This is a genomic window from Arthrobacter sp. NPDC080073 (assembly GCF_040686575.1).
Classification (GTDB): domain Bacteria; phylum Actinomycetota; class Actinomycetes; order Actinomycetales; family Micrococcaceae; genus Arthrobacter.
In genome coordinates, this window is sequence record NZ_JBFBKR010000002.1 from 365854 (window position 1) to 421754 (window position 55901).

Below are 55901 nucleotides of genomic sequence, written 5' to 3' on the forward strand. Positions count from 1 at the left end.
CCTGCTGTCTCCGCCGCTGCACCGGGCCACGGACGTGCACTTGAAGGAATGGGCTGCTTCGGGAAAGCCGTTGACAGTCCTGGTTCCGGAACACGACGACTATCTCCAGCCCGCCGAGGCCGCCGAACGATTCAGCCTGGTGCCGCAGGCCCGGGTCGTGGGGATCGACGGAGCCAAGCACCTGTGGGTCGGCGAGAAGTACGCGGCCCGGGTCCTGGACGAGATCGTGGACGACGTGACGGAAGCCGGTGCAGGGCCCGATGGCCTGCCGCGCCGCTGGACGGGTCCAGTAGCCACGGCATCCTAGGCCCCACGGCCTAGTGGCGGTCCTGCCGGGCGATGAAGACTTCCTTGAGCAGCAGCATGATGGCTGCCGCCGTCGGGATGGCGATCAAGGCGCCGAGCACGCCCAGCAGGCTGCCGCCCGCGATCACCGAAATCACGGCAACAGCACCGGGGACGGCGACGGCCTTCTGCATGATGCGCGGGGAGATAAAGTAGGCCTCGAACTGCAGATAGGCGAAGTAGGAGACGGCGTAGATCACGGCAGTCTGCCAGCCGGCGGTGAGGGCTACCAGGATGACCACCACAGCGGCAATCAAGCCTCCCACCAAGGGGATGAACGCAAGCAGGGCAACCACGAAAGCCAGCAGGACGCTGAACGGAATGCCCAGGATGCTCATGACGATGAATGCGAACAACGCGTTGAGCAGGGCAACACAGACCTGGCCGATCACATAGTTGCCCACCGAGCGCGTGATCTCCTCGGACAACGCCTCCACCCGGGGCCTGCGTGAGCGTGGTGCGAGCCGGTAGCCCCATCTCTTCATGGCAGGCAGGGCGCCGAGGAAGTAGAGGCTGAGGACCAGGACGATCAGCGTCCCGAAGAGCCCGTTGGCCACCGTGGATCCGAAACCGACGACGCCGCCGAAAATACCGCCCATGGCGTCGGGGTTCTTGACGAACTTGTCCAGTTCCTGGCTGATCTTGTCGCGGACACCGAATTGGCTGTCCAGGGAGCGGAAGAAATCCGAATCCACGAAGCCCCGGATCCAGTCCGGAGCCTGCCGGACGATCTGCGAGACCTGTTCCACGATGGTGGGGATGAGGGTGGCGAAAAACGCCGCCACTCCGGCAACGAGGACTCCGACGGCGATGACGACGCCGGCAGGGCGCGGCACCTTGCGGTCTTCGAGCCAGCGGACCACGGGATCCAGCCCCAAGGCGATGAACAGGGCCGTAACGATCCACAACAGCAGTTGGACGGTGCTGGTGCCGATGTAATACAGCATGAGGGCGACGCCGACGCCGGCAGTGCCCATGAAGCCGACATACAGGGGATGTTGCGCGGACATCCTGGGGCCGGGGGAACCGAAGCGCGGACCGTCGGATTCATCCTCGGCAGGCTCGAAGGTTGCATCGTGCTCAAGTTCCGGAGGCATTTCGAAACGGACCCGCGGTTGGGCGCCGGGGATGGGCTGGCGGAGGCGGCGCACGAAGGACGCCATGAGGCCCTCGCCGTGATCCTTGCCGTCCCGGGCAGGCCCGCCGGCCAAGCCATCCAGGCTGGACTCCGGTGCTTGTTCGGCGGGAGTGGGATCCTTGCGCTCTTTCACGTGTTCAGCTGCCTTTTCGTTCCGCGGTCAGGCTCCAGGAGTGCCCGATGTCATGTTGTTCGCCACACTATCAGCAGGCCGGAATTGGCGAATTCTAGAGGGTAAGCCGTGCCGCCGGAAGCCCTTCGGGAGGGCCCCGAACTGACTCCTTGGTAACAAAACCGTTACCCTTGAAGTTCAACGACCGCTGATGATTGGTATTCCTGTGCGATTGAAGACTGCAGTTTCGCTGGTGCTGCTTGGCCTGCTGACACTGTTGGCCGGCATTGGCCAGCTGACCTTTTGGGCCCCGGCCGAGACCGTGACCGCGTCCGCCCCCGGAGACTCCAAAGCCGCTCCGCTGACCGTGATCACCCAAGACGTGTTGACCCACGCGGGTGGTCCCAGACAAATCAGCATCAAGGGCGATGGCAAGTTCGTGTTGGCTGTCGGACGTCCGGATGACGTCGACGCGTGGGTAGGCAAGACCGCGCACAACAGCATCACCGGCGTCTCCGGGGACGGCAAGTCCCTCCAGGTTGCCAGCACCGACGGCGAAGCAACCGCTCCGTCGCCTGCCGGGTCGGATCTGTGGGTGCAGACGGAGAACGCCAACGGACAGTTGGACTACACCTTTACCCCTCCCGCGAGCGGCAACTGGTCCCTCCTTCTGGCCAGCGACGGAACCAAGCCTGCGCCGTCGTCGCTCTCCATGACGTTCGCCAATGATGCCACCATGCCGTGGGCCGTCCCGCTCATTGTCATTGGCGCGATCCTCATTGTCGCCGGTGCGGCGTTGCCGTTCATCAGCAAGTTCACCCGGGGCAGGGGCTCCCGCCCGAACGGTCCGCGGGAGGGCGGGAACATTGAAACCGGCCCGGAGACCGCCGGCGAAGGCACCGCCAAGGAGGAAGGGACCGCCAAGGAGACCGGCAAAGACATCATCGGCGGGGACGCACCCGCCGAGGACAGCAAAAAGGGCACAGCGGGCGGTCCCGCACTTCGTATTTCGCTTGTAGCCGCAGCTGTTGTGACGGGCCTCGTCGGCGGGACCGCGGCAGGCGCCCAAGCGGCCGAGACTCCTTCTCCTTCGGGATCCGCGACTTCTCCTTCCGGATCCGCGACGGGATCCGCGACGGCGAGCCCTGCGGGCACTGCCGGTGCGCAGACCGTCCCCGTCCTGGTGGACGCGCAGCTCAAGCGCATCCTGGACCAGGTCGCAGGCGCAGTGGCGGCAGGAGATGCGGCACGTGACGCCTCCAAACTCGCTCCCAGGGTTGACGGCACGGAACTGCAGGTGCGCACCCAGAACTACAAGATCCGGTCCCAGGTTGCCACGCACGAAGCGCGGATGCCCGTCCGGGCCAGCAAATTGCTGGGCAGCGTCATCTCCACCCAGCGAACCTGGCCACGCACAGTAATCGCCTTGACCCAAGGCGATGGCAACGTGGTTCCCCAGGTCCTGACTCTCGTGCAGGCCTCGCCGAGGGAGAACTACAAGCTGAAGAGCACTTCGCCGCTTCAGCCCGGAACGTCCTTCCCGGCGATTCCCCTGGGCGGAACCGCGCAGCTGGCGGCCGGGGACAAGTCCGGGCTGCAGTACAGCGGGACCGAGGCGATGGCAGCCCTGGGCGATCGCTTGACCAAGGCCGATTCTGCGTTCAAGGACAAGCTCGTGGAAGGCACAAATTCGCCCTACATTGCCGATGTCCTGGACTACCAGTCGAGCACCGTCAAGTCCGGCACCAACGGCAATTTCACGTTCACGCACACGCCCTCTCCGGCGGATACGGCAGTGTTCCGGACCTCCGACGGCGGTGCCGTGGTGGTGGGAAAGCTGGACTTCGCCTTCACCAGCAAGCCCAAGGCTGACGGCGACACGCTGACCGTGGACAAAGCCGCGGCTGTACTCGCGGGCGGGGACTCCACGAAGGTCGGCCTCGTGCAGACCTTCTCGGAGTCGGTGGCTATTTACGTCCCACCGGCAGGCTCGACTGCTCCCATGAAACTCGTTGCCGCGGTCCGCGGCCTGGTGGGAGCCAGCTTCCAGTAGGCAAATACTGTTGGCGCAGCGGCTAGAGTGGACGGTATGAGTTCGCCAGGATCCCGTCCCGTCTCTCCAGCCGCTGCCAGCCAGCTCAACCTGCGCGGCGCCGTCGACCTCTCTGCATTGCGGCGCCCTGCGCCGGCGGCACCCAACGGTGCCCCGGCTGCCTCCGGCGCAAGCCCCGGAAGCAGCCAACCCCTTCGCGTGGATGCCAGCGAGGCCAATTTCCAGGACCTCGTCCAGCTGTCCGCACAGATTCCCGTCCTGTTCCTTTTGTGGTCCAACCGCTCCTTGGAGGCTTCAACCCTCCTCCACAGCCTTGAAGGCGTGGTGGAAAGCTACGCCGGCAAAGTCGTGCTGGCCGCAGCGGATGTTGATGCGTTCCCGCAGCTTGCGCAGGCATTCCAGGTGCAGGCCATCCCCACCGCCGTTGCGGTCTTGAAAGGCCAGCCCGTGCCGCTCTTCGAGGGGCCTGCTACGGACCAGGAAATCCGCAGCCTCATCGACGAACTCCTCAAGGTGGCCGAAGCCAACGGAGTAACGGGCAGTATCGGTGCTGGCGCCGCTGGTGCGCAGGCCCGTCCCTTGCCGCCGCTGCACCAGGCAGCCTTCGATGCCATTGAAGCCGGGGACTACGCCGCTGCGGCCACGGCCTTCCGCCAGGCGCTGGCCGAGAAACCGGCTGATGCCGAAGCGAAGGCCGGACTCGCCCAAGTGGAACTGATGGGCAGGCTTGAGCGCCTGACGGCAACGGAAGCCGAAGCCATGCGTCAGCGGGCGGCGGAGGAGCCGGACAACATCGAAGTACAGCTCACGGTGGCCGACCTCGACATCTCGGGTGGGCACATCGAGGACGCGTTCAACCGCATCATCGCGTTCATTGGCCGCAACTTCGGTCCGGAGCGTGAGACGGCGCGCGTGCGCCTGCTGGAACTGTTCGACGTCGTCGGCATTTCGGACCAACGTGTGGCCAAGGCCCGGCAAGGTCTGGCGCGGGTCCTCTTCTGATGGCGCAACCGGCGTTGTTCAGCCCGCTTCAGTTACGCTCCTTGACGTTGCCGCATCGTGGCTGGGTTTCCCCGATGTGCCAGTACAGCTGCTCGCCCGACGGCGGGGGCGGCGTACCCAACGATTGGCACCTGGTGCATCTTGGAGCGTTTGCGACGGGCGGCGCCGCCCTCATCCTCACCGAGGCCTCGGCCGTCAGCCCCGAGGGGCGGATCAGCCCGCGGGACGCCGGACTGTACACGGACGAGCAGGCGGCCGCCTGGGAGCGGATTGTGGACTTCGTCCACCGCAACAGTGCCGTGGGCGGCAAGATCGGCGTCCAGCTGGCGCACGCCGGCCGCAAGGCTTCCACCTACTGGCCCTTCGCGGAAGAGAGCGGATCCGTAGCGGAGTCCGACGGCGGGTGGATTGCACGGGGTCCCGGGGATGAGGCGTTCGCCGGGCTTGCACGGCCTGTTGCCATGAGCGAAGCCGACATCCAGACCGTGATTTCGGATTTCGCGGCGGCAGCCACACGGGCCGTGGACGCCGGGTTCGACACGATGGAGATCCACGGCGCGCACGGCTACCTCCTGCACGAGTTCCAAAGCCCCCTGGTCAACAAGCGCGACGATTCCTGGGGAGGCAGCGAAACCGGCCGAAACCGCTTGATGCTTGCGGTCATCGACGCCGTCCGTGCTGTCATCCCGGATTCGATGCCGTTGTTGCTACGGATTTCCGCGACTGATTGGGCCGAAGGCGGCGTGGACATTGACGCCTCCGTGCGCCTCGCGCGGGCGGCGTCCGAGCACGGCGTGGACTTGGTGGACGTCTCGAGCGGTGGCGCCGTGGCCCACCAACGGATCAACGCCGGGCCTGGATACCAGACCGGATTCTCGGAGAAGATCCGGCGCGAAGCGGGGGTTCCCACCGGGGCAGTCGGCTTCCTGACATCCCCAGGGCAGGCCGAACACACGGTGGCCACGGGCCAAGCCGACGGCGTATTCATGGCACGGGCAGCGCTTCGCGATCCGCACTGGTGGCTTCGGGCGGCTTTCGAACTCGGCTTCCCCTTGGACTGGGCGCCGCAGTATCAGCGCGCGATTCCCCGGCACAGCTTCTAGGAGCTAGTCCTTTGGGATGAGGCGGCTCCGGAAACGCGCTTTGTAGTTCCCCCTCCGGGACGATTGCTGGAAGCGTCCCCAGGGCTAGGCTGGCTGCATGACTGTCCAGCTTCCCGGTTCTCCTCCTGCCTCCCCCGTGCCTGCCTTGGCCCTGCGCGGACTTGCGAAACGCTTCGGCGGCAAGATCGCCGTCGACGGCATCAGCCTGGACGTGCCGCCCGGCTCCTTCTACGGGGTCGTCGGTCCCAACGGGGCGGGTAAGACGACGACGTTGTCCATGGCCACCGGGCTCCTGCGGCCGGATTTCGGGACGGCCTACATCCACGGCGTGGACGTGTGGGCGAAACCGCTTGAGGCCAAGAAGCTGATGGGGATATTGCCCGACGGTGTCCGCCTCTTCGACCGCTTGACGGGTGAGCAGCTGGTCACCTACGCCGGCTTGCTTCGGGGCATGGACAGGGACGTCGTAACCCACAGGGTGGGAGAACTGATGGCCGCGCTCGACCTGAGCGGCGACGCCGGCACCCTCGTGGTGGACTACTCCGCCGGCATGACAAAGAAGATTGCCCTTGCCTCGGCGCTCATCCATGCGCCCAGGCTGCTGGTGCTGGACGAGCCCTTTGAGTCCGTGGATCCCGTGTCGGCAGCCAACATCCGGGGAATTCTTGACAACTACGTTGGCTCGGGCGGGACGGTCATCGTCTCAAGCCACGTCATGGACCTCGTACAGCGCATGTGCGACCACGTGGCTGTTGTGGCCGCAGGCCGGGTCCTCGCCGCCGGAACCGTCGACGAGGTCCGCGGCGGTGCCACCCTCGAGGACCGTTTTGTGCAACTGGTGGGCGGCGGAAACCAGGCGGGGGGCTTGGAATGGTTGCGCACCTTCTGAGCCTGAAGTGGCGGCTCCTGCTGAACGGGCTCCGACGCAGCCCCGGCCAGCTTGTGGGAATCGCGATCGGTGGGCTCTATGCGCTGGGAGTCGTCGCGACCCTCGCGGGGACGCTCATCGCCCTGCGGTGGGCCGACCCCGGGACGGCACACACCGCCGTCGTCCTCGGTGGCGCCGCCGCGATCCTGGCCTGGGCTGTGGTGCCCCTGATGGCCTCGGCCGCGGACATGACCCTCGACCCCTCCCGCTTCACGACCTCCGCGATCCCCATGCGCCAACTGCTGGCCGGCCTTGCCCTCGCCGGATTCATCGGAGTGCCGGGGTTGTCCACGATGCTCGTGGCGCTGTTCACCGCGGCAACATGGTGGCGCAGCGTGCCGGCGGTGCTCGGGGCCCTGCTGGGTGCGGTCGTGGGCGTGCTGAGCTGCGTGGTCCTGTCCAAAGTGGTTACGACGGCGACGGCCAGCCTCGCAGCCTCCCGCCGTTTCAAGGATGTGAGCAGCATTGTGGTCTTTGTGCCGCTCGTGCTGATGGGACCGATCGTCGCCGGGGTCTTCAGGGGAGTGTCCGGTTCCACCGGCTTTCTCCCCGAACTCGCCCGGACGCTCTCCTGGACGCCGCTCGGAGCTGCCTGGTCCCTCGGCGGCGATCTGGCGTCGGGAGATGTTGCTGACGCCGGCCTGAAGGCCCTGATCGCCCTCACCACTCTCCTCGTGTTGTTTGCCGCCTGGAATGCCCTGCTCAAGCGGGCGCTGGTCACTCCGCCATATTCCGGAGGGTCGGGAAAACGCGGCGGGAAACTTGGCTTGTTCGGACTGCTGCCGGCAACTCCCACGGGGGCCATCGCGGCGCGCGCCCTCAGCTACTGGATCCGCGATCCGCGCTACGCGGCTTCGCTGATCGTGGTGCCGTTGTTGCCTGTGATCTTCCTGTTCCAGTCCGCGCAGTCCGGAAGCTACGCCATGCTGGTGATCCTGGGGCCAATGGCTGCCTTTATCCTCGCATGGTCCATCGCCGCGGATGTTTCCTACGACAACACCGCCTTTGCCTTGCATCTGGCCACCGGGGTCCGCGGCATCCATGACCGGCTTGGCAGGGCCTTGTCCTGCCTGTTCTTCGCCCTCCCGGTGGTGTTGATCTTCGCCGTCGGGCCTTTTCTCCTGACGGGAGAATGGGCCTGGTTGCCCGGTGTCCTGGGTCTTTCCCTGGGGGTGCTGTTCACAGGCCTGGGCCTGGCCTCCATCGTGTCGGCGCGGTACACGTCCAGCGTCCCGCTGCCCGGTGACAGCCCGTTCAAGAAGCCGCCGGGAAACGTTGCCCAGACGCTGGCGGTCCAGTTCGGGGGAATGGCGGTGCTTTTCCTCCTGGTCCTTCCTGAACTTGTCCTGGTGATTGTCCAGTCCGTCACAGGCGATCCGCTGTGGGGATGGATCAACCTGGCTATTGGTACGGTTCTTGGGTTGGGCTTGTTCGTGTCGGGTGTCCGGATCGGCGGACGCTGGCTTGACCGGCGCGGGCCGGAGCTCTTCGAGCAATTGAGCGTCAATCGTTGATTCCATGAGCAACAATGACAAGTTATGGGACATGGGATAACCTCAAGTTTGAACCAGTCGAACCGGGAAACACAGCTAGAAAGGTCGTGGACGATGGAAGTTGTCATCCTTCCGGGAAACAAGCAGATCGGGGCGCTTGCCGCGGATGCCATCGAGGCGCTGCTCCTCCGAAAGCCGAACGCCGTCCTGGGCCTTGCCACAGGGTCCTCTCCGCTCCCTGTCTACGACGAACTGGCGCGCCGCCACCAGGAAAGGGGCCTCGACTTCAGCCAGGCACACGCCTTCGCCCTTGATGAATACGTCGGGCTCGAACCCGGCCACCCGGAGTCGTACCGCGAAGTAATCCGCCGTGAATTCACGGACCGGGTCAATATCGACCCCGCCAACGTCCACAGTCCTGACGGTACCGCGGCCGACCTTCCTGCGGCCTGCCAAGCGTACGAGGACTCCATCCGGGCACTGGGCGGCGTTGACCTGCAGATCCTTGGCGTGGGGACGGACGGGCACATCGGTTTCAACGAGCCAGGCTCCTCGCTCGCTTCTCGGACCCGGATCAAGACGCTGATCGAGCAGACCCGCAAGGACAACGCGCGATTCTTCAAGAGCATCGACGATGTTCCGCACCACGTCGTGACCCAGGGACTCGGAACCATCATGGATGCCCGGCACGTGATCCTGATCGCCACGGGGGCGCAGAAAGCCCAGGCGGTCAAGGACTTCGTCGAGGGGCCGGTGGCAGCCATCTGCGCGGCATCGGTGCTGCAGATGCACCAGCACGCCACCATCCTGATCGATGAGGCTGCGGCGTCCTCGCTCAAGCTCGCCGACTACTATCGCCACACCTATGACAACAAGCCGAAATGGCAGAGCATCTGACGCGGTGCATCTGATCCCGAAGCTTCAGCGGCTAAGATGGATGCCATGACGACGCTGCCTCCGGACCCATTCGAAAACGATCCCATGCGCGAGCTTTCCGGAGCCGGAACTTCCACTGCAACCATTGAGCGCGAGGAAGTGCGCCAGGAAGTGGAACCCGGTGACCGGGAGCGTTTCTCGCACTATGTCCGCAAGGAAAAGATCATGGAGTCCGCCCTGACAGGCGAACCCGTGATTGCGCTGTGCGGCAAAGTGTGGACCCCTGGCCGGGACCCGCAGAAATTCCCGGTCTGCCCCGAGTGCAAAGAAATCTATGAAGGACTTCGCCCCGGCAACGACGGCGGAGACAAAGGCGGCTCGGGCAACTCCAAGTAGCGAGTAGGCCCCAGTAGTCGGGTAATTCCTGGTAGTAGGCGGGGGAGCGCTTTCCCCTGCCTGTTTGCTGCCCTGCGTGATTCGGCGCATCCGGAACAGATTGGTGTTTTTTTGTGGTTATTTGGGTTTCGCTGGCTGCAGCGGCCTTGCTTGGAATCGTTGCTGGTCGAGGGGAATCCGCGTGACTGAAACACTCTTCGGCGGCCCTGCGCTGCCTCCGGCCTATCCGGAACGCGCAGCCTGGGGAACGGCCCCGAAGCTGCGCGCTTGGCAGCAGGAAGCGCTCGACCTGTACCTGAACGCCAGCCCGCGCGATTTTCTCGCTGTAGCGACGCCGGGAGCAGGCAAGACCACCTTCGCACTGCGGATTGCGTCAATGCTCCTCGACAGTGGCACGGTGAACCGGGTGACGATCGTCGCTCCTACCGACCACCTGAAACGGCAGTGGGCGGACGCCGCGGCCAGGGTGGGCATTGCCATCGATCCGAACTTCAAGAATTCCGACGGCCAGCACGGCAGGGGCTTCGTCGGCGTCGCGGTGACCTACGCGCAGGTGGCCAGCAAACCCATGCTCCACCGGGCCAAGACCGAGGCCGCCCGCACGCTGGTCATCCTCGATGAAATCCACCACGGTGGCGAAGCGTTGTCCTGGGGCGACGGATTGCGCGAGGCCTTCGACCCCGCTGCGCGGCGCCTGGCCCTGACGGGCACGCCTTTCCGTTCCGATACCTCGCCGATCCCTTTCGTGGAATACGCCGAAGACCGCGACGGCATCCGCCGCTCGAAGGCGGACTACACCTACGGTTACGGCAATGCTTTGCGGGACCACGTTGTCCGTCCCGTGTTGTTCATGGCGTATTCGGGCCAGATGCGTTGGCGGACCAGCGCGGGAGACGAAATGGCGGCTTCCCTCGGCGAGGCTGCCGTGACCAAGGACATCACCTCCCAGGCATGGCGTACCGCGCTGAACCCGAGCGGCGAATGGATTCCCGCCGTTCTTGCCGCCGCAGACAAGCGCCTCAGCGAGGTGCGGCGTACCGTGCCCGACGCCGGCGGCCTGGTGATTGCCACCGATCACGACGACGCGCGCGCGTATGCCGGCCAGCTCAAGAAGATCACGGGCCAGTCGCCCACGGTGATCTTGTCCGATGATTCCAAGGCTTCGCACAAAATCGAGGAGTTCACCGCCAGCGACAAACGCTGGATGGTGGCCGTCCGCATGGTGTCCGAAGGCGTTGACGTCCCCAGGCTTTCGGTGGGCGTCTACGCGACGTCCACGTCCACGCCGCTGTTCTTCGCCCAAGCCGTGGGCCGATTCGTCCGTGCGCGCAAACGAGGGGAAACGGCGTCGGTCTTTTTGCCGTCCGTGCCGCCCCTGATGGCCTTGGCCAACTCCATGGAAGCCGAGCGCGACCACGCGCTGGACCGGCCTGAGAAGGAAGACCCTGACGGCCTCTTCAACCCCGAAGAGAACCTGATGGCCGAGGCCAACCGCGAAGAGAAGGCCTCGGACTCCCTGGAGAAGGGCAAATTCGAGGCCCTCGATTCCCAGGCATCGTTTGACAGGGTGCTGTTCGACGGCGGCGAATTCGGCACGGGGGCCGATATCGGATCCGAGGACGAGCTTGATTTCCTCGGGATCCCCGGGCTGCTCGACGCCGAACAAGTAGGAACGTTGCTTCGTCAGCGGCAGCATGCTCAGCAGTCGAGGAAGAAGCGCCAATCTCCATTGGCTGCCGCCGCGTCACCCGCGGTTCCGGACCACCGCATGCTGATGGACCTGCGCAATGAGCTCGCAAAAAACGTCGCGGCCTGGTCGGCCCGCACCGGTACCCCGCACGGCGTCGTCCACAATAAGTTGCGCGAGGTGTGCGGCGGTCCGGCAGTCGCGCAGGCAAACGAGGAGCAATTGCAGTCGCGGCTGCGCAAGCTCCAGGATTGGTTCATCGGACGGAAGTAGCTCTGCCTGGCCGGGCTCCCGGTCCTTAGACCTGGCCCAGTTCGACGCCGTTTTCTTCCAGTTCCGCGTAGGTCTCTTCCAGATCCTCCGCGATTCCGGCAGTGAGTTCACCGATAACGGTCACGGAGTAGCCCGCCTGCACCGCGTCCAAGGCCGTGGCCTTGACGCAGTAGTCCGTGGCTATTCCCACGACCACCACTTCCTCCACCCCGTGGCTCTGCAGCCAGTCGTCGAGGCCGAGGGCGTCCTCGTCCAGCTCGACGGACGGGACGGCACCGGGGGCGAGTTCACCCATGGGAACTTCGTCTTCGGGTGCCAGGACTCCTTCGAACCCCGAATAGGCCGCGGTGTACTGCCCCTTCCGGAAGTAGGCCTGGATGTACTCGGTGTCGAGATCCGGGTGCAGTTCGGCACCCTTGCTCCCGGCACGGCAATGCGGTGGCCAACTGTCCACGAGGTCCGGTGTTTCCGAAAAATGGCTGCCCGGGTCCACGTGCCAGTCCTGCGTGGCCACGACGTGGTCGAAGTGCTGGCGGTTCGAGTCAAGGTATTCGCTGATAGCGGCGGCCGTGGCGGCGCCACCTTCCACTGCGAGGGACCCGCCCTCGCAGAAATCGTTCTGGACGTCGACGATAATCAGGGCACGGGACATTCAGTCCTCCTCGTAGACGGTGGGGATTGCCGGCTCGCCGCGCTGCAGCCTCCGGACTACCGGGGGGAGTTCGGCCATGGTCGCAGTATGGCGTTGCTGTGCCCGGACCACGCCCTCATGTCCCGTCCACCCCGGGAGTACTTCGCCATTCTTGATGAACTGCTGGAGCAGCGGGCGGTCGTTGCCGTCGTCTTCCGGCCGGTGTCCGATGCCCACGATCTCCTGGGTGGCGATGCCGTGTTCGTTGAGTTTGCGAAGGGCGTATTTTCGGCCGCCCACGCTGGCCTTGTTTTTGGCAACCTTGGCCACGGGAACGAATTCCCCGGCATCGTTGGTCCGGCTGACCAGCTTGTAGACCATGCTGGCCGTCGGGGCTCCCGATCCTGTGACCAGGGAGGTACCTACGCCGTAAACATCCACCGGCGCCGATTGCAGAGCTGCGATGGCATATTCATCGAGATCCGAGGTGACGACGATCCGGGTGTTGACGTTGCCGAGGTTGTCCAGAAGCTCGCGAACCCATTGTGCCTGGGCCACCAGGTCTCCGGAGTCGAGGCGGACCGCTCCGAGCTGGTCACCCGCGAGTTCGATGGCGGTGCGTACCCCGACCTCGACGTCGTACGTGTCCACCAGAAGCGTCGTTCCCGGTCCGAAGGCGGCGATCTGCGCTTCGAAGGCCTCGCGCTCGGTATCGTGCAGGAGCGTGAATGAGTGGGCCGCCGTGCCCACGGTCTTGATGCCGTAACGGCGGCCGGCCTCGAGGTTGGAAGTACTGCCGAAACCGGCGATGACCGCGGCGCGGGCTGCCGCCGTCGCGGATTCCTCCTGCGTGCGCCGGGAGCCCATCTCGATGCACGGCCGGTTGCCGGCCGCGCTGGTCATCCGGGAGGCGGCCGAAGCGATCGCGGTGTCATGGTTGAGCACGGACAGGATGTACGTTTCCAGGATGCACGCTTCCGCGAACGTCGATTCGACAATCAGGATGGGAGAGCCGGGGAAGTAGGCCTCGCCCTCCGGATAGCCCCAGATGTCGCCGGAAAACCTGTATTCGGCGAGGAAGTCCAGGGTCTGCCTGTCAACTACTTTGTGCTGATCGAGAAACGCGAGCTCGGCATCTCCGAAACGGAAGTCCTTGATTCCTTCAAGCAGCCGGCCGGTGCCGGCGACGATGCCGTAGCGGCGTCCGTCGGGCAGGCGGCGGGCGAAGGCCTCGAAGACGGAGCGCCGGTGCGCCGCGCCCGAATGGAGGGCAGCTTCCAGCATGGTCAGCTCATAGTGATCGGTGTACAACGACGTGCGGGGGTGGTCCCAGGCGACGGATCTACTCACGGATTCACTCTAGTCCCCACCGGCTCCCAGGTCTCGCCCGTCCACCACCATTAGAATGGACAGATGACCACTACCGTCGGCCCCGGCACAGCCCCCGGCATCCATACAGCCACCTGCACCGTGACAGACGCAGGCTTAAAGGGAGAAGAACGGACGGACATCTCGGAGCAGTCGTCCACCGACGTCCTCAGCGCTGCTGACATCCCTTGGAACTTGGTTGTCTGGAACGATCCCGTCAATCTCATGAGCTATGTGAGCTATGTGTTCCAGAGCTACTTCGGCTATTCCGAGGCAAAATCCAACAAACTCATGCTCGAGGTCCACAGGAAGGGCCGGTCCATCGTGGCGTACGGTGGCAAGGAACAAGTGGAGCAGCACGCGGTCGCCATGCACGGCTACGGCCTGTGGGCCACCGTTGAAAAGGCAAGCAGCAGCGGCGACGGCCGGGGACGCAAGGGCGGCGCACGTGGCTAAGGCTTTCAAGTACGGACTCAAAGGCATCACCGGCTACCTTGAGCCCGCCGAGCGCGAACTCCTGCGCGGACTCCTGGACGATGTCATTTCAATGCTGGAACCGCAGCTGTCCAGCAACGAAGATCCCCTGACGGCCTTGATCGGCCTGGACATGAACGTCAAGGAACCCTCCGACCGCGCCCTGTTGCGGCTCTTGCCGAACGTCATGAAGAACGACGACGCCGCGTCCCTCGAGTTCCGCCAGCTCACCGAGCGCTCGCTGCGGGAAGGGAAAATCGGCGCGCTCCGGGCCACCGCGATGGGCCTGGACCGAAACGAGCTCGTCCTCACCCCGGAAGAGGCGAAGCTCTGGTCCATGGCCCTCAATGATGTTCGTTTGGTGCTGGCGGAGCGCCTCGATATCCGCGACGAAGCGGATGCCGACCATGTCCATGCCATGCAGGACTGGTCCCAGGCCGAAGACGTCGAGAGCTACCTGGCGCTCGTCTACAACTTCACCACGTGGCTCCAGGAATCGTTGGTCCAGGCCATGATGGCCTCGATGGACCGGAAGTCCTGAGTGAAATTGCCGTGCTTTTGGCCGTTCGTGTGACAAAACAGACACGAGGCCTCCGCCACATGTCATGGCTGCAGCACATGCCTTGGCTTATTCTCTAAGAATCATGAACTCAGCATCGGACCCGGTATCGGAGGGGGAGAGCGCCGCAGCGGCGCCTGAATCCCAGCGCAAGCCGGAAACACTGAACAGCAAAGCACACAACCCCTTGCTGGGATCACGCCCCATCGGTGTCTTCGATTCCGGAGTCGGCGGACTCACCGTGGCACGGTCCATCATCGACCAGTTGCCCCATGAGTCGATCATCTACGTAGGGGACACAGCCAACGGACCGTACGGGCCGCTCCCCATCGCCGAAGTCCGCGCCAATGCCCTCGGGGTCATGGACGAACTCGTGGACTCCGGCGTGAAACTCCTGACCATCGCCTGCAACTCTGCCTCGGCCGCAGTCTTGCGCGATGCCCGCGAACGCTATACCGCCCGCTACGGGATTCCCGTCATCGAGGTCATCCAGCCCGCCGTCCGCCGGGCGGTTTCCGCCACGAGATCCGGCCGGATCGGCGTGATCGGGACATCGGCCACGGTGGGTTCCCGCGCATACGAGGACACCTTCGCCGCTGCCCCGGACCTGAGCATCACCTCGGTGGCCTGTCCGGAATTCGTGAGTTTCGTGGAGGCTGGCATCACCACCGGTCCCGAACTGCTGGCTGCGGCCCACGAATACCTGGAACCGCTCAGGGATGCCGGTGTGGATACCGTTGTGCTGGGTTGCACGCACTATCCCTTGCTCACCGGGGTGATCTCCTTCGTCATGGGGGAAGATGTCACTCTTGTGTCGAGCGCCGAGGAGACTGCCAAGGACGTCTACCGCGCCCTGGCCACCCACGGGATCCAGCGCACCGATCCCGGCCTGCCCCGGCACGACTTCATGGCCACCGGCGACGCCGCGCAGTTCGAAACCCTGGCCCGCCGTTTCCTCGGCCCGGAGGTCCTCTCCGTGCGCCACGTGGACCATGTAGCCGCCCAGTACCCGACCGGAAGCCTCGCCCGTATCACCCCGGAAATGCTGGAAGCCGCCCGCGCGGGAGGCCATCATGCGAGGACGTCCAATTTCGTCGACCCTGCAGCGTTCACCGTGAACGAATTCGGCGCGGCCCGCGGGGGCCGCATCCAGTGAAACTGACCATTGTTGGCTGCACGGGTTCCTTCCCCGGTCCCGGCTCTCCGGCGTCGTGCTATCTGCTGACCGCGCACGATGGCGAACGCCAGTGGAAGATCGTCATGGACCTCGGCAGCGGTGCCCTCGGGGCCATCCAGCGCTACACGGACCTCGAAGATATCGACGCCATCTTCCTGACCCACTTGCACCCCGACCATTGCATGGACCTTTGCGGACTGCACGTCGCCGTCCGCTGGAAGCCGGGCGGCTGGGGACGGGACAGGATCCCCGTCTGGGGTCCGGCGGCGACAGCCGACCGCATGGCCACCGCCTACGGCTTGGAACTGGACCCCGGAATGCATGACGAATTCGACTTCAGCAACTGGAGCGAACGCCAATCCGTGCAGCTCGGACCGTTCACCGTGACGCCGTATGCCGTGAACCACCCGGTGGAGGAGGCATACGCCTTGCGCGTCGAGGTCACCGAGCCGGACAAAGAAGGCAAAGCGGTGAGCAGGATCCTCACCTACTCGGGAGACACGGACTCGTGCCAGGGCCTTGAGGACGCCGCCCGCAACGCCGATCTCTTTCTGTGCGAGGCCGCCTTTGAAGAAGGACGAGACGACGACATCAAGGACGTGCACCTGACCGGCAAGCGCGCGGGCCAAGCAGCGACAGCCGCCGGAGCCCGACGCCTCCTGCTGACCCACATCCCGGTCTGGACGTCGCAGACCAAGGTCATGGCGGAGGCGCGGCCCGAGTTCGCCGGCGATGTCGCCGTCGCGGTTGCCGGAGTCCACTACACGGTCTGAACCCGTAGTCCAGCTGCGTAGTCCGGCTGCCCCGTCCGGCTGCGTCGTCCAGCAAGGGCCACCGGATCGCTAAGCTTGCAGTATGACTTCCGAAGCCACATCTGTCCCCGTCATCCGTGCCGACGGCCGTACGCCCGATCAACTCCGTCCCATCAGCATCACCCGAGGCTGGTCCAAGCAGGCTGAAGGTTCGGCCCTGATCGAATTCGGCAACACCCGGGTACTGTGCACGGCGTCCCTGACCGAGGGCGTCCCGCGCTGGCTCAAAGGCGAAGGCCGCGGCTGGGTCACGGCCGAATACGCCATGCTGCCGCGGGCCACGAACACCCGTTCCGACCGTGAATCCGTCAAAGGCCGGATCGGCGGACGCACCCACGAGATTTCGCGCCTGATCGGTCGCTCGCTGCGTTCCATCATCGACACCAAGGCCCTGGGCGAGAACACGATCGTGCTGGACTGCGATGTCCTTCAGGCCGACGGCGGCACCCGCACCGCCGCGATCACCGGCGCCTACGTGGCGCTTGCCGAAGCGATCCGCTTCGCCCGCGAGAACAAGATGATCGCCAAGAACGCGCAGCCGCTGATCGACACGATCGCTGCTGTCTCCGTGGGAATCATCGACGGTATCCCGATGCTGGACCTGCCCTACGTCGAGGACGTTCGCGCGGAAACCGACATGAACGTGGTGGTCACAGGCTCCGGCAAGTTCGTGGAAGTCCAGGGCACCGCCGAGGGAGCCCCCTTCGACCGCGATGAACTGAATGCCTTGCTGGACCTTGCCCTCATCGGCACGGGGGAGTTGGCAGCAATCCAGCGCGAGACCTTGGCCGAGGCCCCGTGAGCGAGGCAATTACCGCAACTACGCCGCGGCTCGTTCTCGCCACCCACAACAAGGGGAAACTGCGCGAACTCAGGGAACTCCTCAGGGGGCAGGTGCCAGGACTCGACGTCGATACCCAGGTGATTGACGCCGCTGCCGCCGGAGCTCCCGATGTTGCCGAGACCGGCGTGACGTTTGCCGAGAACTCCCTGCTCAAGGCACGGGCCGTGGCCGAGGCCACGGGCCTGGTGGCGATTGCCGATGACTCGGGGCTGGCCGTGGACGTCCTGGGCGGAGCCCCGGGCATCTTCTCGGCCCGCTGGTCCGGCCGGCACGGTGACGATGCCGCCAACCTGCAGCTCTTGCTGGCGCAGCTCTCCGACGTCCCCGATGCACACCGCGGGGCAGCGTTTGTCTGCGCGGCGGCGCTCGCTGTACCGGCCGCCGTCGACGGCGGGGCGCGCGAGGTGGTCGAGTACGGCCAGCTGGAAGGCACTCTCTTGCGTGAACCGCGCGGCGCGGGTGGATTCGGTTACGACCCCGTGCTCCAGCCGCAGGGACTGGACCGCAGTTGCGCCGAGCTGAGTTCCGAGGAGAAGAACGCCATCAGCCACCGCGGTAAGGCGTTCAGGGCGCTGCTCCCCGCCATTGTGGACGCCCTGCGCTGAAAAAGAGTGAGGCACCCCGCAAACGAACTGCGGGGTGCCTCGTTCCATAAGCCAGTGGGCTTAGCGCTCGCCGTGCTTTCCGGCGTCGTGTCCCTCGATGAACTCTTCGACAGGTTCCGCGCCGCGGTCCCTGGCTTTGCGCTTGGCCAGCAAGCCGCGGATGACCTCAACGGCCACGGGGACCACCGAGATCAGGACGATGACCACGAAGATGATGTCGAGGTTGTCCCGGACCCACGGCACCTTGTCGCCGAGCAGGTAGCCGAGCAGCGTGACGCCACCGCCCCAGAGCACTGCCCCGATGACGTTGAAAATGAAGAACTTGCGCTTGTCCATCTGGGCGACGCCGACAATCACCGGGACGAAAGTGCGGATGATCGGAACGAAACGGGCCAGGATCAGGGCCTTGCCGCCGTGCTTTTCGAAGAAGGCGTGCGCGCTCTCGACGTTCTCCCGCTTGAACAGCTTGGAATCAGGCTTGTTGAAGATGGCCGGTCCGGCTTTGGAGCCAATAAGGTAGCCGCTCTGGTTGCCGATGATCGCCGACACAACGATGAGGGCGGCCAGTGCCCAGATATTGAACTTGATGGTGTCCGTGGCGACGAGGAGCCCTGCGGTGAAGAGCATCGAGTCGCCGGGCAGGAAGAAGCCCACCAGCAGTCCGGTCTCGGCGAACACAATGCCGCACACGAGCAGGACCACCCATGGAGCCAAAGCGGGGTCGGCCAGGAAGATCTGGGGGTTCAACCAGTCGGGGAGGAGCGCGGACATATGCGGCTGCACCGGTCCTGCACCCACCAAAGCAGATACGGCAAAGTCGTTCATCGCAGAAAGGGTCACCCTTCAAGGGTACGGGACAACCGCCGTCGGGCCCTTGAGAGAGCGGCTGGGGGTGTCTGACAGACACTGCCTCCGGTCCCCTGGTGTGGGTAGCGTGGTGGAGGTGGACAGAAGACACGAAGGCTTCTGCGTCCGCAGCTAACTGAACATGACTGACGAGGAAGAACTTTTGAAGCAAGAAGCAGCCATATCCAGGACACCGGCGACGGTCGCTGCGGCGTCAGCCCCGGTGTTCCCGTGGGGAGGTCTTCTGATCCTCGCCGCGGCAGGCTTCACCGCCGTCACCACTGAACTCCTCCCGTCGGGGCTGCTGCCGCAGATCAGCCGGGACCTGGGAGTAGACGAATCGGCCGTAGGGTCGCTGACGGCCGCCTATGCGGCAGTCATCGTTTTCACAGCGCTTCCCTTGTCGAGGCTGCTCGGCGGCCGAGTCCCCCGCAAGGCGTTGTTGATCGCCACCGTGCTCGCGTTCGCACTCAGCAACGTGCTGCTGGCGTCCAGCCCGAGCCTGGGATTGGCAGTTGCCGCGAGGCTCCTCGGGGGCGTGGCCCACGGGATGCTCTGGTCCAGCATGGCCCCCTACGTCGCCAGGATCGTTCCAGCGCACTCCGTTGGAAAAGCAATGGCCATGGTCTTTAGCGGTAACAGCATCGCGCTGGCCGTCGGCGCTCCGATCGGCACCCTCATGGGCTCGGTGCTCACCTGGCGCGCTTCTTTCCTTATCCTGGCCGGAGTCGGTGCGGTTCTCGCCTTGCTGGCCGTATGGGTGCTCCCCGCAGCCCCCGACGAGGACGGCAACACGACGCCGACTCTCCGCGGAGCACTGAAGCTGCCCGGCGTGATCGCAGTGGCGACAGCCTGGCCGCTCTTGCTTTTGGGCCACTTCACCCTCTTCACCTACATCGCGCCGTTCCTCCGCGTCTCCGGACTGCCGGATGCCTTCACGAGCATTTCGCTGTCCGTGGTGGGGGCCTCCAGCCTCGTGGGGATCTGGATCGCCGGGCTCACTGCCGATTCCCATCCGCGGCGTTCCCTGCTTTCCGCGGTCGCCGTGCTGGTGCTGGCCTTCGGCCTCTTGCCGCTGCTTGGCGGCACCTGGCTGGGCGAAATCGTCCTGGTGACCATGTGGGGAACCGCCTTCGGGGCCGTCGGTATCTACAACCAGGCGGCAATCCTTCGCGCCGGCGGAGAACACAAGGACGCCGCGAACGGCTTGACCGTGGTGACCATTCAACTCGGCATCGCCGTCGGCGCCGGGTATGGCGCTCTGGCCCTGACCACCGTCGGCGCCCTGTGGGTGCCACTGGCCGCAGCTGTCCCGACGGCGGCGGCGCTCGCAATCATCCTGGCCAGCCGCCGCGGCGGCTACCCCGCCGGTCCCCGGGAGGCGCGGTCACAAGCCGACTTTTCCACGAAGCATTGACGCCGGGCTCCGGTGGACTGGGCGACGCTCCGGGTGGACTGGGCAACAGGCCTCGACACCGTCCTTTGGCGGGGCTACCTTTGGCGCATGAGCGAAGAGCGTGCACAAGGGCGCCATGAACGGGACGAGGAAGAAGCAGCCCGGAACAAGACGCCCGACAACGTCGCGGGCGAAAGCATGGGCAGCAAGGTGGACCCGGACTTTATCCCGGATGAAAGCCGTGAAAACCCCGATGAAGAGCGGGCCCGGGAACACCCGGAAGAGACCGGAAGCTAACTCTCACACGTGCCCCGAGCGCGTCCATGGTCCCGTTCCTTTCATGTGTTCAGTTCCATCATGAGGGGCGGCAGTTCGTCGGCAAGTTCCCTGGCGAGGTATCCGGGGCTTCCTTTCCGGCTGGCCAGCCTGTCTCCGGCTGCGGCATGCAGGTACGATCCCCAACAGGCTGCCTGCGCATCTGTTGTTCCGCGGGCCCGGAGTCCGGCGATGGTTCCGGCCAGCACGTCTCCGCTGCCGGAAGTTCCAAGTCCTCCTGAACCGGTGGTGATCTCCCAGCACGTCGTGGCTCCGTTTCCGGTTTCCCGCGGGTCCGCGTTGCGGGGTTGGGCAATGATGCCCTGGCAACTGACCACCGCCTGGTACTTGTCGGAGACTTCGCTGACGTCGTTGCGGATGTCCTCAGGATCGCGCCCGAGGAGCAGCCCCAATTCAGTCAGGTTCGGGGTCAGGATGAGACGTCCGGCCCAAGGCCGGATATCCGGCAAGAGCCGCTTGAGGATCCCCAACGCATAGGCGTCGAGGACGAGGGTGTGGTCCTCCCGAGTCTGTTCCATGCCTAAAAGGTTTCTCAGTAGTCGGGCTGTCTCTTCCGGGTCGTCCAGGCCAGGCCCGATGAGCACTGCGTCGGCCGCGTCGAGCTCCGGCTTCAACGCCTCGTGAGCTGTCGAGCGGACGGAGCCGGAGGACGTTTCGGGCAAGCCGATGACTCCCGCCTCAGGCATGGCGACTGCCAATGCCACAGCCGCGGATTCGGCAACGGCAAGCGTGAGGCGGCCCGCACCTGCGCGAAGCGCCGAGGTGCCGGCGAGGAGGGCGGCCCCTGGTGTTTTGCGGCTCCCGCCGATGACCAGCACGCTCCCTCGCTCGTGCTTGCCTGAACCCGTTGCCGGCAGTGGCCAGCTCCGCAGGAGGGCGGGGGTCACGGGGGTAGCCGGAAGGTCACCGCGGACGGACATCGGCGTCGCTTCCGTGTTCGGTGAGGGCAACTCCTTGCTCCAGGAGATGATCTGCGACGTTGAAGCTCTCCAGTGTCCAGGGGCCGTGACCTTCGGTGCGGACATACCGCGTGAGGGAAGCGTTCAAAACGCTGGTTGTGGCGGCTATATCCAGGAGCTCCTGTTCGGATAGGCCTTCCAGGAGGTACCTGAACAGCAGGATGACGGCGTCATGGCCGACCACGAGGACACGTTCTCCTCCGGAGAGCTGTTCAAGATCGGAAAGAAAGCTCCGCAGCCTGAGTACCACGTCGGTCCAGGACTCCCCGCCAGGGGGCCTGTAGTAGAACTTCCCCAACCATCGGCGGCGAAGGGCCTCCTCGGGCAGCCTGAGCTCCACACCCTTGGCGGTCAGCGTGTCCAGGATGCCAAGCTCGCGGTCCCTAAGCCGCTCATCCACGACGAGCGGCACCGTCCAGCCCGCCGTCTCTACAATAATTTCCGCGGTACGATGCGCCCGGGCGTACGGGGAGCACCAGATCACGTCCGGGCGCTGCGACGGTGGAAGCCTGCTGAAGGAACCACCTAAAGCGGTGGCCTGCTGGTAACCGATCGGTGACAGGTCGACGTCGGCGTCCCGCGCCGGGACGTCAATGACTTCCGCGCCGGACAGTCCGGCCGCCGACGCTGCCAGGTTTCCCAGGCTCTCACCGTGACGGACCAGCATCAGCTCGACGGCTCCACGGCCGGATAGCGCCCGAACGCTTTCGCTCACAGAAATCTCCTTCGCCGAGACAGGGGCAGGGCTTCTTCGATGCCGCCCCGATCGCCACACGATACCGACGGCTCGCGGGAATGGCCATAGGGTGCGGCGGATCGATCCGCCTAAATGCCAAGGTGTTCAATCAAGAATATAAGTATGCTGACGATCTTGTGCGCTCCGGCGGGTGGGTTTTAGGTTTAAGAGCGGCAAACACTTCAACTGTCCGGGGTATGCGCAGGAGGAGCCGGGCGATTTCTCGCGACGACGACCAGATGGAGGAACAGTGATGGCAGAACGCGACTTCCCTGAGGATGACCAACAGGCAGACGAGCTGGTTGACAACATGGAATCAAGCGAAAGCGATCTCGACGAGGATATTGTGATGGCTTTGGAGAATCAGGTCATCAGGCACCCCGATGTTCCGGACGGAGCGCAGGATCCCCGGACCCGGTACCCGGCCGGGACGTTCGAGCCGCAGACTCAGGACTACCCAGGCTGGACCGACGCAATGCGTCCCCGCCCGGACCACGGCGAAAGCACCTACATCGGACACCACCGCATGGAAGGGTTCCGGACCCTGATCACCGGTGCGGATTCCGGTATCGGAAGGGCCGCCGCGATTGCCTATGCCCGGGAAGGAGCGGACGTCGCCTTCACGTACCTGCCCGAAGAAGAACAGGACGCCGTGCACACGGTCCAGTTGATCGAAGACGCCGGCCGGAGTGCTTTGGCGTTGCCCGGCGACCTCAGCGACGAGGCATTCTGCCAGGATGTCATCTCCCAAACCGTTGCCGAGTTCGGCGGGTTGAACGTGCTCGTCAACAACGCCGGCTATCAAATGACCACGAGCAATGGAATCGAAGACCTTACGAGCGAGCAGTTCGACCGGACCTTCAAGTCCAACGTCTACGCCCTTTTCTGGCTGACCAAAGCCGCGCTGCCCCATCTGCAGCCTGGTTCGGCGATCATCAACGTGTCGTCCATCCAGGGCTACCACCCGAGCCCGAGCCTTTTCGATTACGCGGCCACCAAAGCGGCCATCATCAACATGACGTTTTCGCTGGCTGAGTCCCTGGGGCCGCGGGGAATCCGCGTCAACGCGGTGGCACCCGGACCGATCTGGACGCCACTTCAGCCCCCGACCCAGCCGCGCGAAAAAATAGTCCACTTCGGTGAGGACACACCCCTCGGGAGGGCAGGCCAACCCGCTGAACTGGCGGCGACATTCGTGCTGCTGGCCACCGCGGAGGCAAGCTACATGTCGGGATCCGTTGTCGGCGTCACCGGAGGAAAGCATTTGGCGTAGTACGGCGCACGCCCCGCAGCACCGAAGACGCGTGAACGGGCCCGTGAGGCCACAATCGGAGGAACGAGATGAACGTCCTGATCAAACTACTTGGCCTGTTTGTAGGCATGGGCGCCGGAATTGCGGCGAACAAGACCCTGGAGGCCATCTGGAGCAAGTCCACCGGGAAACCCGCACCCAAGGATGCGACCAATCTGGAGGACTCCCTCCCGGGCGTGGTCTTGTTCTCCTTAGCCGCGGGGGCCGCGGGAGCGGTCATCCATGTCCTGACCCAAAGGGCAACCAAGAAGGCGTTGACCAAGCTGCAGGAGACGGCGGACGAGGTCTGAAAGGCGACCCGTGGCAGGTCGTGGCCATCACCAGCGCTCTGGGGCCCCTTTCCACCTGTAACCTTGACCAGTGGCATTGGACTTTACGGCGATCGACTTTGAAACTGCGAACGGATTCAGGGGTTCCCCGTGCTCAGTCGGCCTGAGCAAAGTCCGTGGCGGCGTCGTGGTGGAGGAAGCCTCCTGGCTCATGCGGCCGCCGGAAAACCATGACCACTTCGAATACCACAACACCCGGATCCATGGCATCCGGGCGGAGGATGTCGCGGGGGCTCCACGCTTTGGCGAACTCTTCCCTGAAATCGGGGCTTTCATCGGCGGCGATGTCCTTGCCGCACACAATGCGGCATTCGATCTGGGCGTCATCCGTTCCGGGCTTGAAGTTTCCGGCCTGCCGGGCCCCGCTTACGAGTACGTCTGCACGGTGATGTTGTCCCGGCGCTGCTACTCCCTGGTGTCCAATTCCTTGCCCTACGCCGCGGAGGAGGCGGGCGTGCCCCTCGTGAACCATCACGACGCCGCCGAGGACGCCCGGGCCTGCGCCGGGATCCTGGTGGACATCGCGCGCCGGAACAACGCCAACAGCATCGCTGAGCTCTACCTTTCCCTCGGCTTGGCCATACCCAAACAACAGGCCTTCCAGCCAGGAGACGGCCTGTCCAAGCAAACGCTCGCTGCGCTCGCGGCCGGCGGCGGAGAACGCTTCGCGGCCGCCGGCCAGTCCGGCGTCGGGCGCAGTGCCGGCCAGCTTGGGCGCGCTTGGAGCAATTGGCCGGAAGAAGGCACCAATCCGGTACCCAACCCCGCAGCGGAACCGGGCCACCCCCTGTTCGGGCAGACCGTCGTCTTCACCGGTGAGCTTGCGATTGCCCGGCCCGAAGCGAAACAGCGGGCAGCGGAGATGGGCGCGCGTCCGGAGAGCCGCGTAACCGGCAGGACCACGGTCCTGGTTGTAGGTGACGGCTTTGTGGCCGGCGATCTCCGGAGCGGCCGTCTCACCGGCAAAGCAAAGCGGGTCCTGGAGTTGCACAGCCGCGGCCAGCAGATCGAGGTTCTCTCCGAGGGGGAGTTCCTGCAGATGGTCGGCGGGCACTAGCCGGGTCAAAATTCACACGGAGCAACAAAGCTTCCCGTAGCTTGCCCGCGCTCCTAGCCTTGAGCCATGACACAGGGAAATCAGCCCGACACCGCGCGGCCCACCGCAGGGACGCCGGCTCCCGCGGCCGCCGGTTGGCGCGCCGCTTTCGCTTTCCCCAACCCCGTCAACGAGTACGCCGCGAGGATCACGGCCGGCCTTGTGGTTTTGGCGGCGGTGGCCACCCTTGTGAGCGGCTTTGGCTGGGGACTCGTGTTGATTGCTGCCGGTTTCTGGTTGCGGGTACTCTTTGGGCCGCGGATCTCGCCGTTTGCCTTGTTGTCCGTCAAGGTGCTGGCTCCCCGGGTCGGCCCTGCCAAACTGGTCCCGGGTCCGCCCAAGCGCTTCGCACAGGGAATCGGTGCGGCGCTCAGCACGGCGGCCGTGGTCCTGTTCTTCGCCGGCTTCGCGCTGGGTGCGTGGATCCTGCTCGCCTTGCTGATTGTGGCCGCGTCGCTTGAGTCGTTTGTAGGATTCTGCCTCGGCTGCGCGATTTTCGGCGTACTGCAGCGGCGCGGGTTCATCCCCGAGGACGTCTGCGAAGCGTGCAACAACATCGCGCTTCGCGGGCTTTGAGCCGCTTGCCTGCTAGCCCGCGGTGACGGCGATAAGCCGCTGCGCCATCCCGCGGATGACGTCAGGAGCTTCAAGGGCTTCAAGCCAGTCCGAGGGCAGGGCCTCTTCGCCGTGCAGTACACCGAGGATATTGCCCGCGATCGACGCGGTGGAGTCGCTGTCGCCGCTGTGGTTTAGTGCCACGGCTATGGCCTGGCGGAAATGGGCTGCCGGATCACGCTGTGTCTGCGCTGCCGCGGCGGTTGCCAGCACTGCATAGAGCCCGACGGCGAGTGCCTCCTCTGCGACCCAGCCTTCGCCCAGGTGCTCAGTGAGTTCCTCGGGGCTGAGCAAGGTGCCGGCGGAAGAGAGTTCCAGCGCCTGGCGGAGGCGTTCCAGGAGCTCGGGAGCTGGATCCGGCAGCGCTGACACCAGGCTCAACGCATGCTCGGCCGCAGCCCGTACATCCGCGCCCGCGCTCAGTTGGTGCACCAGCACGCTGAAGGCACCTGCACTTTGCAGCGCCGAAGGGTGCCCGTGGGTCAAGGACGCGGCATCGGTGCTCAGCTTGTAGACCGTGGCTTCGGAAATATGGGGGACCAGGCCAAATGGCGCGGACCGCATCACCGTGCCGCAGCCCTTCGACTCCGGATTGACAGGGCGGAACTTTGTCCCCATCTGTCCCGTGGCGAGCCCGCTCAGGCACGCTTTGCCCGGATGCCTGCGGTGCCGGAGTACCTCCTGCCCGTCGATCCACCGCGGTGGGGGAACGGGGGCCGACGACGGCAAGGCCACACCTTGGGTGGCGAGCCATCGCAGGTAAGCCAACCAAAGGCATGCGGTTTCATCCGCCGCTACGCCGTCATTGGCCCACTCGAGGGCTTCCACGAGGCCGTCAACGGTGTACAGCGTCATCTGGGTGTCGTCGGAAAAGTGGCTGCCGCCGTCGAGCTGGCCGAAAGAGGTGAGGCCCGCGGCGCCGAAGCGGGAACGGATGGTGGCTACGTCGTCGAACTCGACGGCGTAGCCGAGCGAATCGCCCAAGGCGCCTCCCAGCAGGCAGCCGTATACCCGGGACTCGAAGGATGGCGCGGCGGCGGGGGACGGTTCAGCACTCATAGTGGTAATTTACCGTGGCCGCTTGGTCGGTCTTCACATCCCCGCTGATACGGTGGCTCGTGAACCAGGAGGCAGTGATGCGTGAACCCGCGTGGCGGAAAACCGGAAAGACCCCGGACTACAGATTCTCCCTCGCAAACGAGCGGACCTTCCTTGCGTGGATCCGTACCTCGTTGGCGCTGCTGGCTGGTGCCGTCGCCATCGACCAGCTTGCCCCGAACATCGCGCCCCAGCCCGTACGCATCGTCTTGTGCGTTGTGCTTTCCATGATCGGAGCGGGCCTCGCGACGCTTGCCTACCGCCGGTGGGCGCAGATGGAGGCGGCTATGCGCTACGACCAAGCCCTGCCGTTCTCACGCGTCATGCTGCTGATGACCATTGTGGTTGCCGTGGCAGCCTTCACCTTTGCCGTGCTGATCCTGGTAGCGCGTTGACCGTTGACTCCAGGGATCCGGGCCTGCAACCTGAGCGCACCACGCTCGCTTGGCGCCGGACCCTGATTTCGCTTCTGGTAGTGGATCTCTTCATCTGGCGCAGATGGTTGACGGCCAAGTCCGGCGCGGGGCAGCTTCCCACCGGGATACCGGGACTCGACTACCAGGGAATCTGCGCCGTGACGGCAGCCGCAGCGACGATCGTCCTGGGCTGCGTCGTCTGGGTCCGGTCCCATCAGCTGCACCACGGCACGGAGGAAGCGTCGGCTGTCTTGATGCTTGCAAGCGCCTTGTCCATTATCGCGCTCGCCTGCGCTGCGGTCGCCGCAATCGCGTTGGGCGGCTAGGCTCGGATTCAGGAAGCGTCCAGACTCGGCTGAAAGGATGCCAGCAGGGCAAATGCGCGGTCCGCAACATGGCTCGTTGCCGTGCGTGGTGCGTTCTCCTCCGCAAAAGACCACCCGAACTTCGAACTAAGGAATCATTCGACATGACCACGACTGTGTCCGTTCCATCCTCCCGCGGCACCCGGCTCCTTGCCCGGGCGTCCGCTGAAGCTCTGGGGACGCTGTTCCTTGTGGTTATTGGCTTGGGCGTGCTGATCTTCATCAACCCCCAGGCGGTTCCGATGCCGGCGTCGCTGGCCAGCGGCCTGAGCGTTACTGCTGCGATGCTTGCCTTCGGCTATTTGTCGGGCGGCCACTTCAACCCGGCCATCACGGTTGGCCACTTGGTTGCCGGCCGGATGAAGCTCGTGGACGGAGCCGCATACCTCGGGGCCCAGATTGTGGGCGGCCTCTTGGGCGCTTTGGCGCTCTTCGCCGTCGTGAGGACTGTGCCAAATATCCCGGATAGCCGAGCCGTCTTTGAAACCTCAACGTCGGGTTTCGGCGCGCATTCCCCCTTCCAGGTTGCCGTGACCGGCGTGATGCTCATTGAGGTCCTTGGCGCAGCGCTCCTGGTGGGGGTCTTCCTGGGCGTCACTGCCCGGCGCAATCCCAGCAAGATCGCGGCACCGTTCGCCGTCGGCCTGACGGTCGCGGTCCTGCTGCAGCTGGGCCAATCAACCGGCAACCTTGCCTTCAACCCGGCCCGCGCCACCGCTTCCGCCATTTTCAGCTCCAGCTGGGCAGTGGAGCAGCTCTGGCTCTTCTGGGTTGCACCGCTCGTTGGCGCGGCGATTGCAGGCCTCATCTTCCGCGGTTTCGGGGAGTCCACTCCGGCAGTCGTGGCAGAGGTCGAAGAACCGCTGCCGGCCGACCGATGGGACGAAAAGTCCGACGACAAGGCCGAAGCGGCTGCCCCGGAACGCGCGGCCGAGGATTCCACGCCGGCTGCGGCGCCCGCTGCGGCTCCCGCCGAAGAAAAACCCGACGTCGACCCTGCCCGCGACTTCTTCGACGGCAAGCGGGGCTGAGGCAGGAAATTCAGCCGCCTGGAGGGCCCTGTTACGGCCGGTGCCGCCGCGCCGCCCCAATAATGTCCGGGCCTCCGGTTAGCTTGAAAACATGAGGCTTTTGCACACTTCGGATTGGCATCTGGGACGCTCGTTCCATGGGGTCGGGATGCTCGACGCCCAGCGCGACTTCATTGAGCAATTGCTCGCGGTCATCCGGGAACAGTCGGTGGACGTCGTCCTGATTGCGGGGGACGTCTACGACCGTGCCCTTCCGGGCCTGGATGTCGTGAAGCTGCTCGACGACGCCCTCGTGCGGATCACGGACGCCGGTGCCAAGGTGGTGCTGACCAGCGGCAACCACGATTCCGCGATCCGCCTTGGTTTCGCTTCACGCCTGCTGGAGCGCGGGGGAGTCCACCTGCGGACCCGGGTAGAGGATCTCGACTCCCCGGTCCTTTTTCCACTGGACAGCAAACACCTGGACAGCAACCACCTGGACAGCAAACACCACGCAGCCGGGGAGGGTGCCCCGGTGCTTGCCGTGTACGGCATTCCGTACCTTGAACCGAGGTTGGTTGCCGAACGGCTCGGGACACAAACTGCAAGTCACTTTGACGTCACACAGGCCGCGGTGCAGCTCATCCGTGAGGACATTGCCCGCAGAAGCGAGACAGGACCGGTGCACTCCATTGTGCTGGCACACACTTTCGCGAGCGGCGGCATCACTTCGGACAGCGAACGCGATTTGAGCATCGGCGGTTTGGGGGCGGTGCCCCTGGATCTCTTCGATGGCTTCGGCTACACGGCCCTTGGGCATCTGCACGGGCGGCAGGAACTCTCGGAGCACGTCCGGTATTCGGGTTCGCCGCTCGCATACTCGTTCTCCGAGGCCAAGCATAGGAAGGGTGCGTGGTTGATCGACGTCGGCGTCGACGGTGTTGAGAGCGTCGGGGAAATTCTCTGGAAAGCACCACGGGAACTGGCGATTCTCCGCGGGAAGCTCGCCGAACTTTTGGAATCGGCGGAATATTCCTGGGCCGAGACCGCGTATTGCCAAGTCACCCTCACGGACTCCGTGCGGCCGGCGCAGGCCATGGAACAGCTGCGTGCCCGGTTCCCGGACACGCTCGTGCTGGGCTTTGACCCTGAGGACGTCGCGGGAAAGGCCAAAGCGAGCTACAGCAGCAGGCTTGCCGAGGCCGAGGACGATCTCGGTGTTTGCTGCGGCTTCCTTGACCATGTGCGGGGAAGGCCTGCTGACGAAGCAGAACTTGCCGCCCTTCGGGAAGCCTTGGAAGCGGTCCGGCTGGAAGGAGCAGGGCTGTGAGAATCCACCGCCTTGAAATTGAGGCTTTCGGGCCGTTTGCCGGGGTTCAATCGATTGATTTCGACCACCTGGGGGCCCAGGGACTGTTCCTCTTGAACGGTGCCACCGGCGCGGGAAAGACGAGTGTGCTCGACGCTATCTGCTTTGCACTGTACGGCTCCGTGCCGGGCGCCCGCCAGGACGGCAAACGCTTGCGGAGCGACCACGCCGAACCGGCAGCGGAGCCGCGGGTTGTCTGCGAATTTTCGGCGCGAGGCAGACGCTTCGAGGTCACCCGCTCCCCGGCGTGGGACAGGCCAAGTGCCCGTGGGCGCAAGGGCTTCACCACCCAGCAGGCCAAAACTCTTCTGCGCGAACGGATAGATGGCTCCTGGGAAGAAAAGACCTCCCGCAACGACGAAGCCGGCATGGAAATCGGTGACGTCCTGGGGATGGACCGGGACCAGTTCACCCGGGTGGTCATGCTCCCGCAGGGGGACTTCGCGGCTTTCTTGCGTTCCAAGGCGTCCGACCGGCTGGATCTTCTGCAGAAGCTCTTCGGAACCCAGCGTTTTGAAGCGATCGAGCAGCAGCTGGCACTCCAGGCAAACGCCGCACGCGCAAAAGTTCAGGACAACCAGAACGGTCTTCAGCTGCTCGTGCAGCGGGCGGAGGCAGAGTACGCGCAACTCGGGATCGAAGAGCCCGTTGACCTGGATCCTGATGACTCCGGATCCAGTGGGTCCACGCCTGAACTTCGGCTCGGGAACCTCGAGGCCCGCGCCCGGGCCGAATCTCTCGAGCGGCAGCGCGCTGCCGGCTCTGCCGATGCCGTCCGGCTTCAGATCGCAGACAAGCTCAACTCCGCCCGGGAGCGGGTTCACCGGCACGCGAAGCTCGACGCCGCCACGCTCCGGCGCGATGCCCTCTCCGCCCGCGAGGCAGAAGTGCAGGAATTCCGCGAGCGACTTGGACGGCATCGGAAAGCCGCGGTCCTCGGCGGACAGCTGGACGCCGTGGACCGCGCCGCGAACGCCCTGGACCTGGCGGGCTCGAAGGAGGAGGCGGCGACGGCGAAGCTGCGTGCCGCCTCCCTTGACGCGAGCGACCCCGGCACATCGCTTGCCGGGATTCAAGAGACGATGGCCGTCGTGGAGGCCCGGGTAGGGGATGAACAAAAGCTCGAGGACATCACCGCCAGACTTGATGCGCTTGAGCTCGCCGCAAGGCAGCGGGAGTCGGCCAAAGCGGCGCGGTCCCTTGCGTTGACCGGGCTCCGTTCGGAGGCGGTTGCGTTGGAACGCGAGCTGGGCCCGCTCGAAGTTGCCGCTTCGGAGCTGCCCCTGCGGGAAAGCGAAGTTGCAGCAGCCCAGAACGCTGTCAAGACCGTGGCCCGTTACGCAGGCGCCCTTGACTCCCAGTCCGCGGCAGTGAAGCGCCACGCGTTTGCCCGGGCGCTTTCCCAGGACCTCCGACAACTCTGGCTGGATCTCCGCGAATCCCGGCTGGCGAATGCCGCCGCCGAACTCGCCGCAAAGCTGCACGACGGCGAAGCATGCCCTGTCTGCGGAAGCGCCGAGCACCCTTCCCCGGCGCCAGCCGGGCTAACCGCGTTGGCCCTTGCCGAGGAAGAGCGATCCGCCCACGAACGCTATGAGGAGAGCGAGCATGAACTTCTCCAAGCGGCAGGCGAGCTGGCGTCCGCCGAGCAGGAAGTTGCAGTGCTCGCTGCCCAAGGTGGAGACGTCGATCCCAAGCAAGCCGCTTTGGCCGAGGCCTTGGCCAAAGACGCCCTGGCCGCGGCGCGTTCCGCCGCCGACCGGCTCAAACAGGGAAAGGCAGACCTTGCCCGAGTGATGGAGAGCATTGCCCGCTTGGAGGAAGAACAACTACAGGAGGACACCGCCGCGGCGCAGGCCGGGTCCATCAAGGTCCTGCTGGGCGAACAACGTGAGTCCCTGGAGACCTTGCTTTGCGGCCTGCGTGATGGCTTCGACACACTGCGCGGCCGGATTGAGGACCTGCGCAGGCAACGCGAACTCCTGCAGTCCGCTGTGGCTGCAGGCGAGCAGTTGGAACGGGCCCGGGAGGCATTGGATGATGCATCCACAGCTTTGGACCGTGCCCTTTCGGCGCACGGATTCGATACTGCGGAGGCCGCGCGGCTCGAAATCCTCGACGAGCAGCACGCCGCCCGGCTCGATGAAACCATCAGGGCCGCAGAGACCGAGAGCGCCCGCCTCGCGGAACTCTTCGAGTCCGAGGATTTCGTGCTCGCTGCCAAGGAAAGGCAGATCGGGGAGGTGCCCCTGACCACTGTCGAGCTTGCTGCCCTCGAACAGGAGGCCGGACAGGCGGAAGAAACGGCCCGCCGCCTGGATCTTGCCGCGGGACTCGCTGCCAGGACGGTGGCCAGCCTGGCCGCGATCCGCTCGCAGTACGAAGAAGCCGCGGCCTCGGGGCGCGGCCCCCGCGAACTTGCCCGGGTACTCAACGAGCTCGCCGAAACCGCCAGAGGTGCAGGCGACAACGGTTACAAAATGAGCCTCAACAGCTACGTGCTGGCCGCCCGCCTCGAACAAGTTGCGGCAGCGGCGTCGGAGCGGCTTATCGCCATGAGCGATGGCAGGTACACCCTGCAGCACACGGACGCCAAGGCGGCGAGGGGCGCGAAATCGGGTCTGGGCCTGGAAGTCGTGGATGAGTGGACAGGACAGCGGCGGGACACCGCCACACTGTCCGGCGGGGAGTCGTTCATGGCGTCGCTCGCGTTGGCCTTGGGGCTCGCCGATGTGGTGCAGGAGGAGGCCGGCGGTGTAGACATCGAAACCTTGTTCGTCGATGAGGGCTTCGGGAGCCTTGACGAGCAATCCCTCGAGCAGGTCATGGATGCACTGGAGGGACTGCGCGACGGCGGCAGGGTAGTGGGGCTGGTCAGCCACGTTGCCGAGATGAAACAGAGAATCAGCAGCCAGCTGCAGGTAATCAAGAACCGGAACGGCTCCACTGTGCGAATCGTCGACGCCGCGGCAGCCTAGGGCGGGCCGTCCGGTAGACTTGGAGGGTTACACCGGGTCGCGCGCATCGGGAGGAGGGACGATGCGCATCATTGAGCGAACCCGGAATCATGAACTCCTCCCCACAGAACTCCGCGGCGGATACCGCGCTACAGGCTGCCCCTTCATTCCCTGCTGCGCCCCCGTCGGCCGAGTCCCCGAAAGCCGCGCCCCGCCGCTCGCGCCTGCCTGGCCGCTTCGCCCGCCTGCCCGAGCTCGCCGGCCGCAACTTCCTGCCGCTGGGACTCTTAGCGAGGCTGCCCCTCGCCATGCTGACCGTCGGCACCCTCACCCTTGTCACGGCCGTCAGCCATTCCTACGCTATCGGCGGGCTGGCCGCCGGAGCCGTCGGCATCGGATCGGCCTTGGGCGCACCTGTGCTCGGCTCGCTCGCTGACCGTTCAGGACAGCGCCCTGTCCTTCTGATAGCCGCCGCTCTCAACGCCGCGACGGTCATCGCATTGCTCGTCGCCGCGTACCTGACACCCGATTTCAACACCCCCACGGATGCGATAGCCATTTTGGTGACGGCTTTCCTTGCCGGAGCGAGTTGCCCGCAGGTGGGGCCCATGGCCCGTGTCCGTTGGATGGCTCTGACTACCCTGAACCTGAACACCCGGAATTCGAAGCCTGGAGCCGGCGGGAATGCCGCCGGTCCTGGAAGCGTGGCGTCCAGCCGGGCCGACCTTGATACCGCGTTGTCCTACGAGGGAACCGCGGACGAAGTCACTTTCGTCCTCGGTCCTGCGCTGGTCGGTATTCTCGCGAGCCTCGTAGCCCCTTGGCTTCCGCTGGCTTTGGCGGCCGTCCTTACCGCCACGCTCGTGCCGGCTTTCGCCGTGCATCCTTCACAATTGGCTGTGGTGCCGGCAAAGCGCAAGGCGGGTGCCGGCGTCGGGAGCGTCCCCGCGAAGCAGAAGTCGAGGGGCCGTTCCGTGGCCTGGCTGAAGGTCGCTGTTCCGGTGCTGGCCATGGTCTGCATGGGGACTTTCTTCGGTGCGACGCAAAATGCGTTGAGCGCTTTCTCCGCCCAGTTCGCCACGGCGGAAATTGCGGGGCTGATGTATTCCGTCATGGGCCTGAGCTCCGCCGTCGCTGCGCTGTCTGTTGCCTATTGGCCGCAGCGCTTTCGGCTGGCCATCCGCTGGATGCTCGCCGCGGCCGCGATGACAGCCTTCTCTCTTCTCTTGTTCCTTCCGGCAGGGATCTGGCCGATGGTCATCGTTCTCTTGGTGCTCGGAATTCCCGTAGGACCCGTCATGGTGACGGTCTTCAGCATCGGGGGAGTCGTGGCACCGGCCGGACGCATGGCAACGGTCATGACGGCCCTGGCGAGCGGCATCGTGGCGGGTACGGCGTTGGGCGCCTATCTTGCCGGCCAGCTGGCCCAAACCCAGGGTCCCGCCGCCGCTTTTGTGGTGTCCACGGCTGCTTCGGGCGCGCTTCTTGTGCTCGGCATCATCGCAGGACTGGTCCTCCGGCGCAGGCCAAGCACCCGACACTAACGACGCTCGCTCACTTATGGGGCATTTTTATGCCAGCTGGGACTCTATGCGTGCCGCGCTCGCTGCCAGTGCTTCGCCGACGGCGGCCTGGTCCTGGTCGCGGCGGATGTAGACGACGGCGATCGCCGCAGGCCGGCCGCCCGGCACCTGGATGGGGGCGGCCAAAGATGACAAGCCTGCGATGACTTCGTCGTGGCTTGCCGCATAGCCGAGCCGGCGCGCTTCCGCCGCTTCCGGGCGATACGGCAGGCCGGGAGCGCGGGCGGCCCACTCGTCCTCGCTCATGGAGGACTGGATCGCGATTCCAGGTGCCCCGGTGTTCACGGGGTGGCGCGTGCCGGGATGCTGTGCCAACGTCGCGGCTGAGTGGCGGGGCTCCACCGTGACCAGCGTGACGCAGTCCTGATGGTCCCAGATCGCTACGAAGGCCGTCATGTTCAAGGTATTCGCAAGCTGCGTCAGCTCCGGGAGGGCGGCCGTCTGGAGGTCCCGGGAGACGCCCCGTGCCAGCACCGCAAGGCCAGGACCGGGCTGGACGCGTCCGGCGTCGTCGCGTACGAGCAGGGAGTGATCCTCCAGCGTGCGGAGGATACGGTAGGCCACCGAGCGATGGACGCCCAGGGCGCCGGCGAGTTCCGCAATGGTCAAGGGGCGCTCGGCAGCCGCCATGATTTCCAGGGCCTGGATTCCGCGGGAGAGGGTCTTCGACGGCGAGACCGTCGCCGTCGTTTCCTGCAGGCTTTTCGCAGCGCTGGAAGACATCATGCGCTCCATCCTATGTTGGGGCCTAACGAGGCCGGCCCGCCGTCTTGTGCTGTAGCACACAAAAGACTATGGTTCTGTATGAGAATTTGTTGTTCAAATATAGAACTCAAATATAGAACAAAGTCACTTATAGAACAATCTCCAGCCAGGAATCGACGATGATTGCCAAGTCCAGCCAGAATGCGGAGCCGGGATCCCCTGGCCGCACGTCGCGGCCGCGGGCACATCATTTCCGGGGCAGCCTGGGCCGCTTCGCCACAGGCGTCGCCATCGTAACGTTCGACGGCGCCACCAAGCGGCATGGCATCACCGTGAATTCCTTCACCGCAGTGTCCATGGAACCACCCCTGGTCCTGGTCAGCATCGCCCGCAACACCAAAGCCCACGACGAGCTCGCCGGGAGGCCGTTCAGCGTCAATATCCTGGGTGCTGAACAAAAGCAGCTCGCCCTGCATTTCGCGGGCCGTCCCGGGCCCGAGCCGCGGTGGGTCGAAGGAGACACCGCGCCGCGGCTTTCCAACGTCCTCGCCTACTTCGAATGCACGCCGTGGGCAGCCTACGACGGCGGAGACCACACGCTCTATCTGGGTGAAGTGGTGGACTTCAACTACCGCAGCGGCGACGCGCTCGCCTTCGCGAACAGCTCTTTCACCACCATCCCGGAAAGCCAATTGGGAATGGAGGATCTACTGTAGTTGCCGCCGCGCCCGTCGACGCAGCATCCACCACGCAAGGCCGTTTCAGCTCAACCATCATTGGAGACAACCATGGGAATCCGGACCGGACAGCAGTACCTGGACAAGCTCAACTCGATGAACCCCCACGTCCTGATCGACGGCGAAATGGTCACCGAGAAGATCGCCGACCACCCGTCCTTCATGAATGTGGCCCGCACGTACGCAAAGCTCTTCGACATGCAGCACGACCCGAAGTATGCGGACGCCCTCACCTACGAGTCCCCGACGACGGGTGACCGGGTGAGTGCCTCGTTCCTGGTGCCGCGCAGCAAGGAAGACCTCGAACATCGGCATGCGGCCATCCGCACCTGGGCGGAGTACTCCCTTGGATTCCTGGGCCGGACGGGCGACTACATGAACGGCGCCCTCACGGCGCTCGCGGCCGCGGAAAAGTGGTTTGCCCAGGCCGATCCGATGTTTGGCGAAAACATCCGCAAATACTACGAGCATTGCCGGGAGAACGATCTCCTGGCTACGCACACGCTGATCCCGCCGCAGGTCAACCGTTCGGTGTCAGGTTCCGAACAGCTCGGCGGCCAACTCTCGGCGAGGGTCGTGGAAGAACGCGAGGACGGCATCGTGGTCCACGGTGCGCGCATGCTCGCCACGATCGCGCCGATCGCGGACGAGCTCCTCGTGTTCCCCTCGACGCTCCTGCGCTCGACGCCGGAAGATGCTCCCTATTCCTACGCGTTCGCCCTCCCGAACGATGCGCCCGGCATGCGCTACCTGTGCCGGACCTCGCTCTACAACGGCGGAAGCACCCATGACGAACCGCTCGCGAGCCGCTTCGAGGAGATGGACGCCGTCGTCGTTTTCGACCACGTGTTCGTTCCCAACGAACGCATCTTCATGCTCGGCCATCCTGAACTGTGCAATGCCTTCTACTCCGAGACGGGCGCCGGGGCCCTCATGACCCACCAAGTGGTGACACGGACCATCGCCAAGAGCGAGTTCTTCCTGGGCCTTGCCTCGGAAATTGCGGCGTCGATCGGGATTGACGGTTTCCAGCACATCCAGGAAGACCTTGCGGAGCTGATCGAAACCGTTGAAATCGGCAAGGCCCTCATGGTGGCGGCGGAAGCCCAGGCGGCACCAAGCCCGGATGGCGTGTTCCTGCCGCATTGGCCCACACTGAACGCCGCACGCAACTGGTACCCCAAAGTTGCCCAGCGATTCCCGGCAATCATCAGGAAGTTCTCGGCATCCGGTCTCATGGCTCTGCCGGGCGAAGCGGACGTGGCCAGTGAGGCATTGCCGGATATCGAGCTGTACCTGCAGGCGAAGACGCTGACCGGGCCGGAGCGCGTGCGCCTCTTCAAACTCGCTTTCGATGCCAGCATTTCCGCGTTCGCCGGGCGCCAGGCGCTGTATGAGTACTTCTTCTTCGGGGACCCTGTCCGCATGGCAGCCGCCCTCGTGAACAGTTACGACCGCGAGCCGGCCCGCGCCCGCGTACGGGAGTTCCTCGAGCGGAAAGACTGACCAGGGGGCAGGCTAACACCACGGCGGGTAGGAGGACGGCGACAAGTGAATGAGGGACCGACGGCGCTGGCCGTCAGTCCCTCATTCACTCGCCGCCGTGCTCAGGGCCTGGGGTATTTGGCATTGGTGCGGTAGAGGAAGGCCGCCGTGGCGTCGCGGGCAACCGGGGCGAGCGGCCGGAATTCCGTGGTTCCGTCGGGGAGGGCCCAGCCGGTGGTGATGTTGTTGCTGGCGAGCCAGCTGATCTCTTTGTAGAAGGGGTAGTTGGAAGGCACGTCTTTGAAGTTACTGGTTGCGGAGACCGCGGGGCTTCCGTTCAGGCGATAGATAAAGGCCGCCATGGCGTCGCGGTTGACTGTGCCTTGGGGATGGAAGGTCGCTGTCCCGTTGGGGCCGTCGTTATAGCCGGTGGTAATACCTTGGGCAGCCAGCCAGGACACTTCTTTGTAGAAGGGACTGTTCGTGGGAACATCGGGGAACTTGGGCGTTGCCGGCGGGGTGTAGGCCGGGCTGCCCATATAGCGGTAGATGAAGGCGGCCATCGCTTCGCGGCTGATGGACTCCAGGGGCCGGAACTGGCGGCTATTGTCGGGCATGACCCAGCCGGTGGTGATCCCAGCGTCGGCGGCCCAGGTAATTTCCTTGTAGAAGGGGTAGCTCGAGGTCACGTCGGTGAAGGAATACGACGAAGATGCCGGTTGGTTCTTGACGATGAGATCGTCGACGTAGATGTCGGCCTGCTGTGTCGGGTGTTCGGAGCCCAGCATCACACTACTCAGTGACGTCGCCGCGACGTTGAGGGTGGTGGAGGAATAGACGGACTTGTCATCGAACCAGACCTGAGCCGCCGTGGCGCTTCCGTTGGCATGGACATCGATGGCGATGTGGTGCCAGCTGTTGAGGGCAACAGTGGAGACCATGGTTGTGTAGCTGAACGTTCCGTCGGGCGCAGTGACTCTCAGCACGAAGTTGGCGGTGCTGTTGTAGCGGAAGATGTCCATGATCCGGGTCGCACCGGAGAAGAAGCGGAAGTAGGGGACGTCGTTGCCCGCCACGCCGGCGGTGGTGATGTTGAACCAGCCGGCGGCGTAGGCGTGGGCGGCCCCTGCCGGAAGAGGCACTGACATATTCGAGATCGAACCGGAGTCAATCGTTGCATGGAGGTAGGCCGAGCACGCGCCGTCGTGGGCCAGGGTGGAGCTGACTGCGGCGGTGCCGGTCCCTTGGGTGACAACGCCGTAGGAAGACAAGGACCCGGATTCGAAGTTGTCGGCCACCACTGTGTTTCCGGGGAAGCTGTCGGCAGGTGCCGCGGTTGACGGCTGACAGGAGACCGACGCTGCTTCGGCGGGTCCGGCAACCAGTGCCGCGCCGGCACTCAAAGCGAGACCGAGCATTCCGGAGAGTCCCAGCCGGTACAGTCGTTTCATTGTTCCGTCCTCCAAGCTACGGTCGATACCCGGCTTCTCCGTCGGGAATGAAGCCGGGCTTGATCTGCCTGTGGCGAGGGTTGATGCGACGGTCCCCGGCCCAGGCACCCGGCAATGCCGTCCAGAACCAATGGCACCATGGGGACGGTTACAGTTGCGTTACCAAATCCAAGATTGCCCGTACCGGCCGGTGTGGCTTCTTCCCAAGGGTCAAAGTTGAGCGTTGAACACGTCCCGGCCGAAGCTCCGCAGTCCAGGCGCTCCGGCATATCCGAGACGGGGGACTGAGAAAACGTCCTCCATGGTGGCGAGAAGGCTGTAGTGGTTGTACATCGTTGCAGTGCTCGTGCCCGGACTGCTGAACGGAGACAGCACAAGCGCTCCGACAAGGCCTCCGGCTGTTCCTCCCGGCAGGCCCGAGGGGCCGGTTGCGTTACCGTCCGCCTCGTCGAAGGTGATGACGAGCAAACCGTCCTGACGGTAGGCCGGTGAGTTGAGGATGGCGGGGACTTGCTCCTTGAGCCAGGCATCAGCGCTCTCCAGGCCGCCGGGTTGCCCGTCAACGCAGGGGCTGTCGTGACCGTCGTGGCAGAGATTGGGGCTGATGTACGCCAGGTTCGGTGTGGTGGCGGCAGCCTGCAGGTCCTTCGCGAGGTTGGAATAGTCCACCACGTTGTTTTGGCAGCCGGGGGATGAAGTGATGCTGGTGAAATAGACGAAGGGATTGTGGCGGGTGGCGTACTGGTCATCGATTTTGGCGTTCTGGGAATCGTCCTTCGCACCGGGGTTCGGGTGCCGGCACGCCCTGCCCATATCTTCCATGTACCCCTTCCAGGTTTTCCCGGCGCCGCTAAGTTGCCCGGCGATCGTCGGGACTGAAGCGGGGTAGACGCAGCCCGATCCGAGCACCTGGCCAGGATCCGCGGTTCCGGTTTGGATGAACGGGGCGTAGGTCGTGCAATCATTGCGCGTCATCGGGTTGGATGCCTGTCCGGAGATCTGGGCCAGGTAGTTGGGGTTGGAGTGATGGGCGACGCCGTAGTACTGGGTCAGGAGGACACCCTGGCTACGCAGAGTTTGGGAGAGGTAGGGGGCTGGCGAATCCGGACCCCAGGTCTTGTTGTAGCTCTGGTTTTCCAGATTGATCACGAAGACGTGCCCGATCTTCCCGGCTGCTGCCGTGGGCGCGGGGCTGTTGCTGGGTGACGAGGCCGACGTCGGGGACGGAGAGGAGCCGCTGATTGTGGTGCTCGGAACGGGAGGCGGTGTTTTGCTGGCCGAGGGGCCTTGGCAAGCCGTACTGACCAGCAAGAGCGTAACTGCCAGCACGACGTGCTCCGTGCGTGGCCGGCGCCGTTGCCGACCGTCGTGACACAGGAGCTTCCTGCCGGATTTCTTTTTCAGGTCCATCTGATCGCGCCTCCTCCAAGTTCCTTCCGACCCCGGGCAGGGGGCCTGGCTGGCATCCCGATCCGGACACCCTTGCACACCAAGTCCAACAGGGCCATGGTTCCCCGCTCCGGGTTCCCTGTGAATCCGCAGCCGAAGCCGTGGATGCAGCGGCTCCGGACCCGGACGATCGAGCGGGCCGGCCCTTGTTTCGACATGTGTTTGCCGCCACACTGTCTCCCATGCGCGTGGAGGAAGGGCAAAACGGCAAGAGTTTCAAGACTGTCCAGCGTGCGGGAATGACGATCGTGCTCGCCGCTTCCTTGTTGCTGGTCTTCTCCGGGTGTGTCATTGACGGACCACCCCGTCCCGCTTCCCCCGGCGCCAGCGGGACTGCCGGAACTTCGACAGCGGGCGCAGCGGAGCAGTCCCCGGCCGGCGGACAGATGCCCGTGGGTGACCTGCCCGGGTGGCGGCAGGTATTCACCGAAGATTTCAGCGAAGGAGACGTCCCGCTTGGGAGTTTCCCCGGGCCCGCATATAGCGCCAAGTGGAGTGTGAACTACGTTGACGGAACACCGGACACCGACGGTCAGCAAAGCGGTGGCAGGTCTGGTTACTACCCATCGAAGGTGCTCAGCGTCAAGGACGGGATGCTCGACATGTACCTGCACACCGAGAAGGGGGTCTCGATGGGTGCTGCGCCCTCGCCGAAGCTGCTTCCGGCCAACGGGCGCCCCTACGACAGTTTGCTGTACGGGCGGTATTCGGTGCGGTTCAGGTCCGAAGCACTGGAGGGGTTCAAGACGGCGTGGCTGCTGTGGCCCGATAGCGGAGTGTGGCCTCGTGACGGAGAGATCGATTACCCCGAAGGTGATCTGTCCAAGTCCTTTTACGGTGCCGTCCATGAGGCCCGGCCGGACAAGAACACCTTCCATCAAAACCGGACGGGCGCACGGTTCACGGCATGGCACACCGCGACAACCGAATGGACGCCCGGGCGCGTTGAGTTCTTCCTCGATGGCGTCTCGATCGGTGTCAACACTGTTGGTATCCCCGACAAGCCGATGCATTACATCCTCCAGACCGAATCCTGCCTGACCGGCTGCCCCGCACCCGCAACGGCTGGGCACCTGCAGGTGGCGTGGGTGGCAATCTGGGCGAAAGCGTAGGCGTACTTCCCGCCCCATCGTTACGGCGCCGGTTCCCTTCGCCGGGACCGTCGGTCCACGGCAGCGAGGAGCCCCAGAGTGAGCACGGCCAGGAGGGACACAGCCACCGACGGATGCCACCACCCGGAGTAAAGCATGGCAGTTGAGAGCAGGATTGCCGAGGCAAGGCTGAAGCTCACCGCTATCGCCACGGCCAAGGGAATCACCTCGAATCCGGTTCCTTTTCGGAGCCGGGCGGGTTTCAGGAGCAGGATGAGCGCTGTTCCCGGGCCGGCGAGAAGGAACGGTCCTATGACGGCAAGGCGAAGAGCCTCCGGGCCCGTAAAGGACAGGGGAATCGAAGCCAGTGCGACGGCGGCCACGATGGTGCCGGTGATGCCGATGGCCCTTTGCTCAGATGCCATTCGGTGCTCCCTGCAGGTGGTAGATCACTCCGCCGGCGTTGCGGTACTCCATTGACCAGCCCCCTTGAAGGGCGCACCTGTCGATGAAATGTTGCAAGCCTTCGCTCGGCCCCGTGTTGAGAACGTCGGCGGCGGCGACCTGGCTTGCGGTGACTATCAGGTAGGCGCCTGTGGACGGGATGAGCTGGGTTATCGATGCGCAGCCGGGCTGCGGTTCGCCAGGGCGTGCCGGCTCCGCTTGGAGGAGGGTCTCGTACCGGTAGCCGGCGTAGTTCTCGTACCGCCAGGCGGTGTCGTGAACTGCCTCGATGAGGACCGAGCCGTGGGGCGCGGCGGCGTAAAGCCGGTTGACCAGGGCGATCTCGTCGGGAGTGAAATTCTCGATGGCGTCATTGCCATACCGGGTGGCGACTGTGCCCGTGGCGATGACTGATCCGAGCAGCAGGAGTGCGGCCAGCTGGCGCAATCCGGGCGGACTGGGACCACGCGGAAGGAACGGAAGCACCACAAGGCAGGCGGCGAACGGCAGGCTGAAAAGGTATATCCGGAGCAGCAGCTCGCCGCCGTACGACTGGAGGGGAAACATGACGAAAGGTGCCACGGTCCCCGTGGCAGCAGCTAGCCACCGCGTCCGCAGCCGTCGTCCCCGGAGGCTACCCAGTCCCGCAAGGACCCAAACCACGGCTCCCTCCGCGAGCCGGGAGTAGACGATGAACTGGTGGCCCGGGTTACCGCCCACCCTGTTGAGCAACGAGGCGGAAGCGGCGGCGTTGATGTTGCCGATGGACCCGAAGAGAGTGTGCAGGTGGCCAACGAGGAAAGGGGTGGCGGCCAGAACCAGCCAGCAGACCGGAAGCAGGAAAGCCAGAACCGGCAGGAACCGCAGCCGGCACCTACCGCTCAGGGCGAGCAGCGCCAGGATAGGGATAGCGGCGAATGGAGTGAGTTGATGGGCGACCGTCATCCCAGCCAAGAGCACTACGCACACCGCGGCCAATATGATGAAGGCCGACTGCGGTAGTCCGGCGGGAGTCGGCGGCGATTTCCCGGGTTCGAGTCGACGCGCAAGATTCCTGAGCCGAGTAGCGAGTTTGCCCGCAGGCTTCCGCGGCCAGCCGGTGAAGGCTGTCAGAACACAGGCGATCAGGGTCAGCAGCAGCAGCAAGGCGCAGGCCTGCGGAGATAGGTAATCCTGCCCCACCCAGCTGGCCAGATAGAACATCCATACGCCCGCCCACGCTTGCCTCGGGCTGGAGGTAAGGCGCAGAGCCAGGGCAAGCAGGGCGGGCAGGAGCAGGACGTTGACGCCGACCGGCGCCCACGTAGCGGCCCAGGTCAGATCGTGGACTCCGGTGGTATTCGAGAGCATCGCCAGTAGTCCGAAAAACCCGGGCCAGTTGAAGTATGCGTCGAGCTTCCGGTTTAGCCCTCCGGACTGCGTGATGTAATCGGTGATGCCCAAGTGGCGGTAGCTGGCTTCCAAGCGAGGCAAGCCGTGAATAATCGGGTCGGCGCCGTGCAGAATGACGATCAAAACCAGAAGCTGAATGACCAGCAACCACGGGCGAAGAACCTTGAGACCGAGGGACCCGACGAAACCGGCCAGGCTCAGGCCCAGGGCAAAGAAATAGGCGACGGGCAGGACCTGGATAAGGCCGGCTCCGCCAATGTCCTGTATGTTCACGGTTTTGAGCGCCCACACCCCCAGGATCAGGGCGGTCACCGCCATCACCACGAGGGCCCCGGGAACCCGTGGGTCACCCCGGTTGGCCCGATGCCGGGCGGGCCGGGGGCGTTTCCTGTCTGTCGTACAGAAAGGGACCACACCGACGTCGGATCGGTGCAAGCGGGGGGTGGAGACACTCCAGGCGGTTTGTACGGCCATCACGGAGCAGGCACACCATGTGCACGTGACCCGGACGTGCGCTCGAGTTTGTGTTTGGCCGAGGCAAGGCGGCGCTCTTGCGAGAAGCGATGCAGCCTCGCGGCGGCGAGCACTGCCGTGGCCAGTTGGGAGGCCAGCCAGAGCACGGAAACCCCGACGAGGCCGTAGCGTTGGGCGACCGCGGGAGCCGGCACCAAAGAGAGGACGCACGCCGCAATCGCGAGCACGGTCGACTCGGCCAAACGTCCGGTGGAACGGGCCACACCGTAATATACCTGGGTGACGCAGGTGAGCATCAGGGCCGGAACGAGGACAGGAAGCAGCACCCACGCCGATGCGTAGCCGGATCCCAATAAGGGCAGAAGCAGGGAGCCGGCCGCTAGCAGCAGCACACCGGCGAAGGCGGTCAGGAGGAGACTCATTTTCAGGGCCCGCCGGATCAAGCCCGCACGCGAGGAGAAGCGGGTATCGGACGTGTCCGCTGCGATAGCGGTTTGAAGCGAGTAGCCAGCTGACTGCGGCACAAAAAAGATCGCCGAAGCAAGCATCCAGACGAGGTACCAGGCCGCGGCGGCCGAGGTGTTCAATGCGGCTGCGACGACGAGTGGAAGGATGTATCCGGGTGCGCGGTCGGCCAGCATCAGCGCATGCTGGCGCAGACCCGGCCCCCAGACTTTCGCCGCCTCACGCCAACTCAGCTGTGTCCAGTCCGGAGTTGCTTCGGTACGTCGGAGCTGGTGCAGACCAAGGAGTACGCTCGCCAAGGCACCCGTGGCCACGGAGACGACGATCGCAGCTGGAGCTCGGTAACCCGCAAACAGGCACGCCGCCAAGGTGACGAGCTGGAACACGGCTTGCATCAGGCTGCGCGTCAATGCACGATCTGCCCGGGCCTGCGCGACCGCGATATGGTCGAGCTGGTACGCGACAGAGGCGAGGAGCGCTGCAGCGAAAAAGCCTGCGCTCATGGCAGGATCCTTCCAGGCGGTGCCGACGCCGGATCCCAGGACATAGGTCACGACGACCAACGCCGTACCCGTGAGAAGTGACGAAAAGCCCACCGCCGCGACGCTTGCCGGTATCAGGTTCCTGCCTTGGTCTGTCTGGGCAGGCAACATCGTCAGGGTTGCCGGGCCGACCCCGAGCATTCCTAGCTGCACCGTCAGCATCGTCGCGGAGACCACTGCAGAGGCCAACCCGAGACGATCGGGAGGAATCATGAGTGCGGCAAGTGCCCAGAACAGGAGGCCGGCGGCCATTGGCGTGATGCGGGCTGCGGCCAGCCACACGGCGTTCCCGCCGAGGGAGAGTCCCTGCTTGGGGAGGCGCAACAAGGTGCTGCCGAAAGCCCGGTAGTTGTATAGGAGGAAGCCAGCCCAGTAGGGCAGGTACCGGGGGGCCGTGACCAGGGAGAAAAGGACGCCTCGTACCGTTGCGAGCAAGGGCAGCAGCACCAGCCAGCCGGCCCGGCCGGAGTGCTTGTACATTGTGCGCGCCAAGCCTGCCCCGTCCTGCAACCATTGGTCGCGGGCGTACCCGAAAGTGTCAGCGAACCGGTGCCTCACGAAAGTCGTGGGGGAGACGCCGAGGCGGTATCCGCTGTCCTCGAGTCGGATCCTGAGCTCGATGTCCTCGCCCGACCGGAAGCTTTCATCGAACCCGGCTTCGAGCAGCACGCTGCGGCGCATGAGCGTGGCACTGACACCAAACCATGAGCGGACCCTGCTGTGGTTATGGTGCCAGGCAAGGGCGGCTCCCCAGTAGCCGGAGCCGTCGGGCTCGCTCACAAGTCCGAACTGCAGGCCATCGAAGCCGCCTGCGTTGAACTCGTCAATCAGCTTTTCCAGGACGCCTGCGGGTAAGACGACGTCAGCATCGATGAGCGCGACAAGATCGGCGTGCGCGGCCCTGGCACCGAGCATCCGCCCCGCCGGCAGTCCCCGGCCCTCGTCGGAGATGACGCGTGCCCCGTAGGAACGCGCGATTTCCACGGTGGGGTCTTGGGAACATCCGTCGATGACGATCACCTCGCGGGGGTTCTGGTCAAAGACAGACTTCAAGCATTCGCCGAGCCAGTTGGCGGCGTTGCGGGCCGGGATCACGACCGACACGTCCAGGACGCTGCCGGAGTCCGCCTTCCTGCTCACGGCCGGCCGTCCACCATGGAGGTGACGGTGCCTGCTACGTAATCAGAGGTCCGGTCGGCGGACCAGGTCACGGGAAGGCGCAGCACGAAGCACGGAACATCACGCAACGCTCGGGTGATGACGGAGGTTTTTGCGGAGAAATGCTCGCCCAATGCCACAAGGCCGGTGGCCCCCAAGGCCTCGATGAGTCGCCGCGACACCAACGGCAATTCCGAATGAAAGTTGCCCACAATGCGCGCTGCCATCCAGGCTTCTGTCCGGCGCTCCAACCGTGCCTCCGCTCCCTCGAAGCGTTCTAGGAAGACTGCGATCCGGGCAGGCGCTTGGGGAACGATTTTCCCTGGGCCGAATACGTCTGCCGGGTGGACCATTCTGTGTTCGGGTGACCACCGCCGCGTGAACGCCGCCGTCCGTGGATACCGGACGATGACAGGGTGTACAGCGGTGGCCACGTTGCTGATGGCCGAAGTCAGCCAGCCCGGCGCGAGCGGCTTGCGGATTCCTTGGAACAGGTCCGGATAGATGGGCCGGTGGTGGGGCTTGATGAACATCGGTTTTGCGTAGGACAGGAGGGTCCCCTCCGCAGTGATGAACCCCCAGTCATCGGCCATGAAACCGACGTCGGGCATGGCCAGGAGTTTCGCGACGGTACTTGTTTTCCCGACGCCGCCCCATGCGGGCATCAGGATGCCGGCTCCCCGATAGTTCACCATCGCCGCGTGAACCATCGCTGTATCCTGCCTGATGCACAAATGGTCCAGCAGCGGCACGACCGCCGTCAGCAATTCGCCCGGCCCTTCGACCATGAAGCCGTTTTCCGTGCGGGTCACCTGAACCCGGTCCGCAGGGAGGAACAACGAACCGTCTGTATACCGGTAGGCGTCTTCGGCATGGGATTGCGAGGGAACGGGAGTGACGCCGCCGCTGATGGTCAACTGCAGCTCCGAATCCGAAGGGCCGAGGAACGGGGCAAGCATGTCTCGTAGCTGCGCCGCACCTGGAGTCCCCTGGGCTACCCGGATTCCGACGCGTCCGTGGACGTCAAAGGCCACTGCCGCTGACGTAGCGATCTGCTGGTTAATCACTGGGCGTGCCTCCACTGTTGTCGCGAATGAGCCGGTACAAAACGGAACCGGGTGCGCGCATCTGGGGCGATGGCGACTGCCACAGGCTCTGGAGATAGGCAATTGCGGTGACAGCCAGGACTGCTACGATCACTCCCGCCCTGGCCAGGCCTCCGAGGTCGCCGTCTCGCGCGCAGGCGCGTAGCCCGGCCAGAACCGCGCGCGGCAGGACTCGGCGGACATATCGGCGTTCCGGTCCAAGGACTTTGCTCCGCCCGAGAAGCCGGGTCACCTGAGCCTTCGAAACACCCTCTGACCAGGCTCTGGACAACATGTAGCGCAGGGTGCCGCGCGTCGCAGGTACATGGTGGCGAACAACGGCTGCCGGTTCGTAAACCACTCGGGTTCCGGGGGAGCCCATGGATGCCCTTAGACACAATTCCGTCTCCTCGCATCCAAGCGGACGATCACCTTGCCGGCCAAGGGAAGAATTGAATCCGCCGACCCGTTCAAAGACATCGCAGCGGAAGGACATGTTCGCTCCGATCACGTTGCGCACCTGCGCCGCGACTCTGGGCAATCCTTTATAGGTGCATCCAACAATCCAATCGAGCTCTTCGGGAAAGTGGGCCGGCCGCCCTGATTCCCACACTGGTTCAACCCGGCCCCCGACCGCCAACACGTCCGGATCGTCATAGAGCAGGACGAGCCGGGCCAGCCAGTCCGGGTCGGCTTCGGCGTCGTCGTCAAGGAAGGCTACAATGTCACTGGTTGCCGTCTTCACTCCGGTGTTGCGAGCCCCGGAAAGCCCTTGGGGCCCCGCATTCTCCACTACATCGACACCTTGCAGCGCACCCGTCAGTCGCCGGTACAGACCCAAACGACGGTACAGGTCCTCGTTGTGGTCGACGACGACAACAAGCTGGTCCGGCCGGAGCGTTTGAGACTGAACCGATGCGATCCCGCGGAGCAGCAAGTCCCACCGGGCTTCAGTGAAGCAACAGATCACGACGCTGACACTGGGCCAGGCGCCGCCGCCGGGCATTAGCCGTCCGCCAGCATCGCCAGGACCGTCTTAGGGTCAGTTGGAACATGGGGAAACCGCATGTCCGGATACCGGTATTTCACGCGCCGAAGGGCCTCAGGCCGTACCCCCGCCGTCGGCGCGTCCCATCCGACGCACTCACGGGTCAATGTGCGCAAGACGCGCCACCCGTCGCGGAAGGTCTGCAGATGCGAGTTGCCCGAAATACGGGACAGCTCGTGGCTTGGCACCTCAGCAATGCGAAGCCCCGCGCGTGCCGCCCGCGACACCAGTTCGGTCTCGATTTCGAAACCATCGGACTTGAGTTCCAGGACCTCCAGGCACTCCCTCCGGAAAGCGATGTACCCGTAGCAAAGATCCGAGAAGTTGCAGTGCAGAGCCTTGTTCGCCAATCCTGTGAGGGCACGGTTGCCCAGATTGCGCAAACGAGTCAAGTCATCGGAACCGCCGCCGGTGACATAACGCGACCCCTTGACGAAATCGTGGTCGTGCTGCAGGGGTGAAACGAACCAGCCGATCTCCCTTGGGTCCATGCTGCCGTCCGCGTCGAGCATGACGATGATATCGCCGGTGGCCGCGGCGAACCCTGCCCGCATGGCGGCGCCCTTGCCGGCATGCAGTTCATTCACCACGACGACGTCGAAGCGAAGCGCGCGCGCCACATCCACGGTGAGGTCTTCCGACCGGCCGTCCACGATTATCACTTCGTCAACGTACGTCGGCATCCGCCTGAGCACCCACGGCAGATTCAATGCTTCGTTCAAAGTGGGAATGACAACGCTGATCGACGCAGCCGGGAGCGGAGTCCCCGATGTCGACTCCGCCGGGGTCCGGCCGGCAGCAGGCTCCAACTGTCCAATGGACACCGCCCTCACCCCTGTCCGTTTGTCGGTACGAACGCGGAACACCAGTTGGGAAACATGCGGCGCCTTCTTTTGGAGGGTCGCCGGAAAAGGGGGTCTGGATGGTTCATGACCGCACCTCGATTTCGCTCGCCGTTACACGCACCAGGTCAGGTGCATGTTGGCATGAGCATGGGACCGAACCCGTTACAGCACCGTTACAAGCAGGCGTGTCCCTTGGTGTGGAAGATTCGGGTCGGAGGGCTTCCAAGGCCAGCGGGAACAAAATCGATTACGAGTAAGTAGGACATCCGTTAGCGATCCTTGATTCAGGTAGTGGCCACTCGTGACCGGGCCAGTCAACGCTGGCTACTCTCAGGCGACGTAACGTTTTGCGCACCAGAAATCCGACGTTCGATTGGGGAATGAGACGTGGTTTCATCACCAGATCCGCAGTGGTCCTTGACCCTGCTCAACGGTTGGACACTGAGCAGGGATGGCCGGCGGCAGAAAGTAGCGCATCGGCAGCAACGCCTTATCACCGCCCTGGCCCTGCTCGGCGAGCGGCCGCGCACGTTCCTCGCCGGACTGCTCTGGCCCGACTCCTCCGATGCCCAGGCGGCGGTCGGACTCAGGGTCAGCATCTGGCACATCAATCACGAGCTCCCCGGCTTGCTTGATGCCGACGGAACCACCGATGATTCCGTGGCTCTCAGCAGGCAAGTACGCGTTGATATCACCGATCTCGAATACGAGCTCCACGCTCCGGCTTCCGAGCTGGGCGATTGGTACCCAAGGTGGGAACGGCTGCGAACGGCGGAGCTCCTTCCGGGGTGGTACGAGGACTGGATCCTGACCGAGCAGGAACGCTTCCGGATGGTGCGGACAGCAGCCCTCGACTCCATCGCGGAATACCACCTCAGCCGTGGAAATGCCGAGGAAACCAAGGCCGTCACCACCGTGGCAATCTCCCTGGAACCGTTCCGGGAGTCCTCCTACCGGCTGCTGATCCAGGCACACCTCGCCTCTGGCGACCTCGTCTCCGCCCTGCGCACGTACAAGAGCTACTCCGCCGATCTGAGGCAGGAATTCGGCGTGGGTCCGTCACCGTCCCTCGCCAGGCTCATCCATCGGGCCGTCGGGGCGAGCGGCCGTCAAAACGCCGTCGGAAATTTCCCCCTGGCCCAGGGCCTGCCCTCGATCACCCGCGGCTGATTCTTGTCCGTTGACCAGACTGCGTAATCAGGGTCAGCGACCCTGTGTAGAAAGCAGCTCGCGAACTACCCCGCCTGCTCCAAAAGCCGCACCGCGTCGTCGTCGGTCAATTGTTCGAAGTGCTCGTAGAACGCGCCCACGGCGTGGAACTTGCCCGGCGTGTGCAGGCACATCATGAAATCGCACACCCGGCTGATGGACGCCTGGGCTTCGACGGAGGACACGGGAACGGCGGTCACTACAGTTGCCGCCCCGCCCGCGCGGACGGCCTCGACGGCGGCACGCATCGTGGCACCCGTGGCGAGTCCGTCGTCGACAAGGACCACGGTCTTGCCCGAGAGGTCGAAGTTGATACCCGGGTAGGTCTTCACGCGCCGCAGGAGTTCTCCCCGCTCGCGAACCTCCACCGCATCAAGCGAAGCCTGGGTGATTCCGTGCCGCAGCATGCGTTCTGCGAGGGGCCGGTTGAGTATGCGGACGATCCTGCCGTTGGACCAGGCCAAGGCGCCGAACGCTGTTTCTTCACGCCCCGGGATGCCGAGCTTACGCACCAGAATGGCGCCGTAAGGCTGGAAGAGCTCGACGGCGGCAGCGGCCGCCACGGGAACCCCACCGCGGGCGAGGCCCAACAAGATGGTGTCCGGCCGTTTCCGGAGCTGCGGAAGCCCCGCTGCCACGCGGCGTCCGGCGTCCGCGCGGTCCTTGAAGCGCATGCCCATTCGTCCCACTTCCACGTAATCCAGCGCTGAATCAAGCCTACCTTTGTTGCCGGGACCGCCCTGCGCTGCCACGATGGGCCATGTGAACAAGCCCATCGGTTACTGGACCAAACGCCTTGATGCCGCATTGGAGGCGCATCTGGACAGCACCTTGGCGAGGTTGAAACTCAGCCGGAGGCAGTGGCAGACCCTCAATGTCCTGGCCGAGACACCCCTCAGCCCCGAGGATCTTGACGGTATTCTCAACCCTTTTTGGGGCGGTGACACGCGACGCCGCGAAAGCGAACTCGCCGCGCTGGTAGGCCGCGGCATGATCATCATGGTGGACGATCGCATCAGCCTCAGCGAACTGGGCCACGCAAAACACGCGGAAGCCCAAAGGCTCGTTGAAGAATCCCGTCGGGACCTCTCGATGGGGATAGGTATCGACGAATACGCCATGGCCGTGAGCGTGCTGGAGCGCATGACGCTCAATGCGGAGCGGCTGGCCGGCTAACGCCGCCGCTCCACCAGCACGCGGCTCCACCAGCACGCCGCTCCACCAGCACTTAGACGCCGAGGAACGCCACCGCTGCATCCTTGAAAACCCGGCTGGTCACGGCGTTGCTGTGGTTCCGCCCCGGCACGAGCAGTTGTTCAACCAAGCCCCCGCCGCGGGAAGCGATCGAAGCGAGCTCCGGCATGGTGACGGCGCGTTCGTCCTTTTCGCCGGCCACCAGGAGCATCGGCATGTGGGGCACGGCTTCGGCAGGATCGAATGGTTCGCCCTTGATGGCCTCGATCAGGGACAAGAGCGCAAAAAGATCGTTGCTCGGCAAGAGCTGTGCCATCTTGAGCAGGCCTGCGGTGGACTCGTCTTCAATCGGTGTGCCGTCCGCGAGGTAGCGCTGGGCTGCCGCGAGATCGAAGGACGCCAGGGGGTCTTCCTTGTTCGGGCCGCCCAACACCAGCCGGTGGACGAGTTCGGGCTGGGTTGCCCCGAATTCCCATGCGAGCCGGGAGCCCAAAGAATAGCCGATGACGTCGAGCCCGCTGGTAGGGTCACCTGCACGCAAAGGGCGCGCACCGGCGTCGGCGACTATCTGGAGCAGGTCCGCGCGGATCCGGCTCGGGGAGTAGGAGTCCAGGTCCTCGGGCGAACTGCTCCGGCCGTGCCCTGGAAGGTCCACCGTGATCACACGCCGGCCGGCGGACTTGAGCGTGGAAATCCAGCCGGTGTCGCCCCAATTGAGTTTGGTGGACGAGGAGAAACCGTGCAGCAGCAGGATAGGGCGCAGCCCCGCGTCGGTGCCTTCGGCAGGCTCATGGACTTCCACGAACAGATGCGGATCCGTTCCCTCCACCGTGTGGATGTGCTCTTCCGTGTGCCTGCCGCTCATGGTGTCAGTCCTCATCAAGTACAGCGCTCAGGCGGACCCTGCGCTTCGGTGCGTCATCCGTGGGAACGGTGCCCACGATGCCGGCAGTATTGTCCGGCACCTCGAACACCACCAGCGGCTCACCGACGTTGATGGTCTCGCCCGGCGCGCCGTGGATACGGATCACTTTACCCGCCTGCGGGCTCGGCAACTCGAGGGCGGATTTACTGGTTTCCAGCTCCACGAGCGGCTGGTTCCGTTCCACCTGGTCGCCGGGGGAGACGAGCCAGTCCAGCACGGTCGCTTCGATAAGGCCTTCGCCAAGATCGGGCAGGGGGAAGCTGATTTCAGCCACGTCGATACTCCAGTACTCGTTGGATCCCCAGGAGGATACGGTCAATGTTCGGAATGTATTCGTCCTCCAGGTCGCCGGAGGGATACGGCACGTCGAAGCCGGTGACCCGTTCGACGGGCGCCTTGAGCGTGTCGAAGCAGCTTTGCGTGATGAGTTGGGCCACTTCGGCCCCCAGCCCTGAGGTCAGCGGAGCTTCATGCACGACGACGGCGCGCCGCGTCTTTCCGACGGAAGTCGCCAATGCTTCGGCGTCGATCGGCTTGAGCCAGCGCAGATCAAGGACCTCGACGTCGATTCCGTCCTCCGCAGCCAGTTCGGCGACCTGCATGCACCGGGCCACCATGGCACCCCAGGCTACGAGCGTCAGGTGGCGGCCTGGCCGGACAATGCGGGCGCCCGTGAGGGTACCGCCGTCGGACGCATCGACGTCGCCCTTTTGCCAGTAGCGGGACTTCGGTTCCATGAAGATCACGGGGTCCGGCCGCGAGGCCGCGAACTTGAGCAGGTGGTAGGCATCGTGCGGGTCCGACGGCGAAACAACCTTGAGGCCCGGAACATGTGCGAAAAGCGCCTCGAGGCTTTCGCCGTGGTGTTCGGGGGCGCGGATGCCGCCGAAGCTGGGGACCCGGAGCGTGATCGGCATCGGAAGGGTGCCGCGGCTGCGGTAGTTCATCCTGGCGATCTGGCACACGATCTGGTTGATTGCGGGATACGCGAAGCCATCGAACTGTACTTCCGGAATCGGGTGGAAGCCGGCCATGGCAAGACCTACGGACATGCCCAGGATGCCCGATTCTGCGAGCGGGGTGTCAAAGACCCGGGATTCTCCGTGCTTGGCCTGTAGTCCGTCGGTGATGCGGAAGACACCGCCCAATTGGCCGCAGTCCTCGCCGAAGACCACGGTCTTTGGATCCGTGGAGAGGATTTCGTCCAACGCGCGGTTGAGGGCTTGCTGCATGGAAAGCTTGACGGATGGGGTCTCGGTAGCCGCCGCGGCTTCAAGGATGGCGGTGGTGCTCTTAGACATGTTCGGACTCCTCGCGCCAACGGGTGGCCTGGTTTTCAAGGGCGGGGGTGGTTTCCTGGAAGACGAAATCGAACATTTCGTTGCCGGGGCGGGGACCGAGGGCTTCGATTCCGGTGCGGATGGCTTCTTCCTCTGCCCGGGCAGCCTGGTTGGCGGCGGTGAAGAATGCCTCGTCGGCTGCGCCCTCCGCCAGCAAACGCTTGCGGAGGCGTTCCAGCGGGTCCTCGCCGGCGTCGATGCGCTCGTCGTCGAGGCTCCGGTACCGGCCGGGATCGTCGGCGGTGGAATGCGGCCCGCGGCGGTAGGTCATGGCCTCGACCACAACCGGACCGTTTCCTGCGCGGCAGTGGGCGAAGGCGTTGCGGGTGGCCTCATAGACGGCGACAACATCGTTGCCGTCTACCTGAATGCCCGGGATCCCGTAGCCGGCTGCCCGTGCTGCCACCGAGCCGCCGGCCACCTGCCGTTCGGTGGGCACGGAAATCGCCCAGCCGTTGTTCTGGATGAAGAAGACAACAGGTGCTTCCATCACGGCGGCAAAGTTCATGGCTTCGTGGACATCGCCTTGGGAGGATGCGCCGTCGCCGAAGTAGCTGAGGGCCACTCCGTGCCCGCCGCTCAGGGTCTGGCCGTGGGCCCAGCCGACGGCATGAAGGACAGAGCCTGCCACGACGGCCTGGATGGGCGCGAGGCGGCTTGCCAGGGGATCGTACATGCCGCCGTGCCACGTTGCCTTGTGGGTGGACATGTACGCCACCATGTCCACGCCGATGGTCTTTGCGACGCCCATTTCGCGGTATGTCGGAAAAGCGAAGTCGCGTGCAGTGTCGAGGGCGTAGGCGCTGCCGACCTGGGCGGCCTCCTGGCCGAGTTCCGGAGCGTAGCCGGGGATGATTCCCTGACGCTGCCAGGCGACAGCCGAGGTATCCAGGTATCGGACGGCAGCCATCAGGGAATAGAGCTCCCTGAGCTGTCCGGGGGACAGGGGCGCGGCGTCGGCTGCGGCCACGACGGGAAGAAGTGAGTCCATGGACGTGACCGTAGTCACCGTTCGGATCGTAGGCAATCCGCCTATCCGGGGCTAGTCAAACTGCCATGGACTGCCAGCTTACCTGTGGGAACACCTAGCAATTTGTGCGCCTCCCAAGTAACTCGCAGTTGTTGTCGTTATGAGGGCTCAGAACGACAACAACTGCTGGGGCCCACGCCGCCAGGGTTCCCTGGCCGAGCTTGCGAGGCGAGGGTGGCGGTGGGGACCGTTGGGTTTGCTTAGGCGTTTCGGGCGGACTTCATCTTCGCGCCGATCCTGCAGGCTACGGCGATGCATGCGATCAACAGGAACGTGCCGATCAGCTGGCCCGCGCTCTCGGCATTCGAGAAGCCCACCGCGAAGATCAGGGCAAGCAGTGCCAGTCCGAAGACCGTGAGGAACGGGAAGCCCTTCATGCGAAGCGGCAGTTCGGTTCCTTCGCGGTCGGCGCGGCGGCGCAGGATGAACTGGGACACGAGTGCCGTGCCCCACACCACGAGGCAGGTGGAGCCTACGAGGTTGAGCAAGGCAGGAAGCACGTGCTCGGGGAAGAGCAGTTCCAGGATGGTGGCGATGAAGCCGAAAGCAACAGAAACTCCGACGGCGGCCATGGGCACCTGTGCGCCGCGCAGACGCGACAGGAAAGCCGGCGCTTCGCCGCGCTCAGACAGCGAGAAGACCATGCGCGAGGCACCGTAGAGGTTGGCGTTGAGCGCTGAAAGCAGGGCCACGACGGCAACAAGGGTGATGGCCGCGCCGGCTCCCGGGATGCCGGCAAGGTTCAGGACACCGGCGAAGGGTGATTTCAAGCCCTCGGAATCGGAGGGCAACACTGCCGCAATGACGAAGACCGAACCGATGTAGAAGACCAGGATGCGCCACACCACCGTGCGGATGGCTTTGCCCACGCTGCGTGCGGGGTCCTGCGTCTCCGCGGCAGCCACGCTCACGATTTCGGTGCCGCCGAAGGCGAAAATCACGACGAAGAGGGCCGCCGCAATTCCGGACCAGCCGGACGGTGCGAAGTTGCCGGTCAGGTTTCCGAGGCCGGGGGAAGCTACGCCGGGCAGCCAGCCGAACAGCAATGCCGCGCCGATGACGAGGAAGGCAACAATGGCTGCGACCTTCAGGATGGCGAACCAGAATTCGAACTCACCGAAGTTCCGGACCCCGGCGAGGTTGATCGCGGTAAAGGCCACCATGAACACCAAGGCCAGCGCCCAGACGGGAATGACCGGCCAGACGGAGAACAGCAGGCCTGCTGCGCCGAGCGCCTCTGCGGCGATGACCACCACCAGCTGCAGCCACCACAGCCAGCCGACCGTGGATCCGGCGGTCTTGCCCATGGCCTTTTCCGCGTAGACCGAGAAGGCCCCGCTGTTGGGGTTGGCGGCCGCCATCTCGCCCAGCGCCCACATCACCACGATGATCAGGGTCCCAGCCACAAGGTAGGAGATGAGTACTGCCGGGCCGGCCGCGTGGATTCCGGCACCCGAGCCGAGGAAGAGTCCCGCGCCGATGGCGCTGCCCAGGCCCATCATGGTGAGCTGGCGCGGCTTCATCGAGTGGCCG

The 55901-nt window shown here is 64.8% G+C and carries 54 protein-coding genes (2 of these 54 only partly in view); 32 read left to right on the forward strand and 22 right to left on the reverse strand.

Annotation, left to right across the window (positions count from 1 at the left end; all coding sequences use genetic code 11):
* On the forward strand, window positions 1–307 hold the end of the coding sequence (locus AB0O52_RS03860) for an alpha/beta fold hydrolase (RefSeq protein WP_364533573.1). Its footprint begins 491 nt before the window's first position; 307 of the gene's 798 nt are visible here — the last part of the coding sequence; the start codon falls outside the window, past its left edge; the stop codon is at window positions 305–307.
* A gap of 10 nt (window positions 308–317) precedes the next feature.
* Here AB0O52_RS03860 and AB0O52_RS03865 read toward each other — a convergent pair whose 3' ends face one another.
* Window positions 318–1508: an AI-2E family transporter gene (locus AB0O52_RS03865; RefSeq protein WP_364533818.1), complete on the reverse strand. Its 1191-nt coding sequence runs from the start codon at window positions 1506–1508 to the stop codon at window positions 318–320.
* A gap of 298 nt (window positions 1509–1806) precedes the next feature.
* On the opposite strand from AB0O52_RS03865, the gene AB0O52_RS03870 reads away from it, so the two are divergent.
* The 8 genes from AB0O52_RS03870 to AB0O52_RS03905 all read left to right on the forward strand — a co-directional run bounded on the left by AB0O52_RS03870 (window position 1807) and on the right by AB0O52_RS03905 (window position 11406).
* Window positions 1807–3648, forward strand: a complete 1842-nt coding sequence (locus AB0O52_RS03870; protein ID WP_364533575.1) for a hypothetical protein — start codon at window positions 1807–1809, stop codon at window positions 3646–3648.
* A 36-nt stretch (window positions 3649–3684) separates the two neighbouring features.
* Window positions 3685–4650, forward strand: a complete 966-nt coding sequence (locus AB0O52_RS03875; protein ID WP_364533578.1) for a tetratricopeptide repeat protein — start codon at window positions 3685–3687, stop codon at window positions 4648–4650.
* Window positions 4650–5753 carry an NADH:flavin oxidoreductase/NADH oxidase gene (locus AB0O52_RS03880; protein ID WP_364533581.1) on the forward strand — a complete coding sequence of 368 codons (1104 nt, stop codon included), beginning with the start codon at window positions 4650–4652 and terminating at the stop codon, window positions 5751–5753. The genes AB0O52_RS03875 and AB0O52_RS03880 overlap by 1 nt, the downstream gene beginning before the upstream one ends.
* Before the next feature lie 97 nt (window positions 5754–5850).
* Window positions 5851–6642: an ABC transporter ATP-binding protein gene (locus AB0O52_RS03885; RefSeq protein ID WP_364533584.1), complete on the forward strand. Its 792-nt coding sequence runs from the start codon at window positions 5851–5853 to the stop codon at window positions 6640–6642.
* The gene (locus AB0O52_RS03890) at window positions 6624–8195 is read left to right on the forward strand and encodes a transporter (RefSeq protein WP_364533587.1); all 1572 of its coding nucleotides are present in this window, start codon (window positions 6624–6626) and stop codon (window positions 8193–8195) included. Before AB0O52_RS03885 ends, AB0O52_RS03890 begins: the two co-directional genes overlap by 19 nt.
* Window positions 8196–8288: 93 nt before the next feature.
* Window positions 8289–9071 carry a glucosamine-6-phosphate deaminase gene (nagB, locus tag AB0O52_RS03895; RefSeq protein ID WP_364533590.1) on the forward strand — a complete coding sequence of 261 codons (783 nt, stop codon included), beginning with the start codon at window positions 8289–8291 and terminating at the stop codon, window positions 9069–9071.
* Between the two features lie 36 nt (window positions 9072–9107).
* A complete protein-coding gene (locus AB0O52_RS03900) occupies window positions 9108–9446 on the forward strand; it encodes a DUF3039 domain-containing protein (protein WP_364533593.1) in 339 nt (112 codons plus the stop codon).
* A 181-nt stretch (window positions 9447–9627) separates the two neighbouring features.
* Complete coding sequence (locus AB0O52_RS03905) at window positions 9628–11406, forward strand: DEAD/DEAH box helicase (protein ID WP_364533596.1); 1779 nt, start codon at window positions 9628–9630, stop codon at window positions 11404–11406.
* A 25-nt stretch (window positions 11407–11431) separates the two neighbouring features.
* On the opposite strand, the gene AB0O52_RS03910 is transcribed toward AB0O52_RS03905, so the two are convergent.
* Together AB0O52_RS03910 and AB0O52_RS03915 are read right to left on the reverse strand one after the other, a co-directional pair.
* On the reverse strand, window positions 11432–12058 hold the full coding sequence (locus AB0O52_RS03910; RefSeq protein WP_364533598.1) for an isochorismatase family protein: 627 nt from the start codon (window positions 12056–12058) through the stop codon (window positions 11432–11434).
* Window positions 12059–13387 (reverse strand): nicotinate phosphoribosyltransferase, encoded by a 1329-nt coding sequence (locus AB0O52_RS03915; RefSeq protein ID WP_364533601.1) that lies wholly within the window; start codon window positions 13385–13387, stop codon window positions 12059–12061.
* A gap of 63 nt (window positions 13388–13450) precedes the next feature.
* Here AB0O52_RS03915 and clpS point away from each other — a divergent pair, with 63 nt between their 5' ends.
* The 6 genes from clpS to rdgB all read left to right on the forward strand — a co-directional run bounded on the left by clpS (window position 13451) and on the right by rdgB (window position 17876).
* Window positions 13451–13861, forward strand: a complete 411-nt coding sequence (gene clpS / locus AB0O52_RS03920; protein WP_364533604.1) for an ATP-dependent Clp protease adapter ClpS — start codon at window positions 13451–13453, stop codon at window positions 13859–13861.
* Window positions 13854–14420, forward strand: a complete 567-nt coding sequence (locus AB0O52_RS03925) for a DUF2017 domain-containing protein (RefSeq protein WP_364533607.1) — start codon at window positions 13854–13856, stop codon at window positions 14418–14420. Before clpS ends, AB0O52_RS03925 begins: the two co-directional genes overlap by 8 nt.
* A 103-nt stretch (window positions 14421–14523) precedes the next feature.
* The gene (gene murI, locus AB0O52_RS03930) at window positions 14524–15594 is read left to right on the forward strand and encodes a glutamate racemase (protein ID WP_364533609.1); all 1071 of its coding nucleotides are present in this window, start codon (window positions 14524–14526) and stop codon (window positions 15592–15594) included.
* Window positions 15591–16388 (forward strand): MBL fold metallo-hydrolase, encoded by a 798-nt coding sequence (locus AB0O52_RS03935; protein WP_364533612.1) that lies wholly within the window; start codon window positions 15591–15593, stop codon window positions 16386–16388. Before murI ends, AB0O52_RS03935 begins: the two co-directional genes overlap by 4 nt.
* An 82-nt stretch (window positions 16389–16470) precedes the next feature.
* Window positions 16471–17229 (forward strand): ribonuclease PH, encoded by a 759-nt coding sequence (gene rph, locus AB0O52_RS03940; RefSeq protein WP_078108499.1) that lies wholly within the window; start codon window positions 16471–16473, stop codon window positions 17227–17229.
* An 8-nt stretch (window positions 17230–17237) separates the two neighbouring features.
* The gene (rdgB, locus tag AB0O52_RS03945) at window positions 17238–17876 is read left to right on the forward strand and encodes an RdgB/HAM1 family non-canonical purine NTP pyrophosphatase (protein WP_364533821.1); all 639 of its coding nucleotides are present in this window, start codon (window positions 17238–17240) and stop codon (window positions 17874–17876) included.
* Window positions 17877–17936: 60 nt separating this feature from the next.
* On the opposite strand, the gene AB0O52_RS03950 is transcribed toward rdgB, so the two are convergent.
* Window positions 17937–18701, reverse strand: coding sequence for a VTT domain-containing protein (locus tag AB0O52_RS03950; protein ID WP_364533824.1), 765 nt, complete (start codon window positions 18699–18701; stop codon window positions 17937–17939).
* Window positions 18702–18864: 163 nt separating this feature from the next.
* Here AB0O52_RS03950 and AB0O52_RS03955 point away from each other — a divergent pair, with 163 nt between their 5' ends.
* Both AB0O52_RS03955 and AB0O52_RS03960 read left to right on the forward strand, forming a co-directional pair.
* A complete protein-coding gene (locus AB0O52_RS03955; protein ID WP_364533616.1) occupies window positions 18865–20139 on the forward strand; it encodes an MFS transporter in 1275 nt (424 codons plus the stop codon).
* Between the two features lie 87 nt (window positions 20140–20226).
* Entirely contained in the window at window positions 20227–20415 is a 189-nt protein-coding gene (locus AB0O52_RS03960; protein ID WP_364533619.1) for a hypothetical protein, read from the forward strand.
* Window positions 20416–20456: 41 nt separating this feature from the next.
* Here AB0O52_RS03960 and AB0O52_RS03965 read toward each other — a convergent pair whose 3' ends face one another.
* Window positions 20457–21374 carry an NAD(P)H-hydrate dehydratase gene (locus AB0O52_RS03965; protein WP_364533622.1) on the reverse strand — a complete coding sequence of 306 codons (918 nt, stop codon included), beginning with the start codon at window positions 21372–21374 and terminating at the stop codon, window positions 20457–20459.
* A complete protein-coding gene (locus tag AB0O52_RS03970) occupies window positions 21358–22080 on the reverse strand; it encodes a histidine phosphatase family protein (protein WP_364533827.1) in 723 nt (240 codons plus the stop codon). Before AB0O52_RS03970 ends, AB0O52_RS03965 begins: the two co-directional genes overlap by 17 nt.
* 322 nt (window positions 22081–22402) lie before the next feature.
* Here AB0O52_RS03970 and AB0O52_RS03975 point away from each other — a divergent pair, with 322 nt between their 5' ends.
* From AB0O52_RS03975 to AB0O52_RS03990, 4 genes are all read left to right on the forward strand, one after another.
* Window positions 22403–23422 (forward strand): SDR family oxidoreductase, encoded by a 1020-nt coding sequence (locus AB0O52_RS03975; protein WP_364533625.1) that lies wholly within the window; start codon window positions 22403–22405, stop codon window positions 23420–23422.
* Between the two features lie 68 nt (window positions 23423–23490).
* Window positions 23491–23751, forward strand: a complete 261-nt coding sequence (locus AB0O52_RS03980; protein WP_364533628.1) for a DUF4235 domain-containing protein — start codon at window positions 23491–23493, stop codon at window positions 23749–23751.
* Window positions 23752–23821: 70 nt separating this feature from the next.
* The gene (locus tag AB0O52_RS03985; RefSeq protein WP_364533631.1) at window positions 23822–24847 is read left to right on the forward strand and encodes an exonuclease domain-containing protein; all 1026 of its coding nucleotides are present in this window, start codon (window positions 23822–23824) and stop codon (window positions 24845–24847) included.
* 66 nt (window positions 24848–24913) lie between these two features.
* Window positions 24914–25462 carry a DUF4395 domain-containing protein gene (locus AB0O52_RS03990; protein ID WP_364533634.1) on the forward strand — a complete coding sequence of 183 codons (549 nt, stop codon included), beginning with the start codon at window positions 24914–24916 and terminating at the stop codon, window positions 25460–25462.
* A gap of 12 nt (window positions 25463–25474) precedes the next feature.
* Here AB0O52_RS03990 and AB0O52_RS03995 read toward each other — a convergent pair whose 3' ends face one another.
* Entirely contained in the window at window positions 25475–26560 is a 1086-nt protein-coding gene (locus AB0O52_RS03995; protein WP_364533637.1) for an ADP-ribosylglycohydrolase family protein, read from the reverse strand.
* Between the two features lie 77 nt (window positions 26561–26637).
* Between AB0O52_RS03995 and AB0O52_RS04000 the strand changes: the two genes are divergently transcribed.
* The 6 genes from AB0O52_RS04000 to AB0O52_RS04025 all read left to right on the forward strand — a co-directional run bounded on the left by AB0O52_RS04000 (window position 26638) and on the right by AB0O52_RS04025 (window position 34260).
* Window positions 26638–26994, forward strand: coding sequence for a DUF202 domain-containing protein (locus AB0O52_RS04000; RefSeq protein ID WP_364533640.1), 357 nt, complete (start codon window positions 26638–26640; stop codon window positions 26992–26994).
* A complete protein-coding gene (locus tag AB0O52_RS04005) occupies window positions 26991–27341 on the forward strand; it encodes a DUF202 domain-containing protein (protein WP_364533643.1) in 351 nt (116 codons plus the stop codon). Before AB0O52_RS04000 ends, AB0O52_RS04005 begins: the two co-directional genes overlap by 4 nt.
* 143 nt (window positions 27342–27484) lie before the next feature.
* Window positions 27485–28411, forward strand: a complete 927-nt coding sequence (locus AB0O52_RS04010) for an aquaporin (protein ID WP_364533646.1) — start codon at window positions 27485–27487, stop codon at window positions 28409–28411.
* A gap of 91 nt (window positions 28412–28502) precedes the next feature.
* Window positions 28503–29720, forward strand: a complete 1218-nt coding sequence (locus tag AB0O52_RS04015; protein WP_364533649.1) for an exonuclease SbcCD subunit D — start codon at window positions 28503–28505, stop codon at window positions 29718–29720.
* Window positions 29717–32737 (forward strand): SMC family ATPase, encoded by a 3021-nt coding sequence (locus AB0O52_RS04020; protein WP_364533652.1) that lies wholly within the window; start codon window positions 29717–29719, stop codon window positions 32735–32737. The genes AB0O52_RS04015 and AB0O52_RS04020 overlap by 4 nt, the downstream gene beginning before the upstream one ends.
* Window positions 32738–32826: 89 nt before the next feature.
* The gene (locus AB0O52_RS04025; protein ID WP_364533655.1) at window positions 32827–34260 is read left to right on the forward strand and encodes an MFS transporter; all 1434 of its coding nucleotides are present in this window, start codon (window positions 32827–32829) and stop codon (window positions 34258–34260) included.
* Window positions 34261–34287: 27 nt separating this feature from the next.
* On the opposite strand, the gene AB0O52_RS04030 is transcribed toward AB0O52_RS04025, so the two are convergent.
* Entirely contained in the window at window positions 34288–35022 is a 735-nt protein-coding gene (locus tag AB0O52_RS04030) for a helix-turn-helix domain-containing protein (protein ID WP_364533830.1), read from the reverse strand.
* Between the two features lie 161 nt (window positions 35023–35183).
* On the opposite strand from AB0O52_RS04030, the gene AB0O52_RS04035 reads away from it, so the two are divergent.
* Together AB0O52_RS04035 and hpaB are read left to right on the forward strand one after the other, a co-directional pair.
* Complete coding sequence (locus tag AB0O52_RS04035; protein WP_364533658.1) at window positions 35184–35720, forward strand: flavin reductase family protein; 537 nt, start codon at window positions 35184–35186, stop codon at window positions 35718–35720.
* A 72-nt stretch (window positions 35721–35792) separates the two neighbouring features.
* Window positions 35793–37247: a 4-hydroxyphenylacetate 3-monooxygenase, oxygenase component gene (gene hpaB, locus AB0O52_RS04040; protein WP_364533661.1), complete on the forward strand. Its 1455-nt coding sequence runs from the start codon at window positions 35793–35795 to the stop codon at window positions 37245–37247.
* Between the two features lie 101 nt (window positions 37248–37348).
* On the opposite strand, the gene AB0O52_RS04045 is transcribed toward hpaB, so the two are convergent.
* Both AB0O52_RS04045 and AB0O52_RS04050 read right to left on the reverse strand, forming a co-directional pair.
* The gene (locus AB0O52_RS04045) at window positions 37349–38677 is read right to left on the reverse strand and encodes an S-layer homology domain-containing protein (protein WP_364533664.1); all 1329 of its coding nucleotides are present in this window, start codon (window positions 38675–38677) and stop codon (window positions 37349–37351) included.
* Window positions 38678–38887: 210 nt separating this feature from the next.
* The gene (locus AB0O52_RS04050) at window positions 38888–40087 is read right to left on the reverse strand and encodes an alkaline phosphatase family protein (RefSeq protein WP_364533667.1); all 1200 of its coding nucleotides are present in this window, start codon (window positions 40085–40087) and stop codon (window positions 38888–38890) included.
* A gap of 221 nt (window positions 40088–40308) precedes the next feature.
* On the opposite strand from AB0O52_RS04050, the gene AB0O52_RS04055 reads away from it, so the two are divergent.
* Window positions 40309–41238 carry a glycoside hydrolase family 16 protein gene (locus AB0O52_RS04055; protein WP_364533670.1) on the forward strand — a complete coding sequence of 310 codons (930 nt, stop codon included), beginning with the start codon at window positions 40309–40311 and terminating at the stop codon, window positions 41236–41238.
* Window positions 41239–41258: 20 nt separating this feature from the next.
* On the opposite strand, the gene AB0O52_RS04060 is transcribed toward AB0O52_RS04055, so the two are convergent.
* The 6 genes from AB0O52_RS04060 to AB0O52_RS04085 form a co-directional block, all read right to left on the reverse strand.
* Window positions 41259–41642, reverse strand: a complete 384-nt coding sequence (locus AB0O52_RS04060) for a hypothetical protein (RefSeq protein ID WP_364533673.1) — start codon at window positions 41640–41642, stop codon at window positions 41259–41261.
* Window positions 41632–43371 (reverse strand): hypothetical protein, encoded by a 1740-nt coding sequence (locus tag AB0O52_RS04065; protein WP_364533833.1) that lies wholly within the window; start codon window positions 43369–43371, stop codon window positions 41632–41634. Before AB0O52_RS04065 ends, AB0O52_RS04060 begins: the two co-directional genes overlap by 11 nt.
* A 155-nt stretch (window positions 43372–43526) precedes the next feature.
* Window positions 43527–45674 carry a glycosyltransferase gene (locus AB0O52_RS04070; protein ID WP_364533676.1) on the reverse strand — a complete coding sequence of 716 codons (2148 nt, stop codon included), beginning with the start codon at window positions 45672–45674 and terminating at the stop codon, window positions 43527–43529.
* Window positions 45671–46759: a hypothetical protein gene (locus AB0O52_RS04075; RefSeq protein WP_364533679.1), complete on the reverse strand. Its 1089-nt coding sequence runs from the start codon at window positions 46757–46759 to the stop codon at window positions 45671–45673. The genes AB0O52_RS04070 and AB0O52_RS04075 overlap by 4 nt, the downstream gene beginning before the upstream one ends.
* Entirely contained in the window at window positions 46752–47783 is a 1032-nt protein-coding gene (locus tag AB0O52_RS04080) for a glycosyltransferase family 2 protein (RefSeq protein ID WP_364533682.1), read from the reverse strand. Before AB0O52_RS04080 ends, AB0O52_RS04075 begins: the two co-directional genes overlap by 8 nt.
* Entirely contained in the window at window positions 47783–48649 is an 867-nt protein-coding gene (locus AB0O52_RS04085) for a glycosyltransferase family 2 protein (protein WP_364533685.1), read from the reverse strand. Before AB0O52_RS04085 ends, AB0O52_RS04080 begins: the two co-directional genes overlap by 1 nt.
* 408 nt (window positions 48650–49057) lie before the next feature.
* Here AB0O52_RS04085 and AB0O52_RS04090 point away from each other — a divergent pair, with 408 nt between their 5' ends.
* Window positions 49058–49840 (forward strand): BTAD domain-containing putative transcriptional regulator, encoded by a 783-nt coding sequence (locus tag AB0O52_RS04090; protein ID WP_364533688.1) that lies wholly within the window; start codon window positions 49058–49060, stop codon window positions 49838–49840.
* Between the two features lie 65 nt (window positions 49841–49905).
* On the opposite strand, the gene AB0O52_RS04095 is transcribed toward AB0O52_RS04090, so the two are convergent.
* The gene (locus AB0O52_RS04095; protein WP_364533836.1) at window positions 49906–50559 is read right to left on the reverse strand and encodes a phosphoribosyltransferase family protein; all 654 of its coding nucleotides are present in this window, start codon (window positions 50557–50559) and stop codon (window positions 49906–49908) included.
* Window positions 50560–50641: 82 nt separating this feature from the next.
* On the opposite strand from AB0O52_RS04095, the gene AB0O52_RS04100 reads away from it, so the two are divergent.
* The gene (locus AB0O52_RS04100; RefSeq protein ID WP_364533691.1) at window positions 50642–51055 is read left to right on the forward strand and encodes a MarR family transcriptional regulator; all 414 of its coding nucleotides are present in this window, start codon (window positions 50642–50644) and stop codon (window positions 51053–51055) included.
* 52 nt (window positions 51056–51107) lie between these two features.
* Here the strand turns inward: AB0O52_RS04100 and AB0O52_RS04105 are convergent, their stop codons facing one another.
* From AB0O52_RS04105 to AB0O52_RS04125, 5 genes are all read right to left on the reverse strand, one after another.
* The gene (locus AB0O52_RS04105; RefSeq protein WP_364533694.1) at window positions 51108–51938 is read right to left on the reverse strand and encodes an alpha/beta fold hydrolase; all 831 of its coding nucleotides are present in this window, start codon (window positions 51936–51938) and stop codon (window positions 51108–51110) included.
* A gap of 4 nt (window positions 51939–51942) precedes the next feature.
* On the reverse strand, window positions 51943–52272 hold the full coding sequence (locus AB0O52_RS04110) for a biotin/lipoyl-containing protein (protein WP_364533697.1): 330 nt from the start codon (window positions 52270–52272) through the stop codon (window positions 51943–51945).
* Window positions 52265–53299, reverse strand: coding sequence for an alpha-ketoacid dehydrogenase subunit beta (locus AB0O52_RS04115; RefSeq protein ID WP_364533700.1), 1035 nt, complete (start codon window positions 53297–53299; stop codon window positions 52265–52267). The genes AB0O52_RS04110 and AB0O52_RS04115 overlap by 8 nt, the downstream gene beginning before the upstream one ends.
* Complete coding sequence (locus AB0O52_RS04120; protein WP_364533703.1) at window positions 53292–54329, reverse strand: thiamine pyrophosphate-dependent enzyme; 1038 nt, start codon at window positions 54327–54329, stop codon at window positions 53292–53294. Before AB0O52_RS04120 ends, AB0O52_RS04115 begins: the two co-directional genes overlap by 8 nt.
* 239 nt (window positions 54330–54568) lie before the next feature.
* Window positions 54569–55901, reverse strand: the 3' portion of a protein-coding gene (locus tag AB0O52_RS04125) for an amino acid permease (RefSeq protein WP_364533706.1). 50 nt of this gene lie beyond the right edge of the window; 1333 of the gene's 1383 nt are visible here — the last part of the coding sequence; the start codon falls outside the window, past its right edge — the gene reads right to left on this strand; the stop codon is at window positions 54569–54571.

What these genes read in the sequence shown, in the direction of transcription:
- AB0O52_RS03865 (WP_364533818.1), bottom strand. Translation starts at nt 1,508, where the DNA reads ATGGCGTCCTTCGTGCGCCGCCTCCGCCAGCCCATCCCCGGCGCCCAA.
- AB0O52_RS03870 (WP_364533575.1), top strand. Translation starts at nt 1,807, where the DNA reads ATGATTGGTATTCCTGTGCGATTGAAGACTGCAGTTTCGCTGGTGCTG.
- AB0O52_RS03875 (WP_364533578.1), top strand. Translation starts at nt 3,685, where the DNA reads ATGAGTTCGCCAGGATCCCGTCCCGTCTCTCCAGCCGCTGCCAGCCAG.
- AB0O52_RS03880 (WP_364533581.1), top strand. Translation starts at nt 4,650, where the DNA reads ATGGCGCAACCGGCGTTGTTCAGCCCGCTTCAGTTACGCTCCTTGACG.
- AB0O52_RS03885 (WP_364533584.1), top strand. Translation starts at nt 5,851, where the DNA reads ATGACTGTCCAGCTTCCCGGTTCTCCTCCTGCCTCCCCCGTGCCTGCC.
- AB0O52_RS03890 (WP_364533587.1), top strand. Translation starts at nt 6,624, where the DNA reads ATGGTTGCGCACCTTCTGAGCCTGAAGTGGCGGCTCCTGCTGAACGGG.
- nagB (WP_364533590.1), top strand. Translation starts at nt 8,289, where the DNA reads ATGGAAGTTGTCATCCTTCCGGGAAACAAGCAGATCGGGGCGCTTGCC.
- AB0O52_RS03900 (WP_364533593.1), top strand. Translation starts at nt 9,108, where the DNA reads ATGGATGCCATGACGACGCTGCCTCCGGACCCATTCGAAAACGATCCC.
- AB0O52_RS03910 (WP_364533598.1), bottom strand. Translation starts at nt 12,058, where the DNA reads ATGTCCCGTGCCCTGATTATCGTCGACGTCCAGAACGATTTCTGCGAG.
- clpS (WP_364533604.1), top strand. Translation starts at nt 13,451, where the DNA reads ATGACCACTACCGTCGGCCCCGGCACAGCCCCCGGCATCCATACAGCC.
- murI (WP_364533609.1), top strand. Translation starts at nt 14,524, where the DNA reads ATGAACTCAGCATCGGACCCGGTATCGGAGGGGGAGAGCGCCGCAGCG.
- rph (WP_078108499.1), top strand. Translation starts at nt 16,471, where the DNA reads ATGACTTCCGAAGCCACATCTGTCCCCGTCATCCGTGCCGACGGCCGT.
- AB0O52_RS03950 (WP_364533824.1), bottom strand. Translation starts at nt 18,701, where the DNA reads ATGAACGACTTTGCCGTATCTGCTTTGGTGGGTGCAGGACCGGTGCAG.
- AB0O52_RS03955 (WP_364533616.1), top strand. Translation starts at nt 18,865, where the DNA reads ATGACTGACGAGGAAGAACTTTTGAAGCAAGAAGCAGCCATATCCAGG.
- AB0O52_RS03960 (WP_364533619.1), top strand. Translation starts at nt 20,227, where the DNA reads ATGAGCGAAGAGCGTGCACAAGGGCGCCATGAACGGGACGAGGAAGAA.
- AB0O52_RS03965 (WP_364533622.1), bottom strand. Translation starts at nt 21,374, where the DNA reads ATGTCCGTCCGCGGTGACCTTCCGGCTACCCCCGTGACCCCCGCCCTC.
- AB0O52_RS03970 (WP_364533827.1), bottom strand. Translation starts at nt 22,080, where the DNA reads ATGCTGGTCCGTCACGGTGAGAGCCTGGGAAACCTGGCAGCGTCGGCG.
- AB0O52_RS03975 (WP_364533625.1), top strand. Translation starts at nt 22,403, where the DNA reads ATGGCAGAACGCGACTTCCCTGAGGATGACCAACAGGCAGACGAGCTG.
- AB0O52_RS03980 (WP_364533628.1), top strand. Translation starts at nt 23,491, where the DNA reads ATGAACGTCCTGATCAAACTACTTGGCCTGTTTGTAGGCATGGGCGCC.
- AB0O52_RS03990 (WP_364533634.1), top strand. Translation starts at nt 24,914, where the DNA reads ATGACACAGGGAAATCAGCCCGACACCGCGCGGCCCACCGCAGGGACG.
- AB0O52_RS03995 (WP_364533637.1), bottom strand. Translation starts at nt 26,560, where the DNA reads ATGAGTGCTGAACCGTCCCCCGCCGCCGCGCCATCCTTCGAGTCCCGG.
- AB0O52_RS04000 (WP_364533640.1), top strand. Translation starts at nt 26,638, where the DNA reads ATGCGTGAACCCGCGTGGCGGAAAACCGGAAAGACCCCGGACTACAGA.
- AB0O52_RS04010 (WP_364533646.1), top strand. Translation starts at nt 27,485, where the DNA reads ATGACCACGACTGTGTCCGTTCCATCCTCCCGCGGCACCCGGCTCCTT.
- AB0O52_RS04015 (WP_364533649.1), top strand. Translation starts at nt 28,503, where the DNA reads ATGAGGCTTTTGCACACTTCGGATTGGCATCTGGGACGCTCGTTCCAT.
- AB0O52_RS04025 (WP_364533655.1), top strand. Translation starts at nt 32,827, where the DNA reads ATGAACTCCTCCCCACAGAACTCCGCGGCGGATACCGCGCTACAGGCT.
- AB0O52_RS04030 (WP_364533830.1), bottom strand. Translation starts at nt 35,022, where the DNA reads ATGTCTTCCAGCGCTGCGAAAAGCCTGCAGGAAACGACGGCGACGGTC.
- AB0O52_RS04035 (WP_364533658.1), top strand. Translation starts at nt 35,184, where the DNA reads ATGATTGCCAAGTCCAGCCAGAATGCGGAGCCGGGATCCCCTGGCCGC.
- hpaB (WP_364533661.1), top strand. Translation starts at nt 35,793, where the DNA reads ATGGGAATCCGGACCGGACAGCAGTACCTGGACAAGCTCAACTCGATG.
- AB0O52_RS04045 (WP_364533664.1), bottom strand. Translation starts at nt 38,677, where the DNA reads ATGAAACGACTGTACCGGCTGGGACTCTCCGGAATGCTCGGTCTCGCT.
- AB0O52_RS04050 (WP_364533667.1), bottom strand. Translation starts at nt 40,087, where the DNA reads ATGGACCTGAAAAAGAAATCCGGCAGGAAGCTCCTGTGTCACGACGGT.
- AB0O52_RS04055 (WP_364533670.1), top strand. Translation starts at nt 40,309, where the DNA reads ATGCGCGTGGAGGAAGGGCAAAACGGCAAGAGTTTCAAGACTGTCCAG.
- AB0O52_RS04060 (WP_364533673.1), bottom strand. Translation starts at nt 41,642, where the DNA reads ATGGCATCTGAGCAAAGGGCCATCGGCATCACCGGCACCATCGTGGCC.
- AB0O52_RS04065 (WP_364533833.1), bottom strand. Translation starts at nt 43,371, where the DNA reads ATGGCGGTGACCGCCCTGATCCTGGGGGTGTGGGCGCTCAAAACCGTG.
- AB0O52_RS04080 (WP_364533682.1), bottom strand. Translation starts at nt 47,783, where the DNA reads ATGCCCGGCGGCGGCGCCTGGCCCAGTGTCAGCGTCGTGATCTGTTGC.
- AB0O52_RS04095 (WP_364533836.1), bottom strand. Translation starts at nt 50,559, where the DNA reads ATGGGCATGCGCTTCAAGGACCGCGCGGACGCCGGACGCCGCGTGGCA.
- AB0O52_RS04105 (WP_364533694.1), bottom strand. Translation starts at nt 51,938, where the DNA reads ATGAGCGGCAGGCACACGGAAGAGCACATCCACACGGTGGAGGGAACG.
- AB0O52_RS04115 (WP_364533700.1), bottom strand. Translation starts at nt 53,299, where the DNA reads ATGTCTAAGAGCACCACCGCCATCCTTGAAGCCGCGGCGGCTACCGAG.
- AB0O52_RS04120 (WP_364533703.1), bottom strand. Translation starts at nt 54,329, where the DNA reads ATGGACTCACTTCTTCCCGTCGTGGCCGCAGCCGACGCCGCGCCCCTG.